Source organism: Mycobacterium simulans (assembly GCF_900232995.1).
Classification (GTDB): Bacteria; Actinomycetota; Actinomycetes; order Mycobacteriales; family Mycobacteriaceae; genus Mycobacterium; species Mycobacterium simulans.
The window spans coordinates 1,330,190-1,387,860 of sequence record NZ_OCVX01000003.1 but is presented as its reverse complement, the minus strand read 5'-3'; the positions used below and the strand labels follow the sequence as shown (position 1 = coordinate 1,387,860).

The window sequence follows — 57,671 nt, the reverse complement described above, 5'->3', positions numbered from 1 at the left end:
TCCAGCAGTTGCTGTACGCCCCTGACATGCGAGACCCCGACCTCATCATCCGCACTGGCGGCGAGCGGCGGCTGTCGAACTGCTTTCTTTGGCAGTCGTCGTACTCGGAGCTGCTGTTCCTCGAAGAACTGTGGCCCGACTTCAGCCGCCGCAGCCTGGAGATGGCGCTGGCCGACTACGGGAAGCGCGAACGCAGGCTGGGCGGACGGACCGTTGCCCACGGTTGATTGCCTCGGGCGTCCAGCCGGTTAGGCACGCGAGTAGTGAATGTGCACACCAGGGTTGCCGGGCCGCGACGTTGACACGCGAGCAAATTATCTGTGTAGAGCATTATTGCTATCAGTAACTATTGCGCAGGGCAACTTATCCTCGGCAAGATTTTTACCCGGCATGACCGTCGGCACCGCCTGACACGAATGCCCGGCGGCCGGCCTCGCGATCGATTCAACGGCCTCGCTCAAGCCGGAAGTAGGCGCGTTTGCGCACATGAACGGCACAAAACCAGACCAGTGGAGCAACCGTAGCCGCTGGTTCGTCCCCCGCCGTACCGGCCGACCAATCGCAGCGTTTACCTCATCGACAATCGCGTCGTGTACGGCGGCAGGGCCGCACCCGCTTTAGCGTCACAGCCGGTGATGTTGTCCAAAGACGGTGAGGCTGGCAACTACATGGAGGCGATGCTGGTGGATTTCGGGGCGTTGCCCCCGGAGGTCAACTCCGGTCGGATGTATGCGGGTCCCGGCTCGGGGTCCCTGCTGGCCGCCGCGTCGGCCTGGGACGCGCTGGCTTCCGATTTGGCATTTGCGGCGGTCGGCTATGGCTCGGTTATCTCGGGGCTGACCAGCTCGGCGGGGGTTGGCACAGCGGCAGCCGCTATGGTTGCCGCCACGGGGCCCCATGTGGCCTGGCTGAACACTACCGCCGCCCTGGCAGAAGCGGCAGGTTTGCAGGCAAGAGCTGCCGCGGCGGCCTACGAGACGGCGTTCGCGATGACGATACCCCCACCGGTGATCGCCGCCAACCGCGCTTTGCTGCTGACGCTGGTCGCGACCAACCTCTTCGGACAGAACACACCGGCGATCGCTGCGACCGAGGCACACTACGCCGAGATGTGGGCACAGGACGCCGCTGCCATGTACGAATATGCCGGGTCCTCGGCGCTTGCCTCGACACTGACCCCGTTCACGCCGCCACAAACTATTGCCAGCCTGGCCGCCGCAGCCGGCCAGGCCGAATGCGCCAACCTTTCGCCTGCCGAATGGATCGCCGTGCTCGGAGCGATAGCCGTCGCCGAAGGATTCGTCTACGACAGCGGCGGCTTGACGTTGAACGCGCTCCAGGTGGCGCAGGCGCTGATATTCGGACCGTCCGGAGCAGCGACACCCGCCAGCGCGGGCGCGGCGGTGACGGCCGCTGCGGGTATCGGCCCAGTTGCGGCGCGCTGGGGTGAGATCGCGGTTGCGGCGAACCTCAGCCAGTCCATCAAGATTGGCCGGCTGTCGGTGCCACCGAATTGGACCCCGTCGCCTCCCGTACCGGCCGTCGACACCGCGGCGACATCGAGCACCGTGGTTCGGCCCGCCCCTGCGAACACAACGGCGAGCCTGCTTCGGGGTGTCCCGATTAGGGGCTTGCAGCGCGCGGCCAACTTCGCCCACCGACGACAAGGGTTCAGTCCCATTGTCATGCAACGTCCGGTGGCCGCCGGATAACGCGAAAGAGGTTGACAACGAATGGATTTCGGAGCAATACCGCCGGAAGTCAACTCCGCGCGAATGTATGCCGGTCCGGGGTCGGCACCGATGGTGGCCGCCGCGTCGGCCTGGAGTGGGCTGGCTACGGAGTTGAGTTCGGCAGCCGCTAACTACGACGCGATTATCACGATGCTCAACAGCGAGGAGTGGCTTGGTCCGGCCTCGGCCGCGATGGCCGAGGCGGTCGCAGCGTATGTGGCTTGGATGAGTGCGACGGCTGCCCAAGCTCAGCAGTCGGCCAACCAGGCCGCCGCCGCGGCCGCGGCGTTTGAGGCCACGTTTGCCTCGATGGTGCCGCCGCCCCTGATCGCGGCCAATCGCGCTCAGCTCGCGGCGCTGGTTTCGACCAACGTCTTGGGCCTCAACGCCGCAGCGATCGCGGCCAAGGAAACCCAATACGGCGAAATGTGGGCCCAGGATGCCGTGGCCATGTATAGCTATGCCGCCTCGTCGGCGAGCGCTTCGGCGGTCACGCCGTTTGCCGCACCGCCGCAGAACACCAGCCCGGCGGCTTCGGCCGTGCAGGCCGCCGCGGTCGCCCAGGCAGCGGGCACCTCGGCCGGTGCGGCCCAGTCCGCCTTGTCGCAATTGATGTCTGCGCTACCCAGCGTGCTACAGGACCTTTCCTCGCCGATCTCGTCCGTCTTCGCGTCCGCTGGATCGGCGCCGACCCCTGGATGGTTGCAGTGGCTGTTGAACTGGTACGTGCCGGTGTCACAGCTGATCTACAACACCACGGGCCTGCCGTATTTCGGCATTGGCATTGGCAACAGCCTTATTACCTCGGCGAGGGCGATGGGAATGGTTGGCCCGGCAGTCGCCGAAGCAGCGGCCGCGCCGGCGGCGGCCGCCGGCGCGACCGGCGCCGGGTCGCAGGGCGGCAGTGGACCAATAGCGGCGCGTTTGGGCGACGCGGGCTCCATCGGCAAGCTATCGGTGCCTTCGACGTGGGCGCCGACGGGGCCGGGGCCAGCCGCCGTGCGAGCGCACGGGCTGCAGGTCGACCAGGTTGTCGAGCCGCCGGAAGTTGGAGCAGCCGGCAACTTGTTGGGTGGCATGCCGTTGGGGGGTGCGGGCGCAGGCACAGCAGGCGCCGGGCCCCGATACGGGTTTCGTCCCACCGTCATGGCCCGCCCACCGTTTGCGGGATAGCGCGATCACGACCGACCGATTCAAACCGCACGGCGGACGCACGATCGCACTGTCAAATATATCGACACTGCAGTTTTCCCGATTTGTAAAGTCTTTTTACGGAATCGGCCAGTATTGGCTATCTTGTGATCGCTGAGTACACTCCGCTTGTACCAAAGCGCATGCTGTTATTTAGTCTGGCGCGACCCGCTGAGCTCGTGATATTCGGTGCGCCGAAGGAGGATTTTCCATGCGAATTTTGATCGCCGCCGTATTGTTGGCATTCGGCGGGTTGATGACCACGGCGGTCGGTGTGGCCAGCGCCGACGAAGTACAGGTGGAGGGCAACTACGCGACCCTCGCCGGCTGTCAGGCCGACGGCCCGCATGTGGAGATCACGCAAAATGACGCGGCGTACACCCATTGGGACTGTCGACAGGGGTCTGATGGACTCTGGTACTTGTACTTAAGTAATTAACGCCAGGGCGCACGGCGGGGTTGATGGGGTAGGCACCGCAATCCTTTTCGCAAAGTGAATCCCCGGGATATATCAACACAGTGGTTATCAAGCGATTTGCGACGGTCTTAGCCCCTAGGCTGGCTCAGCGCCGCGGCAGGAAACTCCAGCGTTGATTTGCCGGCGAATGGACAAACATCAGGGTTAACTTCCGATACCTTCGTCGGTAGGCCGCTTCACAGCCCCGCATCCTCACCGGACTAGAACTGAATTGTCCGGCTCGTCCTCAGGGCCGCTTCACGGCCCCGCATCCTCACCGGACTAGAACTGAATTGTCCGGCTCGTCCTCAGGGCCGCTTCACGGCCCCGCATCCTCACCGGACTAGAACTGAATTGTCCGGCTCGTCCTCAGGGCCGCTTCACGGCCCCGCATCCTCACCGGACTAGAACTGAATTGTCCGGCTCGTCCTCAGGGCCGCTTCACGGCCCCGCATCCTCACCGGACTCAGTTCCGTCGCCTACGATCGAGCCTCGTGCCCCACGACGGTAATGAGCGTTCCCATCGGATCGCCCGCTTGGTAGCCGTCGTCTCGGGATTCACCGGTCTGCTGTTGTGCGCCTTGGTCCCGCTGCTTCCGGTGAAGCAGACCACGGCGACCATCCTGTGGCCTCAGGGCACCACCCCAGGCGGCACCAGCGTTACCCAGATCACCGCCCCGCTGGTGTCCGGGGCACCACGCGCACTCGACATCTCCATCCCCTGCTCGGCAATGACCACCCTGCCGTCCGACGGCGGCCTGGTGTTGTCCACGCTCCCGTCGGGCGGCGTCGATACCGGCAAGCACGGGCTGTTCGTCCGCGCCAACAAGGACACGATCGTCGTCGCGTTCCGGGACTCAGTGGCCGCGGTCGCGCCTCGCGCGGCGGTCGCCTCCGGCGCCTGCAGCGGCCTGCACATCTGGGCCGACGCGGGCGGCGCGGGCGCGGACTTCGTCGGCATCCCAGGGGCCGCCGGAAAACTGTCCCCCGAGAAGAAGCCGCAGGTCGGCGGGATTTTCACTGATCTGAAAGTGCCCCCACAGCCCGGGTTGTCCGCCCGCATCGACGTCGACACCCGATTCATTACAAGCCCCACGATCACCAAACGGATCGTGATGGTCGTGGGCGCTCTGGCGGTCCTGGCCGCCATCATCGCACTGGCAGCCCTGGACCGGCAAAGCCGCGGCGCCAGCTATCGGCCGGTCGCCTGGCTGCAGAGCTGGAGTGCCGGCTTCGCAACCTGGCTCGCCGACGCTGGCGTGATCGGCACGCTGCTGCTCTGGCATGTCGTCGGCGCGCTCTCGTCGGATGATGGCTACAACCTGACGATTGCCCGAATCGCACCCAAGGCCGGCTACGTGGCCAACTACTACCGGTACTTCGGAACGACGGAGGCACCGTTCGACTGGTACGCCTCGGCTCTGGCACAGCTGGCCTCGGTCAGCACCGCGAGTGTCTGGATGCGGCTGCCCGCAACGCTGGCCGGGATCGCGTGCTGGCTGCTCATCAGCCGCTTCGCGCTGCGGCGGCTGGGGCCCGGAAAGGGTGGCCTAGCTTCCAACCGGGTCGCCGTGTTCACCGCGGGCGCCGTCTTCGCGGCTGCCTGGCTGCCCTTCAACAACGGCCTGCGGCCCGAGCCGCTGATCGCCCTGGGCGTGCTGGTCGCCTGGGCACTGGTGGAACGCGCGATCGCGCTGCGGCGGCTGGCCCCGGCCGCGGTCGCCATCATCGTCGCGACGCTCACCGCGACATTGGCTCCCCAGGGGTTAATCGCCATCGCCGCGCTGCTGACGGGCGCCCGTGCCGTCGCCCAGATCATCCGGCGCCGGCGGGCCACCGACGGACTGCTGGCACCGCTAGCGGTGCTGGCGGCGGCGTTGTCGCTGATCATCGTGGTGGTGTTCCGCAGCCAGACGCTGGCCACGGTCGCCGAATCGGCACGCATCAAGTACAAGGTTGGGCCGACGATCGCCTGGTACCAGGACTTCCTGCGCTACTACTTCCTCACCGTCGAGAGCAATGCCGACGGGTCGATGTCACGGCGGTTCGCCGTGCTGGTGCTGATGCTCTGCATGTTCGGGATGCTGGCCGTCCTGCTGCGGCGCGGTCACGTGCCGGGTTTGGCCAGCGGTCCGACCTGGCGGCTGATCGGCACCACCGCGGTCGGCCTGCTGCTGCTGACGTTCACCCCCACCAAGTGGGCCATACAATTCGGCGCGTTCGCCGGACTCGCGGGCGCCCTGGGTGCGGTCACCGCCTTCACCGTCGCTCGGATCGGCCTGCACAGCCGGCGCAACCTGGCCCTGTACGTCACCGCGCTGCTGTTCGTGCTGGCGTGGGCAACTTCGGGCATCAACGGCTGGTTCTACGTCGGCAACTACGGGGTGCCGTGGTACGACATCAAGCCCGTGATCGCCAGCCGCCCGGTGACATCGATGTTCCTGACGCTGTCGATCTTCACCGGATTGCTGGCCGCTTGGTACCACTTCCGCATGGACTACGCCGGGCACACCGAGGTCAAGGACAACCGGCGCAACCGCATTCTGGCTTCCACGCCCCTGCTGGTGGTCGCGGTGATCATGGTCCTGGGCGAAGTCGGTTCGATGACCAAGGGCGCGGTGTTCCGCTATCCGCTGTACACCACCGCCAAGGCAAACCTGGCCACACTACGTACTGGGCTGTCACCCACCAGCTGCGCCATGGCCGATGACGTGCTGGTCGAACCCGACCCCAATGCCGGCATGCTGCAACCGGTTCCGGGGCAGGAATTCGGACCCGCCGGCCCGCTGGGCGGCATCAATCCCGTCGGCTTCAAACCCGAGGGGGTAGGCGATGACCTTCAGTCCGACCCGGTGGTGAGCAAGCCAGGAGTGGTCAATTCCGACGCGTCACCCAACAAGCCCAACGCCGCGATCACCGACTCGGCCGGCACCGCCGGCGGCAAAGGTCCGGTTGGAGTGAACGGATCGCACGCGGCATTGCCGTTCGGGCTGGATCCCGCACGCACCCCGGTGATGGGCAGCTACGGCGAGAACACCTTGGCGGCGCGGGCCACTTCGGCGTGGTACCAGTTGCCCGCCAATTGGAAAGAGCGCATCGCGGCCCAGCCGATCGTGGCGGTCGCGGCGGCCGGCGAGATTTGGTCCTATAAAGAGGACGGCGACTTCGTCTACGGTCAGTCGCTGAAACTGCAGTGGGGCGTCGCTCGTCCCGACGGCAGCATCCAGCCACTCGGTGAGGTGTTCCCGATCGACCTTGGACCGCAACCGGCGTGGCGTAACCTGCGGTTCCCGCTGGCCTGGGCGCCTCCGGAGGCCAACGTGGCGCGGATCGTGGCTTACGACCCGAACCTGAGCTCCGAGCAGTGGTTTGCTTTCACACCCCCGCGGGTGCCGCAACTGGAGTCACTGCAACAACTGATCGGGTCAAAGACCCCGGTGTTGATGGACATCGCGACCGCGGCGAACTTCCCATGCCAGCGGCCGTTCGCTGAGCACCTCGGCATTGCCGAGCTGCCGCAATACCGCATCCTGCCCGACCACAAGCAGACGGCAGTGTCGTCGAACCTGTGGCAGTCGGCTTCGACCGGCGGGCCGTTCCTGTTCACCCAGGGACTGCTGCGGACCTCGACGATCTCGACATATCTGAGCGGTGACTGGTATCGCGACTGGGGATCAGTCGAGCAGTACTACCGCCTGGTGCCGGCCGATCAGGCACCCGAGGCCGTCGTGCAACAGGGTGTGACCATCGTGCCCGGCTGGAGCCGGCAAGGACCGATTAGGGCCCTCCCATGACCGTCACAACCACCGAACGCCAGCGCAGCCCGGGTCTCCAAACGGACCGCGAGATGCGGGTGATGCGCTGGGTGGCGACAATCGCCGGCCTCATCGGCTTTGTCTTGTCGATCGCGACACCCCTGCTGCCCGTCGTGCAGACCACCGCGATGCTGAATTGGCCACAAAACGGTCAGCTGAATAGCGTTACGTCACCGCTGATTTCGCTGACGCCGGTCGACTTCACCGCCACCGTGCCGTGCGGCATGGTGCGCGATATGCCGCCGGCGGGTGGGGTAATCCTCGGCACCGCACCCAAGCAGGGCAAGGACGCCAACCTCAACGCATTGTTCGTCGTGGTCAGCGCCCAGCGGGTGGATGTCACCGACCGCAACGTGGTGATCCTGTCCGTGCCACGGGACCAGGTGGTCGGCGGCGCAAATGCGCCGGGATGTTCAAGCATCGAGATCACCTCGACGCACGCCGGAACCTTCGCGACCTTCGTCGGATTGAAGGATCCGGCGGGCCAGCCGTTGCGCAGCGGCTTCCCCGATCCGAACCTGCGCCCGCAGATCGTCGGGGTATTCACCGACCTGACCGGTCCCGCCCCGCCCGGACTCAAGCTTTCCGCGACCATCGACACCCGGTTTTCCACCGCGCCAACGACCCTGAAGCTGCTGGCGATGATCGGTGCGATCGTTGCCACTGTCGTCGCGCTGATCGCGCTGTGGCGCCTCGACCAGCTGGACGGCCACCGGATGCGCCGGTGGATTCCGGCGAACTGGCGCACGTTCACCCTGGCCGACACCGTGGTCATATTCGGGTTCCTGCTCTGGCAGATCATCGGCGCGAACTCCTCCGACGACGGCTACATCCTGGGCATGGCGCGGGTTGCCGACCACGCCGGCTACATGTCCAACTACTTCCGCTGGTTCGGCAGCCCGGAGGATCCCTTCGGCTGGTACTACAACCTGCTGGCCCTGATGACCCATGTCAGCGACAACAGCCTGTGGATGCGGTTGCCGGACCTCGTCGCCGGGCTGGTGTGCTGGCTGTTGCTGTCGCGTGAGGTGCTGCCGCGGCTGGGGCCGGCCGTGGCCTCGAGCACGGCCGCGAATTGGGCGGCGGGCATGGTCCTGCTGACCGCGTGGATGCCGTTCAACAACGGCCTTCGTCCTGAGGGCATCATCGCGCTCGGCTCGCTCGTCACTTATGTGCTGATCGAACGTTCGATGCGGTACAGCCGGTTGACGCCGGCTGCCCTGGCGGTCGTGACCGCCGCGTTCACGCTGGGCGTTCAGCCCACCGGCCTGATCGCGGTGGCCGCGTTGGTCGCCGGTGGCCGTCCGATCCTGCGGATTTTGGTGCGCCGTCATCGCCTGGTCGGCACGTTGCCGTTGGTGTCGCCGATGCTGGCCGCCGGCACCGTAATCCTCACCGTGGTGTTCGCCGACCAGACTCTGTCAACGGTGTTGGAAGCCACCAGGATTCGCACCAAGATCGGGCCCAGCCAGGCGTGGTACACGGAGAACCTGCGCTACTACTACCTCATCCTGCCTACCGTCGACGGTTCGCTGTCGCGCCGGTTCGGCTTCCTGATCACCGCGCTGTGTCTGTTTACGGCGATGTTTATCATGTTGCGGCGCAAGCGAATTCCCGGTGTGGCCCGCGGGCCGGCGTGGCGGCTGATGGGCGTCATATTCGCCACCATGTTCTTCCTGATGTTCACCCCCACCAAGTGGGTGCACCACTTCGGGCTGTTCGCCGCTGTGGGGGCTGCGATGGCCGCGCTTACGACGGTATTGGTATCGCCATCGGTGTTGCGCTGGTCGCGCAACCGGATGGCGTTCCTGGCGGCGCTGTTCTTCATGCTGGCGTTGTGCTTTGCCACCACCAACGGATGGTGGTATGTCTCCAGCTACGGCGTGCCGTTCAACAGCAGCATGCCGAAGATCGCTGGAATAACGGTCAGCACAATATTTTTCGTTCTGTTCGCGATCGCCGCGGTCTATGCGGCGTGGTTGCATTTCGCGCCTCGGGGCAGCGGCGAAGGCCGCCTCACCCGCGCACTGACGACGGCTCCCGTCCCCCTCGCGGCCGGCTTTATGGCGCTGGTGTTCGTCGCGTCGATGGGGATTGGGATCGTGCGACAGTACCCCACCTACTCCAACGGCTGGTCCAACCTGCGAGCGTTTACCGGCGGCTGCGGACTGGCCGACGACGTGCTCGTCGAACCCGACCCCAACTCGGGTTTCATGACACCCCTGCCCGGCGACTACGGTCCGCTGGGACCGCTGGGTGGCGTTAACCCGGTGGGCTTCACACCCAACGGCGTACCGGAACACACCGTCGCCGAGGCGATCGTGATGAAGCCCAACCAGCCCGGCACCGACTACGACTGGGACGCGCCGACCAAGCTCACGACGCCGGGCGTCAATGGGTCCACGGTGCCGCTGCCGTACCAGCTTGATCCCGCACGAGTTCCGTTGGCCGGCACCTACACCACCGGCGCGCAACAGCAGAGCAGGCTCATGTCGGCGTGGTATCAGCTGCCCAAGGCCGACGACGGGCATCCGCTGTTGGTGATCACCGCGGCTGGCAAGATCGCCGGCAACAGCGTGCTGCACCGCTACACCCCTGGCCAGACTGTGGTTCTGGAGTACGCCAAACCCGGGCCCGGCGGCGACTTGGTGCCGGCCGGACGGATGGTGCCCGATGACCTGTATGGGGAGCAGCCCAAGGCGTGGCGCAACCTGCGCTTTGCCCGAGACAAGATGCCGTCGGATGCCGTCGCGGTCCGGGTGGTGGCCGAGGACTTGTCTTTGACACCGGAAGACTGGATCGCGATAACCCCGCCGCGGGTGCCGGACCTGCGCTCGCTACAGGAGTACGTCGGCTCGACGCAGCCGGTGCTGCTGGACTGGGCCGTCGGGCTGGCCTTCCCGTGCCAGCAGCCGATGCTGCACGTAAACGGCGTCACCGAGATCCCGAAATTCCGTATCACACCGGACTATTCGGCCAAGAAGCTGGACACCGACACGTGGGAGGACGGCACCAACGGCGGCCTGCTCGGCATCACAGACCTGCTGTTGCGGGCCCACGTGATGGCCACCTATCTGTCGCGTGACTGGGCCCGCGACTGGGGGTCGCTGCGCAAGTTCGACACCCTTGAGAAGGCGGAGGCCGCCCCGCTCCAATTCGCCACCGCTACCCGCAGCGGCCTGTGGTCACCCGGCAAGATCCGGATCGGACCCTAGACGCAGGGACTAATCGAGTCTGCGCTCAAGGCGGCCAATCGGGTGTCCTGGGCGCGCTGGTCGCAGACTCGCACTAGGGCTAACGCGTGATGGGCGCCGATTGGTTAATGACGGTGCCGGCGGCGTCCAGCCCCTGAAGTTGGTAGTAGCCGTCCTTGCTTCCGGTCAGCGGTATCGGGGTGTCGTATCCCGCCCAGTCGACGGTGGAAAGCGTTGTCATGGCATTACTTTCGGGCCCATGCAGCAGCCGCCACTGCCGCACCGCGGTGGCCCCGTTCCAGACCGCGTGTGCGGCGTCGTCGGTGAAAATCAGTTGCGGTGGTTCGATCGGATCGCCGGCCCAGTCGTTGAGAAACGCCCGATAGGTGCCGCCGGTCAGGGTGGCGTCGTAGACCATCTCGCCGCTTGCGGTGAACTCGGCGATATGTAGGGCGGTACCCCAGCTCGAGAAGGTATTGCCATCTGGTAGCTGTTGCAGATTGCCCATGGCGCCGGTGCTGAGCTTGTCGGGGTGGGTTTGCGCCCGGATGAGCGTGGCCCGCCGGGCGGCAAAATCCAGGTGGATCCATTTCAGGCTGGTTGGCACGGATCCGCCGCTCGTTTGCCCCGAGTCGCCTTCAAAGTGGTTGTCGAACAATGTCACTGTGTTCGCGTCGGGCATCTCTGTGTCATGTTGATAGGCGAAGTCGACCCCATCACCAAGCTCGAATGTGGAATGTTTTCCCCCGAGTTGCCAGTTGATGGCACCGGTGCGGGAATCGACGTTGAACACGGTGGAAAGCGCACGCATGCTGATCACCAGATTGCCCGCGGGGTCTTGCGAGATCGCGTTCATGTGGTAGGGATCCAGCACCTTCCCGGCGGTGTACTTTTCCGGCGAGTCGGTGACCGGCACGTGGCTCAGCGCGTCCCACTGGAACAGCGTCTTTTTGGACGCCACGTCCACCACCGAGGCGATGCAGTTGTAGATCTTTCCGTCGCGGGGCCCACCGATGGCCGTCAGGTCGGTCGTCACCTCCTGGTAGGAGGTGATCAAGGCGTGCCCATCCGGGGTGAGCCGGAACTCGTGGACATCCGACGCCAGATCTCCGCCGGGTGTCAACGTGCTGATCAGGTTGTAGTGCGCATCGGCGATGTAGCTGGCACCAAGCCCGTGGCTTCCTTGTTTGAGGCCCTGCCACCAGGTGAGCACCGGTTTGCCTTGATAGCTCTGGACCCGCAGGTTACCGGCGCTTTGGCCAGCTGGCGTTTGGCGCTGCCAGACGACCTTTCCGGTCCTGTCGGCAACCACGAGGATGGCGGGGCGGCTGGCGGTGCCGGGATTGGCGGCCGTCATTCCGGAGACGAAGAAGATGTACCCGGGCGCACCTGGCTTGTTCACGTTGACGGTGTAGCCCAGCGACTGCGCCGACACCTCGGTATCCGACGCTGCCGGGGAAGCTCCCGACGTCTGCGTCGCTGGCTTGTTGTCGCGTGAACCACACCCGGCCACGCCGCCCGCTGCCCCGGCTGTCACGAACGCACCCGCTACGACACCGAACCGGCGCCGCGATAACCCGAACTGGCTTGCCATCCGGCTAGGTTGTCACACTATGACGCATGGGCTGGACGCGACTTGCCGCCGCATCGCTAGTAGGTGTGACGGCTGCAGGCTGCGCCGCTTTCCCGGCGGCCAGCCCGGGCCCGACAAAGCGGCTGGAATACGTCGCAATGGGCGACTCCGTCGCCGCCGCCCCCGGTGTGCCGGACCAGGCTGCACCGCGCGGATGCAACAAGTCGACCAATAACTACCCGTCGGTGCTGGCACGACGGATCAAGACGACCCGGTTCGTCGACGTCACCTGCAGCGGCGCGAACACCCTGGACCTCATCAGTCGACAACAGCAGACCCAAAGCGGCCTGATCGATCGCCAACTCGACGCGGTCGCCGCGACGACAGATCTGATCACGATCACCATCGGCGCCAACGACGTCGGGTTGGCTTCCGACGCTCAGGCGTGCGAGGTCAAATTGCCCAATCCGAAGCCGTGCACCGCCAAGTTCGTGGTCGGCGACGTCGACCGGATCTCCACCCAGATCGCCGCACAAGTCCCGGTGTGGGCGATGATGATCGACCAGATCCACGCCAAAGCGCCACACGCGCGAATCATCTTGGTGAGTTACGGGATCGTCATCCGATCGGGTGGCTGTTTTCCCGGCCAGCCGGTGCTGCCGCATGACTCCGACTACTTGCAGGGCAAGCTCAACGAGCTCGACAACCGGCAACGGCAGCTTGCCGCCGCCAAGGGGATCGACTACTTCGACACCAGACCGTTGTCGGTTGGCCACGACATGTGCGCCCCGCCGGCCGAGCGGTACACCGAAGGGTTTGTAGCAAAGGGTCCTGCGGTTCCCTTGCACCCCACCGCTATTGGCGCTGCTGCCGTAGGCAACGCGCTCGCCGAGCACATCGCCCCGGCCGGCTCGCGCGACTGAGCGTGTCTCATTCGGGTTCGAAATGCCCGGTTTAAATTCGCGAATTGGCGTCAATCATCTAATTCGGGTCGGGCAAACCCAATACAAGACGGTGGGGCAATGCGCACGCTGACAGGCTTAGCGATTTCCGCGGCGGCAATCATTCTGGCGACTTCCTCGGCGCCGACATTTGGGGCGAATACGGCAGCGGCTGCGCCCGGCTCGAACGCCGTCACAAGGGTCGCATTACAGGCAACTCAGCGGCACTGCGATTTCAGCCGCACCAACTTTGCGCCGAAGGTGCCATTCGTTACCCAAGCCGTCGGCTCCGTCGTCATACGCACAGCCGGCTCCAGCGTGGTCGCGGAGGTGAATCTGGTGAACACCGCCGAGCCGGGCATGCACTACGACGTCGGCCTGATCCAGGCACCACGGCCGTCGTCGGCTACCTGCGGTCCGGGGGCTCCGGGAACCACCTATACGGGCCTGGACCTGGACGGGGCCGGCAGGGGAACCGTGACCATTCAAGACGGTATTCGGCAGGGCACGACGGGCGTGTGGGTGATAATCCAGCGCCCGAATGAGCATTCCCAAGATCCGGCCGAGGTCTACACCTCCGAATTTGTGGTCCCGGTGTAGCCGCGTTTGTAATACGGTCGCGGAATGAGCGACTACGACTCAGAGGCCGTGGACCGGCTGCCCTTCTCTACTCCCGAGAAAGCCGAGCGCTACCGCACCGAAAATTATTGCGGTGCAGTGGGTCTCAATTGGTACCTCACCGACCCCACTTTGCAGTCCACCCTCGCGTATTACCTGAAGCCTGACGAGCTGTCGGTCGTGGAGCCCCATCTGATCCGCATTGGTGAGCTGATGGGCGGCCCGGTGGCGCGCTGGGCCGAGGAGACCGACCGCAACCCTCCGCGGCTCGAGCGATACGACCGGTGGGGACACGACGTCAGCAAGGTCGTCATGCCGCCCTCGTTCACCCAGTCCAAACGCGCGGTTCTGGATGCCCAGAAGGCGTTGCGCGACGAGGCGCGGCAGGCCTCCGTGAGTTCGTCACTGGCGATGTTCGCGTCCAACTACCTGCTTGACCAGGCCGATATTGGGATGGGCTGCGCGTTGGGCACCGGCGGCGGCATGGTCCAGTCGCTGGTGGCCGCCTACGCGCCGGCCGACGTGCGGGATCACGTCCTGGCCAAGTTCGAATCCGGGGAGTGGGCGGGCGAAACGGCACAGCTGCTGACCGAGCGGACCGGCGGCTCAGACCTGGGCGCGCTCGAGACCACCGCTCGACACAGCGGGGACGCGTGGCAGTTGAACGGCTTCAAGTGGTTTGCGTCCAACTGTGCCGGGGAGGCATTCGTCGTGCTGGCCAAACCCGAGGACGCTCCCGACTCGACGCGTGGCGTTGCAACTTTTCTGGTGCTGCGCACGCGCCGGGACGGCTCGCGCAACGGGGTGCGAATCCGTCGCCTCAAGGACAAGCTCGGTACCCGCTCGGTCGCTTCCGGCGAGATCGAATTCGTCGACGCCGAGGCCTTTCTGCTGTCCGGTGAGCCTAGCGGCCCAGACTCGCAAACGGGCCCGTCCGACGGCAAGGGTTTGGCCCGCATGATGGAGCTGACTAACGCGGCGCGGCTCGGCATTGCGTTGTTCGCGCTGGGCAACGCGCGCCGCGCCCTGGTCGAATCACTGTGCTACGCCCGGGCGCGCCGGGCGTTCGGCGGCGCGCTGATCGACAAACCGCTGATGCGCCGCAAGCTTGCCGAGATGATCGTCGACGTCGAAGCCGCACTCGCGCTGGTGTTCGACGGCACCGGAGCCACCAACCACCGTCAGCCTCGCGGCATGCGGCAGCGCATCGCGGTGCCGGTCACCAAGCTCAAGGTCTGCCGGCTCGGGATCACCATGGCGTCCGACGCGATCGAGATCCACGGCGGTAACGGCTACATCGAAACCTGGCCGGTGGCAAGGCTTTTGCGCGATGCGCAGGTCAACACCATCTGGGAGGGTCCGGACAACATCCTGTGCCTCGACGTGCGCCGCGGCATCGACCAGACTCGCGCTCACGAGACGTTGCTGGCGCGGTTGCGCGACGCGGTGTCGGTTTCCGACGATGACCAAACCACACGCCTGGTGGCCGAGCGCATCGAGGACCTCGACGCGACGATTACCGCCTGGACCAAACTCGACCGCGAAGTGGCCGAGGCACGCCTATTCCCGCTCGCGCAGTTCATGGGCGATGTATATGCCGGTGCATTGCTCACCGAGCAAGCCGCATGGGAGCGCCAGACCCGCGGCACCGACCGCAAGGCACTCGTGGCTCGGCTCTATGTACAGCGCTATCTCGCCGATCGCGGGCCGCTGCGCGGCATCGACGCCGACTCCGACGACGCGCTCGACCGTTTCGACGAACTGGTCGATGGGGCGCTCAGTTTGTAGCGCGAGCAGGGGGCACCTCCCCCCTCGCGAGCAGACGCAAAAGCGCCCTGGAATGCCCGTTCCAGGGCGCTTTTGCGTCTGCTCGCCGGAGAAAGCTAGCGCAGATCTGACGTCCGCAGCAGGCAATGCACCCCGACAACGCCATTGACCGCCTGCGACACCTCGAAGTCGGCGGACGCCGACAAGAACGCCAACGCCGACGCGCGGTCTGCACCGGTCACCTCACACACGTACGCCAGCGCGCGCCGCACACCATCCCGCATGGCTTCGTCGAGGGTCCCGCCCAGACCCACCAGGATGGTGTGCGTCGACGTCTGCGCCCACGGCGAGGCCAACACCTGCGCGAGCCGACGCGCATCACGATCGGACAGCACCGTCACCCGAAGGTCCGCCCGCAGCGGCGCTTCCAACGCGGTGAGGGCGACCTCCCCGTTGCCCTGCGCGAAGTGCGGGTCACCCAGATACAACCCGGCGTCCGGCACCTGCACGGGCAGCAACAGCGCACTGCCCACGCCCAGGTAGCGGATGTCGAGGTTGCCCCCGTAGTCCCCGGGTGGGGTCGACGACCGCGCGCATCCGTCACCGGGTGTGACCCCCACCAGGCCCAGTTGCAGTCTCAGGTCGAACCGCAGCTGACGCCCGGTCGCCAGCGCGATGTGGGCGCGCTCGTCGGCGCCGACACGACCCAGGACGCAAACCAAATCCGAGGATTCGGGCATTTCGCCGGCCAGCACACCCAGGCCGTGGCGGTTGCTGATGATGCCGTAGTCGACGCGACGGGTGAGCCCGAGTTGCTCCACGCACAACACATCTCCAGGGCGAGCGCCGGCGATGCTAATCGGCCCGAGGACCACGTGTGGCCCGTCGTCGCCGTTGCGTACCAACGATGCACCGGCGAGTTCGCGCACGTCATCGAGGATTTCGTTGTGCGCGATGCCGTATTCGCCGAAGAACGTGACGGGATCGGCGCCCTGGTCGTCCAGCAGTCCTTCGTGGCTGACCGTGTCGACGGTGATGGTCTGGCCGCTGTTTAGCGTCACGACCGGGGTTTCGCCGGCACATGGCAATCGGCCCCAGCGCAGGGCGCCCGTCATGGCGCTGAGATATTTGTCGCCCCGGATGTCACCGGTGCCGGTGTGTAGGGGCGGCATCACGACGGGCTAGATCGGGGTCAGGCCGTGCTTGCGGCCGACGCGCCACCACTGTTGCCTGTCCCTCAGCAGGTGCATCGACTTGCGCAGCAGCAGCCGGGTTTCGTGCGGCTGGATCACCCCGTCGATGTAGCCGCGCTCGGCTGCGGTCCACGGGATCGCCAGGTTGAGGTTGTAGCCCTCGATGAAGTCGCGCTTGACCTGCTGCGCCTCCGGCGTGGTCGGATCCGGGAAACGCTTCATCAGCAGCTGCGCGGCGCCGTCGGCGCCGATCACCGCGATGCGCGCGGTCGGCCACGCGAAGTTCAAGTCGGCGCCCAGCTGCTTGCAGCCCATTACCGCGTAGCCGCCGCCATAGGCCTTGCGGATGATGATCGTCACCTTCGGCACGTCGGCTTCGACGAGGGCGTTGAAGAACCGGCCGCCGCGCTTGATGATCCCGTTCTTCTCTTCCTGCACCCCGGGCATGGCGCCTGGGGTGTCGACGACGAAAACCAAAGGCAGGTTGTAGGAGTCGCAGAAGCGGATGAAGCCGGCCGCTTTGTCGGAGGCCTCGGTGTCGACCGCCCCGGACATGTGCATCGGCTGGTTGGCGATCACCCCGACCGGCCGACCGTTCACCCGGGCGAACGCAGTGATCATCGCTAGACCACGCTGCGCTGCCACGTCGAAGACGTCCCCGTCGTCGAAGATGCGCAGCAGAATCTCGTGCATGTCGTAGGCGGTGTTGTCGGCGTCCGGCACGATCGAGTCGAGTTCTAAATCGGACGGGGTGATCTCCGGCTCCAGCCCGGGGTTCACGATCGGCGGATGATCAAAGCAGCTGGACGGCAGGAAAGACAGGTAGTCGCGGACGTACTGGAACGCGGCGGCCTCCGACTCCACCACCTGGTGGATATTGCCGTACCGGGCCTGGTTGTCCGCTCCGCCCAACTCGTCGAGGCTGACCTCCTCGCCGGTGACGTCCTTGATCACGTCGGGGCCGGTGATGAACATGTAGCCCTGGTCGCGCACCGCGACCACGAGATCGGTCTGGATCGGTGAATACACCGCTCCCCCAGCACATTTGCCCAGAATGACGGAGATCTCCGGAACCAAGCCGCGCAACATCTCGTGGCGGCGGGCCAGCTCGGCATACCAGGCCAGCGAGGTGACCGCGTCCTGGATACGGGCGCCGGCCGAGTCGTTGATGCCGACGATCGGGCAGCCGGTCATCGCGCACCACTCCATCAGCTTGGCCACCTTGCGACCGAACATCTCCCCCACCGAGCCCTGGAACACAGTCTGGTCGTGGGAGAACACCGCCACCGGACGGCCGTTGATCCGGCCGTGCCCGGTGACCACCCCGTCGCCGTAGAGCGCGTTCGGGTCACCCGGGGTCTTGCACAGCGCGCCGATCTCCAGAAAGGTGCCCGGATCCACCAGTGCGTGGATACGTTCTCGCGCGCTGGGGATGCCTTTCTTGGCCCGTTTAGCGACGGCCTTCTCACCGGCCGGCTCCTTGGCCAACTCCAGCTTTTCGTGCAATTCACCCAGCAGCTCGGCGGTGGTCTTAGTGCTCAATTGCGGGCCCCCTGTTCAACCTCGATGTCGTCCAGCGCACGGCTCATGTGTTCGCCCACCTTTGCGATGATCGGCTCGTCGATGGCCTGAATGTGCTCGCCACCGATCGGCACGACCTCGAGGTCGGAGACGTACTCGCCCCAGCCACCATCCGGCTGGCGAACGGCATACCGCGGCTCGAACATGATCGCGTCGTCATGGTAACGATCGGCCATGTAGAGAGTGACATGCCCGTCGTAGGGCTGGATTTCGGCGGTATCGATCGCCCGGTTGTCCAGATACGACGTGCGCTGGTGTTCGATGATCCCGGCCGGGATCTGCACCCCGCTCTGGCTGACGGCCTCGAGCACAAACCGCACCTGGCCCTCGTCGTCGAGCTCCTCAAGCTGCTCGTACGGGATCTCCGGGATGGTGACGTTGAACGTCTTCTCGGCGAACCGCGCGTAGCGATCCCAGCGCTTGCGGATCTCCTCCTTGGTCTGCGGGATCTCCTCGCCCGCGCGCACGGCGTCGATCAGCCCGACCCACCGGACGTCCTTGCCCAGCCGCTTCAACCCGATCGCGCACGCGTAGGCCAGCACCCCGCCCAGCGACCAGCCGACCAGAATGTAGGGCCCGTCGCCCTGCATCTCGATCAACTTCGGCAGGTAGGCCGCTGCACGCTCTTCGATCGACCCCTCGACCCGTTCGAAGCCGTACATCGGAGTGTCCGCCGGCAACCGGTTGAGCAGCGGCTCGTACACCACTGTCGACCCGCCGGCCGGATGGAACACAAACACCGGGGCCTTAGAGCTGCCCTCGGGACGCGCCCGCAGGGTGCGGACGAAGCCGTCGATCACACCGGCCTCCAGGTAGCCACGTACCTTGTCGGCCAGCTCCTCGATGTTCGACGAGGTCAGCACGTCTTCGGCGGTGATCGGCCCTTCGGCACGCTCGGAGAGCCGCTGCGCCATCTTGGCGGCCGTCGCGTCGTCCAGCTTGGGCAGGGGGTTGAAGATGCCGCCGGCGGACTTGCCGGTGACGATCGCCCACGTCGCGAAGGTGACGCGCTCGGCGGCATCACGTGGGGGCACGTCGGAGTTCAGCGCCTTGGCAACCGCTTCCTGGTTAAGTACCTCCGCGGCTGCCGCAAGGTTGGGCTTTGCACCGTTGCCGGATGGGCCCGACGGATCCGTCGGCGGGGGCGGAAGCGGCAGGTCCGCGGCCGCCGGTTCGGGTGCCTCCGCCGCTTCGGCGGCCTTGCCATACATCAACTCGGCCTGCGCCCGGGCGATCTCCTCGGCAGTCTGCGTCTTCTGGTGCTCGTGCAGTTGCTGGACCTCGTCGCGGTGCTCGACGGCGTACTCGATCAACTTCTCGACGTTGTAGAGGTTGGCGTCACGCACCGCGGTCAGCTGAATCGGCGGCAGATCGAAGTCGTATTCGACGCGGTTCTTGATCCGCACCGCCATCAACGAGTCCAGGCCGAGCTCGATCAGCGGCACCTCCCACGGCAGGTCCTCGGGCTCGTACCCCATGGCCGCCCCTACGATGGCGCCCAATCGATCGGCGATCGTCTCGCCCGAATCCGGCGACCATCTACCCATGTCGGACGATATGTAGCGGGTGGTCAGGCTGTCCGTCAGAGTTTCGGCCTCGGGTTCCACTGTCTCTGTTGGCGGAGCCGCTGCAGCCACCGAGGCCGGGGCTGCGATCGCTGTCCCCGCGCCAACCGCGGTCGGCAACACCGCTTGCGAGCCGGCCCGAGCCACCAGTGCGTCGTAGACGAGCGTGAAGGATTCATCGATGCGGGCATGCACCTGAACCGACGCGCCGCCCGGATGCCGCGTCATCGTCGTCACCAGTCGGGCGCCCTCACCGGGCATCGCACGCTGCTCAGCGGCGCTCAACTGTGCGTCCGGAAGTACTTGCGTCGCGGCGGCTTTCACTAACGCAGCCAGATCCGTCTTGCCGTCCCGCGGCGCGTACTCCCAGACGTGGCGCCCGTCCGGCAGCGCGACGTGAGTGCCCGGGATGATTACCGAGCCGTCGCCGGTGAAGTGCGCGGGCAGCCAGTGTTCCTTGCGCTTGAACCGGGTCGGCGGAATGTTCGCAAATCCTTCTGGGCCTGCGGCCCCAGAGGCGCGGCTGAACAGAGTCCGCATGTCCAGGTCGTGGCCGTAGACATACAGCTGCGCCATGGTCGAGATCATCGACTCGACCTCGTCCTGCTTGCGGGCCAGCGTCGGGATCAGCTGGGCATCATGCAGTCCGGCCGAAGCCGTGGTCAGACCCACCTGCATCAACGCCACCGGGTTGGGCGCCAGCTCCAGGAACGTGGTGTGCCCGCTGTCGACCGCGTTGCGGATCCCGTGGGTGAAGTAGACGGAATGCCGCAGGCCCTTCTTCCAGTAGTCGACGTCGTGGATCGGGTCGCTGCCGGGCTTGATGTAGCTGCCCTCGTGGACCGTGGAGTAGATGCCTGCGGTCGGGCTCATCGGCTTGATGCCCTGCAACTCGGCGGCGAGCTCGCCGAGCAGTGGATCCATCTGCTGGGTGTGGCTGGCACCCTTGGTCTGGAACTTGCGGGCGAACTTGCCCTCCGATTCCGCGCGAGCGATGATGGCGTCCACCTGCTCGGGCGGGCCGCCGATGACGGTCTGGGTAGGTGCGGCGTAGACGCACACCTCGAGATCGGGAAAGTCGGAGAACACCGTCTTGATCTCGTCGGCGGAGTATTCGACCAGCGCCATCAACCGGATGTACTCGCCGAACAGCATCGCCTCGCCTTCGCCCATCAGGTGCGAGCGCGAGCAGATCGCCCGGGTAGCGTCGCGCAGCGACAGCCCACCGGCGAAGTACGCGCACGCGGCCTCGCCCAGCGACTGGCCGACCACCGCGGCGGGCTTGGCGCCGTGATGCTTGAGCAACTCACCCAGGGCAATCTGGATCGCGAAGATGGTGACCTGCGTGGTCTCAATGCCGTAGTCCTGCGAGTCGTCCAGGATCAGCTCGAGCACCGAGTAACCCAGCTCGTCCTGTACCAGCGCGTCGACCTTCTCGATCCACTCGGCGAAAACCTCGTCGCGCAGGTACAGGCTCTTGCCCATCTTGCGGTGCTGCGCGCCGAATCCGGCGAGCACCCACACCGGGCCGTTGGTCACCGGCCCGTCGACGCTGAAGACGTTGGGTCGCTGCTTACCTTCGGCGATCGCCCGCAGGCCCTTGATGGCCTCTTCGTGGTCATGGGCGAGCACCACCGCGCGGGAGCGGCCGTGGTTGCGCCGCGACAGCGACCGGCCGATCGACTCCAGCGACGCCGCCTGGCCTTCCGGCGACTCCATCCAGTCGGCCAGCTCGGCGGCGGCCGCCTTCTTGCGTGAGGTCAGGAACGCCGACACCGCAAGCGGAATCAGTGGGGCCGTAACCTCTTGCGCCGCAAGCTCTTCCAGCGCGGCTTCTTTGAGCCGCAGCGCCTCTTCGGTGACGCCGGGCAGCTCGGGCTCCTCTTCCTCGCCCGCAGGTTCGTCGGTAATGATCTCGCCGTACTCGTCGAACCGCAGCGCGTGACCCTCCAACGCGGCGGCCTCGGCCGGAACCGCATCGGCTGGCGCGGCAATCTCGGGTTCGGGCTCACGCTCGATGACATCCCGCGGCAGTACCTCGCGCACCACCAAGTGCGCGTTGGCGCCGCCGAAGCCGAAGCTTGACACACCCGCCAGAGCGTAGCCGCCATACCGCGGCCAGTCGGTCGCCGTGTCGATGACCTTCAGCCGCATCGCGTCGAAGTCGATGTATGGGCTGGGTGCGGCGAAGTTGATCGACGGCGGCAGCTTGTCGTGCTGCAGGGCCAGCACCACCTTGGCCATGCTGGCCACACCGGCCGCCGCTTCCAGGTGGCCGATGTTGGTTTTCACCGCGCCCAGCAGCGCCGGCCGATCGGTCGGACGTCCCCTGCCGACCACCCGGCCCAGCGCCTCGGCCTCGATCGGGTCACCGAGGATCGTGCCCGTGCCGTGCGCCTCGATGTAGTCGACGGTGCGCGGATCGATGCCGGCGTCCTTGTACGCCCGGCGCAGCACCTCGGCCTGCGCGTCCTGGTTGGGCGCGATCAGGCCGTTGGACCGGCCGTCGTGGTTGACCGCGCTACCGGCTATGACTGCGAGGATCTGGTCGCCATCGCGGCGGGCGTCGTCGACCCGCTTGAGCACCAGCATGCCGGCGCCCTCGGAGCGGGTGTAGCCGTCGGCGTCCGCCGAGAACGACTTGATCCGGCCGTCGGGAGCGAGCACCGCGCCGATCTCGTCGAAGCCCAGCGTCACCATCGGCGTGATCAGCGCATTGACACCACCGGCGACGACGACGTCGGCCTCGCCGTTGCGCAGCGCTTGCACGCCCTGATGGATGGCGACCAGCGAACTCGAGCAGGCGGTGTCGACGGTGACCGACGGCCCGCGGAAGTCGTAGAAGTACGACACCCGGTTGGCAATGATCGACGTGCTGGTGCCGGTGATGGCATACGGATGTGCGACCGTCGGGTCGGAGACGGCCAGGAATTGGTAGTCATTGGTGGTGCTGCCGACGAACACGCCGACGGCTTCGCCGCGCAGGCTCGAGGGTGGGATGCGGGCGTGCTCGAGCGCCTCCCAGGTGAGCTCCAGCGCCATCCGCTGCTGCGGGTCGATGTTGTCGGCTTCGGTCTTGGCCACCGCGAAGAACTCGGAGTCGAAGCCCTTGATGTCCTTCAGGTAGCCGCCGCGGGTGCGCGCGGAAGCGACGCGCTGGGCGATGCGCGGCTCTTCAAGGAATTCCGACCACCGGCCGTCGGGCAGGTCCGTGATGCCGTCGCGGCCTTCCAGCAGTGCCTGCCATGTCTCGTCGGGGCCGTTCATGTCGCCGGGGAACCGGGTCGACAGACCGACGATCGCGATGTCGACGCGCTCGGCGGGACCGGAGCGCGACCAGTCCATATCGTCATCGGCCGCTACGTCTGTTTCGGGTTCGCCCTCAACGATCCGCGTGGCCAGCGATTCGATGGTCGGATGTTGGAAGGCCACCGCCACCGAAAGCGTGACACCGGTCATGTCTTCGATATCGGCCGCCATCGCCACGGCATCCCGCGACGACAAGCCCAGCTCCACCATCGGCACCGACTCGTCGATGTCGTCGGGTGACTTGCCGACCGCCTTACCCACCCAGTTGCGCAGCCACTGCCGCATCTCGGGGACGGTTAGGTCCGTCTGGTTGGCGGGCGAGTTCTCCTGGGATTCCGATATGTCAGACATGGGCCCTACTCAGGATTCGGTTGCAAAGACCGTCGGGGACCCGACGCCGCTGCGCAGAGTGCCGTCGAGGTAGGCCGAACGGCAGGCCCGCCGGCCGATCTTGCCGCTGGACGTACGGGGAATCGTGCCTGCCTGCACCAGCAGCACGTCGCGGACGGTCACACCGTGCCCGACGGCGATGGCCGCCCGGATGTCGTCCGCGATGGGCTGGTAGTCCAGCTTGTGTGCGCCCGCGGCCCGCTCGCCCACGATCACCAGCTGCTCGGAGGTGTCCTCGGCGTCGAACTTCAGGCCGGCGTGCGGGTCGTCGAACACGTTTTGCGGCAACTGGTTGGCCGGCACCGAAAAGGCGGCCACGTAGCCAACCCGCAACGCCTTGGTGGCTTCCTGCGCCGTGTACTCCAGGTCCTGCGGGTAGTGGTTGCGGCCGTCGATGATGACCAGGTCCTTGATCCGGCCCGCTATATAGAGGTGTCCCTTGAAGTAGGTGCCGTAGTCGCCGGTGCGCACCCACAGCCCGTCGTCGGCGGCACCTTCGGCATGTGACTCCGGGATCCGCGACTTGAGGATGTTTTTAAAGGTCTCGACGGACTCCTCTTCCTTACCCCAGTAGCCGACACCCAGGTTGTTGCCGTGGAGCCAGATCTCGCCGATCTGTCCGTCCGGGAGCTCGCTGGCCGTGTCGACGTCGACGATGACCGCCCACTCGTCAACGCCGATCTTGCCCGCCGAGACCTGCGCGACCGCGTTCGGCGCGTCGGCGGCGACCTCGACGAAGCGCTGGTTGTTGAGTTCGTCCCGGTCGACGTGGATCACCGTGGGTTCCTCGTCCATCGGGGTGGTGGAGACGAACAGCGTCGCCTCCGCCAGACCGTAGGACGGCTTCACCGCGGTCGGGCGCAGGCCGTACGGCTCGAAGGCTTTGAAGAACTTGCGCATCGACGCCGGCGACACCGGCTCACTGCCGTTCAGGATGCCCTTGACGTTGCTCAGGTCCAATTCCGGCTCGTCGTCGCGGGGCAGTCCGCGGACCGCGGCGTGCTCGAACGCGAAGTTCGGCGCGGCCGAGAAGACGCCACCGGTCTCCCCGGGCTTCCGCGCGAGCTCACGGATCCAGCGGCCCGGCCGGCGCACGAAGGCGGCGGGCGTCATAAACGTGAAGCTATGGCCGAGCACCGTCGACAACAACGTCGTGATCAGGCCCATGTCGTGGAAGAACGGTAACCAGCTGCACCCGCGGTCGCCTTCCTGGCCTTCCAGGGCGTTAAGCACCTGCAGCACGTTGGTGGGCAGGTTCAGGTGGGTGATCTGGACGCCGGAAGGAATGCGGGTCGAGCCCGACGTGTACTGCAGGTAGGCGGTGGTGGACTCGCTGGCGTCCGGCTCTTGCCACGTGGCGGCGACCTCGGTAGGCACCGCGTCGACGGCGATGACGCGCGGCCGTTCCTTGACCGAACGGTTGCGGATGAACTTGCGGACACCTTCGGCGGAGTCGGTGGTGGTCAGGATGGTCGACGGGGCGCAGTCGTCGAGCACCGCGTGCAGCCGGCCGACGTGGCCCGGCTCGGCGGGGTCGAACAACGGCACCGCGATCCTGCCGGAGTACAGCGCGCCGAAAAACGAGACGAGGTAGTCCAGGTTCTGCGGGCAGAGGATGGCGATGCGGTCGCCCGGCTGGGTGACCTGCTGCAGGCGGGCTCCCACGGCGCGGTTGCGGGCGCTGAACTCCGACCACAAGATGTCGCGTTCGACACCGTCGCGTTCGGTGGAGAAGTCCAAGAACCGGTAGGCGAGCTTGTCGCCGCGAACCTTGGCCCACTTTTCGACGTGACGAACCAGGTTGGTGTTCTCCGGGAACCTGATCTTTCCGTTCACGATGAACGGGTTGTGGTACGCCATGCCGCCCTCTCCTGTCACAACACATCGGTCGGCTCCGCCGACGGTCACATCTCGGTGTCGGCTCCGCCGACTGTTCCATCTGCACGCGGGCCGGCCCCGAAACCGGCCCTGAAAGGCGCACGCTTGCGGCGTGCGCCCTTTCAATGTTCACTTCGAGCCAGCTTCGACCCGACCGGGTCATCACATGCTCTTAAATATCTCTTAATGTTAAGGGGCGGCGCGCGGCAGACCAAATCACAAGGTACCGCTGATCGCACCCACTATCGCGCCATCAGGTCCCATGTCGGCTCATGTCACCCGTGTTTGGGATGCGGCGCCTTCTCGATAAGCCCGTGCGCCCAGTTCAATGTCCACGCGGTCGCCGGCTGCCCGTCCGAATTCCAGAAATCGGGCGTGGCATACATCGCATGAATCGGCTGCCCTGCGCCGCCGGCCAGCGTGTTCAGAGTGGTCGGCAGATTGGCCGGACTGAACGCCTCTTGCGGGGCGGCGCAGATCAGGTCACCCTCCGCACAAATCTCATTCGTTCGGCTGTCGAGCGCACCGAAACCGCCCGGCCGCGCGCCGGTCATGGTCAAGCCGAGTCCGGACAGCACCGGCACTTCGTGCAGGGTGACCTCAGCACCTTCGCCCGGCGGATTGGGCGGGATGTCGTTACCTACCCCCTGCTGGCGACGCCCGTCGGCTATCAAGGTCACACCGAGGACCAGGTCCTCATCGACGGGTCCACGGCCGTTACCGATATCGCTAGCGACATCGCCGGCAATCACCGCGCCCTGCGAGAAGCCAATCAGGACATAGCTGGTCAACGGGCATTTGTTGTTCATGTCCGTCATCGCCTGGACCATCGCGCGGGTGCCTTCCGCCCGGCTGTCGTTGTAGGACATTTGGTTGTCGGCGCTCAGCGGATTGTGGAACTGCGCCGTGTAGGGAACGGTGTAGGTCTGCACCCGCGAGCCGGGGAACTGTTGGGCGATCGGCCCCGTCACAGTGAGCAGCAACGCCCTCGGGAATTGCACCGGTTTGAGCGGGTCGTCCGTTGGCGACGATTCCCAGGTTCCGGGAACCGAGATCAGCTGCACGTCCGGGCAGGAGGCATCCTGGTACGCGGGTCGGGGCTTGCGCGGGTGGGACGTGGTCGGCCCCGGGGTCAAAACACCGGGCGGCACCGCGCTGGGTGGGTTTTCGTGGCGGCGCAAAATACCCCCCACCGCCACAATGACCAGCGCCACGACACATGCCATCGACCCGGCCGCGGTCCAGGCGAGGATTCGGTGGCGTCGTCTACGCCGGGAGTTCTTGGCCATGTTCTCCTGCTAACAGAGTCAATTAGGTGCCAGCGTGGCTGCACCGCCCTCTGCTGCACTCCAATACACGGTACCGGCTCGCTGCGCCGTGCCCACCGGTCCCGACGACCGCGCGGGAACCTGTCTTGCGCAGCTCAGCTAAGCGGATCGCGCCGACGATATCGCCGGACATGGCGCCCAGCTGCGCCGACCACGAGCCCCAGCCGTTATCGCCGCCGCCCGGGAAGTCAAAGTGGCCGTTGTGGCCGCCGACGTTCCGATACTGCTGGTAGAACGACCTGCTGTCGCCCATTGCCGCGCCCGCTTGGCCAATCATGGCGGCGGGATTACTGGCCCCGGGCTTTGTCGGGCTCCAAACCCAGACTCGGGTGTTGTTCTGCGCCAACAACCCGGCATGCACCCACGGGTCGTGCCACTTCCACCGGCCCAGCTGTGGGGCACCCCACATACCGTTGCCGTCCACACCGCCGAATTGCTGCAAGCCGGCCAGAATCGCGCCGTTGGTCGTGGTGCTCGACGGGTACAGGAACCCGGACAACGAACCGGCGAAGCCGAACCGGTCGGGGTGGAAGGCGGCCAGCGCCATCGCGCCATACCCGCCCTGAGATGCGCCAACAGCGGCATGGCCACCGGGCGCCAGGCCTCGGTTGGCGGCCAGCCAATCGGGAAGCTCGCTGGACAGGAAGGTCTCCCACTGCTTGCTGCCGTCCTGCTCCCAGTTGGTGTACATGCTCCACGCGCCGCCGGCGGGTGCGGCCACCGAGATCCCCTTGCCGGCCCGGGTGTTCATCGCATTGCCCGCGGGGACCCCGTTGCTGACATCCGGCGCGGCGTCGAAGGCATCCAGCAGATACACCGCGCGCGGGCCGCCGGCCAAGAATGCCACCGGGATGGCGCGGCCCCCCGCCGCCGAGGGCACCATCAGGGTCTCGTACGGGGCGGCCTGGGCGGTCGAGCCCGCCGCTACCGTGACACTGCCCAACGCGATCGATAGCACGGCAACGCAGAACAGCCGTAGCAACACCGACAGACCCCTCATGTACCCACCTCCATGTAGTAGCCCACTTCCATACGTAGCGCTGTGTGCACACAGCGTCCGTCCTGCTGCAAGGCCCGGCCCGCAAGGTAGCTAACCACACCGCGCACGACGGGATAAAGAGCAGATAACGCGCGAATGACTAATGGCGGCGACCCGTGTGGTCGCCGCCATTAGTCGTTGTCCTAGGACCTAGAGAGAACTAGGTGCCCTGGGTGGTACCTGTGCCATTGGTACCGGTGTTGGGGGTGGCACCCAGCACGCGCTGCAGGTCAGGCTTCATGGCCTGCAGCTGAGCGCCCCAGTACTCCCAGCTGTGCGTACCAAACTCCGGGAAGTTGAACACCGCATTGTGGCCGCCACCGGCGTTGTAGGCGTCCTGGTACTTCATGTTGCTGGTCCGCACGAAGCCCTCCAGGAACTTGGCGGGCGGGTTGTTGCCGCCCAGACCCGACGGCTTGCCGTTGCCGCAGTAGATCCAGATGCGGGTGTTGTTGGCGATCACCGTGCCGACGTTCAGCAGCGGGTCGTTGCGCTGCCACGCCGGGTCCCCCGACGGGCCCCACATGTCCGAGGCCTTGTAACCGCCGGCGTCACCCATAGCCAGACCGATCATCGTGGGCCCCATCGCCTGGGAGGGGTCGAGCAGGGCCGACATCGCGCCCGCGTAGACGAACTGCCCTGGGTGGTATTCGGCCAGGGTCAGCGCGGACGTTCCGGCCATCGAAAGGCCGATAACGGCGCCGCCGTTGGGCTTGACCTGCTTGTTGGCGTTCAGCCACGCCGGCAGCTCGCTGGTGAGGAACGTTTCCCACTTGTAGGTCTGGCAGCCGGCCTTGCCGCAAGCCGGGTTATACCAGTCGCTGTAGAAGCTGGACTGGCCACCGACCGGCATGATGATCGACAGGCCCGACTGGTAGTACCACTCGAACGCCGGGGTGTTGATGTCCCAGCCGTTGTAGTCGTCCTGCGCACGCAGGCCGTCGAGCAAGTACACCGCGGGCGAGTTGGCCCCGCCGCTTTGGAACTGGACCTTGATGTCGCGGCCCATCGCCGCGGAAGGCACCTGCAGGTACTCCACCGGCAGGCCCGGCCGCGAGAATGCTCCCGCGGTCGCCGAGCCGCCAGTGACATCAACGACACCGACCAGACCCGCCAGCAGGGCCGCACCAACGGCTCCCACCATGAGTCGGCGCGGCATACCTGTCACGGCGCCACGAAACCTGTCAACAAGCTTCATCCTTGCTTCCTCATCCTCATCATTTAGGTGCATCCGATGTAGTGGGCGCATCCCTGAACTAGGTCGGCCTGCATTGCGCTGAGCGCTGCAGTGCCCGTGTAGTCAACCACAACTTTCGGCTTGCACTCTCCTCGAGAGCGTCGCCCAAACCGTTATCTGACGGTGATTCGGCGTATTTTTCCGTTCCGAAGCGGCGTCCGGAAATGGCATTTCCGCATGTGCCCGCAGTTCGGCGCCCGCTGGTAGCGACTCAAATGTGATGTTGCTGTCAGTATTGGGCCACCCGGCGTGCCAAGCGGGCCGCGCAATTCGCGCAATTGATGAACATTTGGGCCAAATTCACCTACCGCCCGTCACTCGCGAGGTGGGGGAGGGGGAGTCTGGGGCACCTCGAGCCCACACCTGACGAGCTCGTAGAGCGGGACGCGGTCGATCCGGTATCGGGTGAATTCAAAGGAGTGCAGCACGTTCGAGATGAACCGGTGCAAAGTCATCGGCGCCCGCACCGAGTTGAGTACCGCCTGAGTGGCAGGGCACTGCAGGGCCGCCTCGGCCTGCGCGACCCATGCCTGGTCGAGATACCCGGGAATCCCCGGGTACCACTTCACCCACGGGCCGTCGGCGATCACCCAATCCGGGAACAGGTTCTTGTCGTGGCCGATCCGGCCGTGTTTCAGCCGCTCCGTGTGTTGCGCCAGCGGGTTTGCCAACCCGATTTGATCGATGACCCTGACATCAAGTCCAACGTTCATGCCCAGCATGCCAAGGTTTGTGAAAAACACTGCGTGATGCGATTTCTCATATGGTCTTTGGCCCGCCGGAGCGGGTGGCGGAGGCTGGATCATGGGCACGAGGTCCCACTGAGTGTAGTTGCCAGACGGCAGCAACAACGCCCCGTCGGGGGTGTTGTTCAGTGCCACCAGGACGGCCGCCATCCTCGGGTAATCGAGGTAGTCGGCGGCGGTCAGCGGATGTGCGCGCCCGGTGGCCTGGGCATAGAACCGACGCTCATCGACGATCCCCGAATAGGTGACGTGGGTGGCGTCGTCACCCATGCCCGGAGAGTTTGCCGCCCACAGCGACCAGCCCGCGACCCCCAGCCACAACGCGCTGACGGCACCGGCCAGCCAGTAACCGGTCTCCCGCGAGACGTCCTTGCCGTCGGGCACTAGCACGGGAATGACCGCCACCGGAGCCAGCAAACAAAAAAGCGGTGCCAGCAGCACCCGGCCGTGCATGAAGTCCCCACCTTGCCGGATCCAGTAGAGCCCCTGCAGCAGTCCGCTGACGACGATGAATGCCACCACGGCCGGTGGGCTTTGCACGGCCCGGGCCACCCGTCCGTAGTTGGGTGCCAGCACCGGACGCAGGAACGAGGGCCGGCGGCGCATCGACATCAGCAGCAACCCGAGCGGCACCAGCAGCACAACCGGCACCCAAAGCGCGTACGGCTGGTTGAAGTTCGACAGATAAATCATGCCCTGCGACCACTTGTCTCCGGCCGCGTCCTTTGCCAGGGCGGTGCCCGGCACCAGCAGCCCGTAGTAGCCCATCCGGAAGATCTGGTAGGCAACCGGAAGGAAGCCACCGGCCACCACGATCAGGACACGGCGCTGCCAAGTGCGGGCCGCGATCAGCATCATGATCAGCGCGAGCCCGCCGATGAGCGCAAACTCGGGCCGGACCAGCACGCTACATCCGGCGACAAAGGCCAACGCGCCGATGAATACCGGGTTCTCCGGGCGGACCCGCAACGGCTGCGACCAACAGACCATCAGCCACCACAACAGCCCCAGATAGGTCAGCACCAGCCCGCTCTCCAGGCCCGAGGTGGCGAAGTCGCGTGCCGGCGGCACCGCGATGTAGACCAGCGCCCCGGCGGGCAGCATGATGGCCCGGCGGCCTCGCAGGCTGGGCGCGTACAACCGGCCCGTCCCCAGCATGAGCAACGCCACACCCAGCACCGAAAGCACCAGGGCTACAGCCAGCGCCACATATTCCAGGCGCATCGGCCCGCCGACCCAGCTGCCCACATACAGCAAGTAGGTCCACGCTGTCGAGGTGTTCGCCTCGACACGCTCGCCCTGGTTGAACACCGGTCCGTTGCCGGCCAACAGATTTCGCACCGTGCGCAGCACGATCAATCCATCGTCGGCGATCCAGCGCCGTTGCCAACTCCCCCAACCGAACAGCACGGCGATCACCGCGACGCTGACCCACAGACTGATCCGGACGACGGGGTCGAAGGGGAACACCGGCCGGCTGACGCGACGCGCGGCGGGCCGACGCGACAGCGCGGCTACTTGGAGGGCCTTGAGCTTTTCGCTAGCCGAAAGCAACGGCGGCACCAACGGTTCCGATCCACGCCAGCGCCAGCAACTGCAACACGCGGTCACGCAGCGCAATGTCTTCGGGCTCTCCGGCCAGCCCGCCGTCGACGTCCACGGCGTAGCGCAGGATCGCGATGGTGAACGGAATCATCGACACCGCGAACCAGGACCCGCTGTAGCCGTCCCGCTCGAAGGCCCACAGCCCGTACGTCAACACCACTGCGGTGGCCGACAGCGTCCAGACGAAGCGCAGATAGGTGCTGGTATAGCTTTCCAGCGACTTGCGGATCGCCGCGCCGGTGCGTTCGGCCAATTGCAGCTCGGCGTAGCGCTTTCCGGCCACCATGAACAGCGACCCGAATGCCATCGTCAGCAAGAACCACTTGGACAGGGGGATGTCGGCGGCCACACCGCCGGCGATGGCGCGGATCAAGTACGCCGAAGACACGATGCAGATGTCGATTACCGCTTGGTGCTTGAGGCCGAAGCAGTATCCCAGCTGGATTCCGATGTAGACGACCATGACAAGCGCGAGATTCGGCGTCAGCAGCCAGGCGATGGCCAGCGATGCCACACCCAGCATCGCCGCCAGTGCGTAGGCCAGCCACTCGGGCACCACACCGGCCGCGATGGGCCGGAACCTCTTGGTGGGGTGCTCGCGGTCGGCCTCGACATCGCGTACGTCGTTGACCAGGTACACCGATGAGGCCGCCAGGCTGAACACCACGAACGCCACGGACACCTTGGTCAGGACCTCGGTGTAGTCGTAGCGGACACCGCCGCCCAATGCGGCCAGCGGCGCGGCCAGTACCAAGATGTTCTTCACCCACTGCCGCGGGCGGATCGCCTTGACGACGCCGACGACCAGGTTTGCCGGAGGTCCGGTCACGGAAGCCTCCAGTTCTTTACTCATCCGACACACCTCCGTCGACTCGGACCGCGATGGCCGCGACGGCGGCGCCGAGGGCAACACCGGCGGCCACGTCGCTGGGGTAGTGCACGCCGGCAAGTATTCGCGACAGCGCCATCGGCGGTACCAGCACCGCGGGAACTACGCCCTTGGGCAGCTTTACGGCCCGGCCCATCAAGATGGCGGCGGCGGTGGTCGAGGTGGCGTGCGCTGAAGGGAAGCTCAGCTGACTCGGCACGCCCACATTTATCGCCACGGCCGGATGATGCGGCCGCTTGCGCCGCACCAGCCGCTTGATCACCACGGCTGCGGCGTGGGCGGCGAAGCTGCCGGCACCGGCGACCAACCAATCCCGGCGCCGGCGCGGCACCATGACCGCACCCAGCAGCGATACGACGAGCCAACCGATGCTGTGCTCGCCGAAGAAAGACAGTCCGCGCGCCGCGGCGAGCGTCCACGGTCGTTCAGTGAGCGCGGATTGAACGGCCACCATGGCGGCGACTTCGCCGCGCGGCGGCGCGGGTTCAGGCATGCTCAGGCTCGTTGTGAGACAGCAGCGCCGTCTCCCACTTTTGTTTGCTGGACAGCACGGGCAATGCGTCCCGATACACCCTGCGCATCTCGTCGAAGCGGCGCACCAGCCGACGTTGCCGACGCAGCGACTGGAACAGCAGCGAGAACATCTTGGCCCGATCGCGCTGCCGGTAGACCACCCCGCACCCGTCGGCCGTCGTGACGGTGACGCCGTCCACCGTGCACAACCGGAACCACCGCGCATCCTGGGTCGGCACGTTGAACTCCGGGCGCACGTGGTGGGCCGGATCGGCGACCTTGAGATTGTGCAAGATCCCGCGGGCTAGCCGGTATCCGATGACCACAGGGTTCACCGGCGGCTTCATCACCTTGTTCTTGTGTAACGGCGGCGGCAGCTCGCTTGCCGCCGGCAGCACGACCGCGTCCGGATAGGCCTTGCGGATACGGTGCACCTCCGGCAGCGCCGACTCCAGGATCGAAAAGATGTGCTCGGGCCCCGCGAGGAAATCGTCGATGGCCTTGTTCTGGATCTCTACCGTTGAATATTCAAGGCAGGCAAGGTGTTTCAGCGTTGCCTTAAGGTGGCTACGCGCCAGCCCGGTGACGTCACCGTTCCAGTGCATCGCGGCGACGACCAGCCGGTTGCGCAGGTGGAAGTAGGCCTGCCAGTCAATGGCGTCGTCCTTGTCGCTCCAGGCCATGTGCCAGATTGCGGCGCCGGGCAGCGTGACCGTCGGGTAGCCGTGCTCGGCGGCCCGCAGACCGTAGTCGGCGTCGTCCCACTTGATGAACAGCGGCAGCGGCTGTCCCAACTCCTCGGCAACCTGGCGCGGGATCATGCACGTCCACCAGCCGTTGTAGTCAACGTCGATGCGCCGGTGCAGCAGCTTGCTCTTATCTTCCTTGTCGTTCAACGGATATTCGGCGAAGTCGTGGTCGTACTCCGCATGCGGTGCGGCGGTCCACATGAAGTTCGAGCGGTTGACGACTTCGCCCATGATGTGCAGGTGCGAAGGCTCCTGCAGGTTGAGCATCTGGCCGCCCACCAGCATCGGCGACTTGGCGAAGCGGTGCATCGCCAGCACCCGCAGAATCGAGTCTGGCTCGATGCGGATGTCGTCATCCATGAACAGGATCTGTTGGCAATCGGTGTTTTTCAGCGCCTCGTACATCACCCGGCTGTAGCCGCCGGAACCGCCCAGATTGGGCTGGTCGTGTATGGAGAGCCGATTGCCCAAGCGCTCGGCGGCGGCAGGAAAGTCTGGATGGTCGCGCACCTTGCGGGTTCCCTGGTCCGGCACGATCACCGCGCCGATCACCGCGTCCACCAATGGGTCGGCGGTCAGCTCGCGCAGCGCATTCGCGCAGTCGGCGGGACGGTTGAATGTCGGAATGCCCACAGCGACGTTGGCCGTGCCCGGAGCCGCAATGTTGGCGTACCAGCCGCCGCTGAGCAATGTGACCTTGGTGTCGGTGGTGATGTCGAACCAGATCCAGCCGCCGTCCTCGAAAGGCTGCAGTCCCACCTCGATCTCGAGCGCCTGGGGCTGCTCGTCAGCACTGGCAAACTCGCGACCTTCGACGAAGATGCGCGCCCCGGTCGCCTTGGTTCGGTAGACGTCGACACGTCCGGCACCGGTCAGCTCGACACGCAACACCACTGACTTGCAGATGGTCCAGCGGCGCCAGTAGCTGGCCGGAAACGCATTGAAGTAGGTAGCGAACGACACCTCGGACTCGGCGCCGATCTGCAAGGAGGTGCGGCTTGTCGCGTGCGCGCGCCGCGAATTCGTGGTCGACTCAACCAGGTACAGCTTGCGCACGTCGAGGGGTTCACCCGGGCGGGGCAGGATGATTCGGGAGAGCAGGCTGACCGCAGTCATACTCGAACCTCGCTCTCCAGCGAGGCACCGTCGCGCAGATGGGGAGCGAGGACGTTGTCGTACATGTTCAGAGCGCTGGCAATGGCCATATGCATATCCAGATATTGGTAGGTGCCCAAGCGTCCGCCGAAAAGTACCTTCGATGACGCGGTCTCGGACTTCGCCCTGGCTCGGTAGGCGGCCAACAGGGCGCGGTCGGCCTCGGTGTTGATCGGATAGTAGGGCTCGTCGTCGTCTTCAGCGAACCGGGAGTATTCCCGCATGATGACGGTCTTGTCGGTCGGGTAGTCGCGCTCGGGGTGAAAGTGGCGGAACTCGTGGATGCGGGTGTAGGGGACGTCGGGGTCGTTGTAATTCATTACCGGGGTGCCTTGAAAGTCACCGGTCGGTAGCACCTCGACCTCGAAATCCAATGTGCGCCAACCTAGTCGGCCTTCGGCGTAGTCGAAATAGCGGTCCAGCGGCCCGGTGTAGACCACCGGGGCATCGGGACTGTCGGCGCGAAGCTGCTCGCGGACGTCGAACCAGTCGGTGTCCAGCCTGACCTCGATGCGGTCGTCGGCGGCCATGTTCCGCAGCCACGCGGTGTAGCCGTCGACCGGCAGTCCCTCGTAGGTGTCGCTGAAGTACCGGTTGTCGAAGTTGTAGCGCACCGGCAGCCGATTGATGACGGCGGCGGGAAGCTCAACGGGGTCGGTCTGCCACTGCTTGGCGGTGTAACCCTTGACGAACGCCTCGTAGAGCGGCCGGCCGATCAACGAGATGGCCTTCTCCTCCAGGTTCTGCGCGTCGGCGGTCTTGATCTCGGCGGCTTGTTCGGCGATGAGCCGGCGCGCTTCGTCGGGAGTGAAGTACTTGCCGAAGAACTGCGAGACCAGACCCAGACCCATCGGGAATTGGTAGGCCTGCCCGTTGTACATCGCGAACACCCGGTGCTGGTAACCGGTGAAATCGGTGAACTGCCGCACGTAATCCCACACCTTCTTATTAGAGGTGTGAAACAGATGCGCGCCGTACTTGTGGACTTCGATGCCGGTTTGCGGCTCGGGCTCGGAGTAGGCGTTGCCGCCGATATGCGGGCGCTTCTCGACGACGAGGACACGCTTGTCGAGTTGCGTAGCCACGCGCTCGGCAATCGTCAGGCCGAAAAATCCGGAGCCGACGACGAATAGGTCGAAACAGGCGGTCATCGGTTGCCTAGGGTATCTGACCTTGCTGCCAAAACCCGACTTGGCGGCGCGCGGGGGTCCGGATTCTCCCAGGTACGAGCCGACGCGGCCATCGAACGTCACACGCTAGAAGCACTCACGTCGCAATTGCCTCACGATTCGATATCACCACTCTAGTCACAGCAATCCCACTCGTACCATCGGTCATGTGGGTTTCATGCCGTGCATGCCACGCAACAAGTAATCCAAATTGAGGAGACTTCAGTGCCGAACCGACGCCGACGCAAGCTCTCGACAGCCATGAGCGCGGTCGCCGCCCTGGCAGTCGCAAGTCCATGTGCATATTTTCTTGTCTACGAAGCAACTAGCGGCCCCAAACCGCCCGAGCACCATGAGTTCAAGCAGGCGGCCAACATCGCTGACCTGCCGGGCGAGTTGATCGGCGCGCTGTCGCAGGGGTTGTCACAGTTCGGAATCAACGTGCCTCCGGTCCCAGCCCTCGGCGGCACCAGTACCGCCAGCACCGGCCTGGGTAGCCCCGGCTTGGGGGCTAGTCCCGGTTTGACGAGTCCGGGCCTTACCAGCCCGGGTCTGACCAGCCCTGGTCTTACGCCGTCGACACCCGGATCCCTGGCCCTGCCGGGTACCACGGTGACGCCGCCGACGCCCGGTGCTGGAGTCAACCCCGCACTCACCAACCCCGCGCTCACTAGCCCGACCGGGGTTGCGCCGGGCCTCACCAGCCCGACGGGCCTAAGTCCTGCCTCGGGTACCGGCGAGATTCCCATCACGTCTCCGGTCGGATTGGACCCCGGCGCCGACGGCACCTACCCCATCCTGGGCGACACGTCGGGCCTAGGCGGTGTTGGTAGCGGCACTGGCCTGTCGCCAGTCAGCCCGGCCAGCACCGGAACCGGCGGCGGGCTTGTCAATGACCTGATGCAGGCGGCCAACCAGTTGGGTGCGTCGCAGGCCATCGACCTGCTCAAGGGCCTCGTGATGCCGGCAATCATGCAGGGCGTTCAGAACGGCGGCGCCGGCGCAGCCGGTGCCGCGCCGGGCGCGCCAGCGTTGCCAGCCGGTGCGGTACCCGCGGCCGCGGGTGCAGTGCCGGCGCCAGCCGCTCCGGTGGCGGGTGCAATACCGGCGCCAGCCGCTCCGGTGGCGGGTGCAATACCGGCCCCGGCCGCTCCGGTGGCGGGTGCAATACCGGCCCCGGCCGCGCCCGCGGCAGCAGCAGCCCCGGAGCTGGTGCCGGTCACCTAGATCCCCATCGAGAAAAAGCCCTCCAACCTGTCACCTGACGACACCGCAGAGTCACACTGGGCCCGGGCCCCGGCAACCCACCCAGCAACAATCCTCTGCGGTGTCGTCGACATGTTTTTGAGCGTTTATCCCGTGTCGCCTCATTAGAAACATTAGACACACACGTAACATCGGCTGGTGCCGTCCCGCACCCGTGCACCGACGATTTTGCTTACCGCTATCGCGGCGACGGTGGTCATTGTCTCCTGGGTGCTCAACCATCCTCCTGACCGCACCCACGAGGCACCGCCGCGTCGCGACACCCAACTCGCCGAGCAGCCGCTGATCGGGCTCGGCGGGGGTGTGACGGTGCGCGAACTCACCCCGGACACCCAGCTTTCCTTGGTCGCGTTGACCGGCGACCTGGCCGGCACCTCAACCCGTGTGCGCGCCAAGCGCCCCGACGGGTCATGGGGCCCTTGGTACCAGACCGAATATGAGACCGCGGCGCCCGACCCGGGCCCGGATGCGACGTCTCGGGGCCCACGGAGCACCGATCCGGTGTTCGTCGGCGCAACCACGACCGTGCAGATCGCGGTGACCCGCCCGATCGACGCGCCGGTCACCCAGCCGCCGCCTCGCGACCAACTCAGCAACAATCCCGACGAGCGCGGCCTCGGCTACCGTCCCGCGACGAAGGAACAGCCCTTCGGCCAGAACATCTCCGCGATCCTCATCTCGCCGCCCCAGGCACCGGCCGAAACACACTGGACCCCGCCGACCGGGGTCACCATGCCCGGGCAGGCGCCGGCCATCATCAGCCGCGCGGAATGGGGTGCCGACGAGTCGTTGCGTTGCGGTACGCCGCAATACGACAACGGCGTTCGCGCCGCGGTGGTGCACCACACCGCCGGTAGCAATGACTATTCACCCCTGGAATCTGCGGGGATCGTCAAAGCCATCTACACCTACCACAGCAAAACCCTGGGCTGGTGCGACATTGCATACAACGCGCTGGTCGACAAGTACGGCCAGGTGTTCGAGGGCAGCGCCGGCGGGCTCACCAAGGCGGTCGAAGGCTTTCACACCGGCGGCTTCAACCGCGACACCTGGGGTGTGGCGATGATTGGCAACTTCGATGACGTGGCACCCACGCCGATTCAGCTCCGCACCGTCGGCAGGCTGCTCGGCTGGCGGCTGGGCATGGCTGACGTCGACCCCAAGGGCACGGTGGAACTGGAGTCGGTGGGCGGTTCCTACACCACTTTTCCGGCCGGTGCGGTGGCCAAGTTGCCCGCCATCTTTACCCACCGCGACGTCGGCAACACCGACTGCCCGGGCAACGCCGCCTACGCCCTGATGGACGAAATCCGGGACATTGCATCACATTTCAACGATCCGCCCGAGGAGCTGATCAAGGCACTCGAGGGCGGCGCGATCTACGAACGTTGGCAGGCGCTGGGCGGGATGAACAGCGTGCTGGGTGCACCAACGTCGCCAGAGATGGAGGCAGCCGGCGCGGCGCGGTACGCAACGTTTGCCAAGGGAGCGATGTACTGGGCGCCGGAGACGGGCGCCCAGCCGGTCACCGGCGCGATCTACGACGCCTGGGCCTCGCTGAGCTATGAACGTGGTCCCCTCGGGCTGCCCACCAGTGCCGAGATCCACGAGCCGCTGTATATCGCGCAGAACTTCCAGCACGGGACATTGAACTTCGAGCGGCTCAACGGCAATGTCACCGAGGTCGTTGACGGGATCACGACGCCGCTGTCGACGCAGACCCCCAGTGGCCCCACGGTGCCGCCCGAACACTTCTCACTCCCAACCCATCCGACGAACTGAGGTCGGAGTTAGTCTGCGTCCTGTGTCCGAGACGCCGTATTTGACGATCGATCTCGGTCGAGTCCGCCATAACTTCCAGACACTGCGCGCCTGCCTGCCCGATGCGCGGATCCGCTACGCGGTAAAGGCGAATCCGGCCGAACCGATTCTGCGTCTGCTTGGCGCCGAAGGAGCGGCATTCGACGTCGCCTCCGTCGGCGAGATCGACGCGTGTGGCTCCGCCGGTATCGCCGGACGCCTGGTGACGTTCGGCAATCCCATCAAGAAGCCATCGGAGGTGGCTGCGGCGTCTGCACGCGGAGTGCAACGGTTTACGTTCGACACCCACCACGATGCGGGCTCGATTGCCGAGCACGCCCCCGGGGCGGCTGTGGAATGTCGCATCACGCCGGCGTTTCCGTCGTCGGTGACGCCTTTCGGCCACAAGTTCGGCTGCGACCCCGCCGATGCCGCCGGACTGCTGCGCCGAGCCCGCCAACTTGGGCTGCGAGCGGAAGGCATCTGCTTCCATGTCGGCTCCCAACAGCTCGACCCGGCGGCTTGGGATATCGGAATACGCTGCGCTGCACCGATTTTCGATGCCCTGGGTGATCTCACCACCATCAACGTCGGAGGCGGATTCTCAATCCCGTACGCCACCGGCGCACCCAACCTCGAGGCCGTCGCCGACGCAATCATGTCGGCGTTGACGCGTCATTTTGGTGACAACCCACCACAACTAGTCGTGGAACCCGGTCGGGTGATCGTGGGTTCCGCCGGCACCATCCGATGCGAGGTGGTGTCCGTGCGGACCGGGACCGACGGCCGGCGCTGGGTATATCTCGACATGGGGCGCTACAGCGGTCTTGCAGAAACCGAGAATGAGTACATCCGGTACCGGCTGCGGACCGACCGCGACGGCGATCCGGTTGACGATGCCGTCATCGCAGGGCCGACCTGCGACGGGGATGATGTGCTCTACCAAAGCTATCCGCTTCCGGTCACGCTGCGTCCCGGTGATGGTCTAGTGATCGACGACGCCGGTGCGTATACCGCGAGCTACGCATCTGTGGCATTCAATGGATTCCCGCCGTTGCCAACCTATTTCGAGGGCGCTATCAACAGCGCGCGGACCGAAATCGTCGAGCCGCTGGCGCCCGGGCTTACCCGAAGTTGGCGCGTCTTCGAGGTTATCTGTGATGTGCGTACCCCCTTCCAAGAGTTGGTCATCGGACGCACCGAACAGGGCGTGGCATTGTTCAGCGACGGCGAACGTCAGAGCACCGAGTTCAGCCAGCTCGTCTATCACGAGGCGCTGCTGGTACCGGCGCTGCTCTTGGCGGACAAGATCGAGCGGGTCCTCGTCATCGGCTCCGGCGAGGGAGTGGTGAGCCAGCTGGCGGTAGCCGCCGGGGCAACCCATGTCGATCACGTCGACATCGATCGCCAAGCGGTTCGGCTGTGCGCGCAGCATCTGCCCTACGGCTACACGATGGACGAATTGCGCAGGGCGGAAGAAGGACTCGGTCCGGTCAGCGTGCATTACCGCGACGGCTGGGACTTTGTGGACGAATCCAAGCTGTCATATGACCTAGTGGTCGTCGACCTTCCCGACGAGCGAGCCGATCCCGCGCAGCACAACCGGCTCTACGAAGCCGGCTTTATCCAAAGATGCCGCAACATAGCGCGTGTCGTCGTCGCTCAGGCCGGCTGCCCGACGCTGTGGCGCAACAAGTCGCTGCAGTTGTCGTGGCTGCGCTTTCATGAGACCTTCGACACCGTCGTCTATTTCGGCAGCGACGAGCACGAGTGGGCGTTCTTGTCGGGCCTGTCGGGTGCCGTCTGTGAAGACCCAGTCACGATGATGTCGGCTCGACTCCCGACGCTTACCTACAAACCCCGCACCATCGACGCCGACTCGCTGGTCGCGTCCACGGTCCCACCAAAGTCGCTGCGGGGCTAGGTCGCGTTTCACGCCGGGATCCCGCACCTCGATCGTGGTCGGTGGGCTGGTATCGCCGTCGACGGCAGTTTGGCGACCACCTACAGCATCACCGTGCACGACGGCGAACCCGACGGAGCGGAGTCCCTGGAAGGTAAGTCGCAATAGGCAAATCTGCCACAAGTATCACTTGTGGGCTCACAACATTTGGGTCGCTACCGCGGGCGCTGGAGGCGGGGAAACATATTGAGGTATGCACGATCCCGGAACGTTTGATCACGAGGGCGCCAACTGCAGCCTCGCTGTTGCCGACGATGCACGATCGGAACCGGATTGTCGGTTTCTTTTGGCCAACGAGCGGACGTTTCTGGCTTGGCAGCGTACCGCGCTGGGCCTACTGGCTGCCTCGGTTGGCGTCGTCACCATAGTCCCTGCGACATCTGTGCCGGCATCGCGGCACATCGTCGGGTTGATCCTGGGCGGTCTAGCGATCCTGACGGCCGGCATGGGTTTGCGTCGATGGGCGCAGTCGGATCGGGCCATCCGCCACAGCATGCCGCTGCCGCGGCAGTTCGGACCCGCGTATCTGGGGCTCGGAGTTGTCATCATCGGCCTGGTCACACTGGTGCTGATGGTAGGCGCGGGGGTCATCGGTTGATCAACGAGCAGACCGGACTGGCTGACGCGGGGCTTCAGGCGGAACGAACCACACTGTCATGGTCCCGCACCACTTTGGCCGTCATGGCAGTTAGCGGATTTGTCGCGCGGGAGAATTGCCGGAGGCCTACGGGTTGTATCGGGTTCTTCGCAGCCGGGCTTGCCGTGGTGGCCGCGGTGATCGCCTCGCTGGTCACCGTGCGACGCGAACACACCCTGAACCGGTGCCCACACCGCCAACACAGCACGCCACGTTGCGAGGTGGCCCTGGTCGGCGCCTCGATCGTTGCTTTGTGGCTTGGTGCTTGTCCTCTAGTTCTGCTGAGGGTGTAGCTCCAAGCCGGGCCGTACCTGTCACTGTCTCGGGAAAGGAATAACATGAAGCCCTACGCGTGGACCGTTATTGGAGCCGGGCCCGCCGGCATTGCCGCGGTGGGCAAGCTGCTGGACCGCGGCGTTCCACAACATCGGATCGGATGGATCGACCCGCATTTCGCGGCGGGCGATTTCGGCCAAAAATGGCATGCGGTACCCAGCAACACGACCGTGGCACTGTTCCTGAGCTATCTGAATGCCTCACCGTCTTTTCGCTTCGCCGAGGCCGCATTCGAGCTCGCAGCAGTTGACCCTAACCAGACATGCGAACTCGGGCTGGTCGCCGAACCACTCGTGTGGATCACCGAGCACCTATCGCAGCGCGTACCGACACATCGCACCACCGCTACTGCGCTGCAGTTGCAGAACAGGTGTTGGACAATCGAAACCGAGCACGGTCCGATCACATCCGAGAACGTGGCCCTCTGCGTCGGCGCCACTCCCAGAAAGCTCGCTCATCCCAACCTGCGCGAAATCCCGCTAGATGTAGCACTTAACCCGGACAGGCTTGCCGAAGAGTCGCTCGACAATGCCACCGTGGCGGTCTTCGGGTCATCTCATTCGACCATGATCGTCCTTCCTCACCTGTTGGACCGACCCGTCAAGAAGGTCATCAACTTCTACCGCAGCCCACTGAGATACGCTGTCGCCTACCAGGATTGGACGCTGTTCGACGATAGTGGCCTCAAGGGTCAGGCGGCACAATGGGCACGGGAGAACATCGACGGCGCCCAACCGGACCGGCTCCAACGTGTCTTGGTGTCCAGCCCCGAATTCGACGAACGAATCGCCGAATGCGACCACGTCGTCTACACAGTGGGTTTCGAGCGCCGCCAGCTGCCCGAGACTCCCCAATGGGGACGACTCGAGCACAACCCGACCAATGGAATCCTTGCGCCTGGCTTGTTTGGGTTCGGCATCGCCTATCCCGAGTATCGCCTCGACCCGCTAGGTTGTGGCCAATTCCGCGTCGGACTGTCCAAGTTCATGGAATACCTGGACACCGTGTTGCCAGTGTGGATGAACTACGCGGCCTAAGTTCGGTCGGACGTTCGCCACGCGCAAGGCGTTGGTAGCAGCAGCGTAAGCGGTCCTGCCTGCCGTCGTGCGCTCAACAGAGTTCCTCTCGTGCACCCTCGGGAAGGCTAGGATGCCCGAGCCTGTACGCTCACAAAGCTACTTTGTGCCCTTGCCGGGTCTCACAAGCCCGGCTTGTCTCCTGCCGGTGGAGGATCGTCGTGCCAGCCCTCAGTTCTCACATGCCCGACTTGTCGGCATTCGAAATCTTCCTGGCGATCGCCCGGACGGGCAGTCTGGGCGCCGCAAGCCGAGAATTGGGGCTGACGCAGCAGGCGGTATCGGCACGGCTGGCATCCATCGAGGCGCAGACTGGGGTGACCTTGGTGGTCAGAACCCCACGCGGTTCCGAGCTGACAGCCGCCGGTGTCGTCGTCGCCGAGTGGGCGGACCGGCTGCTCGACGTCGCGCAATATGTGGATGCCGGCCTGGCGTCGCTGCGATCAGAAAGACGTTCACGCGTCAAAGTGGCAGCCAGCCTGACGATCGCCGAACATCTCATGCCGCGTTGGCTGGTGTCGATGCGGGTTGCGGCCAATCGACTTGGTGTCGCGCCTCCGGAAGTCATCATGAACGCAACCAACAGCGACCAGGCAGCTACCGCAGTGCGGGATGGATCAGCCGACCTGGGATTCATCGAAACGCCAAACGTACCAACAGGTTTACGCAGCCACGTGATCGGGCACGACGAGCTTGTGGTAATCGTTCCCGCTGACCACAAATGGGCGCGCCGCCAGCGACCACTGACAGCAGCTGAACTGAGCCAAACCCCGCTCGTCGCCCGCGAACAAGGTTCAGGTACCCGTGATTCGTTGACCGTGGCGCTTTCTCACACCTTGGGGGATTCGATGCACCAAGCGCCACCGGTCCTCGAACTGTCCTCCGCCGCCGCGGTGCGTGCCGCCGTCGTCGCCGGCGCCGGCCCCGCCGTCATGAGCCGGCTGGCTGTGGCCGATGACCTGGAAATCGGTCGCCTGCGCACGGTGCCAGTCCCCGAGCTGGACCTGAAGCGCAAGCTTCGGGCCATTTGGGCAGGCGGGCGCAAACCGCCCGTGGGAGCAGCCCGAGACCTCCTCACCCACATCACCAGCCGCACCACCGGTTAGGTCGAGTCTCCCCGTTTCATTGGCAGCTACCCGCAGCGATTGGGCAGCCGGGCGGCGAAGCGCCCACGGGGAACTCGGGTAACCCGCCACGGTCGGGCAACGCAACGGCAAAATGCACTATCACCCACCGGCGGTTTGTGCACGTTGCACAAACCGCTTGGCGCCCAACAGGTCCCGGCTCGGGTCTTACAAGCTAGTGCGCCAAATCCCATGCGGATACAAACGGCGGCACACTACGCTCGCTTTGCCTACCGACCGCAGGATTGCCAGAAAGACATCGAGAGGGAAAGACCGTGTCATTTGTGGTTACGACGCCCGAGATAGTCACGGCGGCAGCCGGGAACCTAGCGGGTATCGGCTCTACGCTAGCGGAGGCAACCGCGGCCGCGGCGGGCCCCACGACCGAGATCGCAGCCGCCGCCGCCGATGAGGTGTCGATCGCAATCTCCCAGTTGTTCGGTACCTACGCCCAGGAGTTTCAAGCCGTCAGCGCCCAAGCCGCGACTTTTCATGACGAGTTCTTGCGCTTGTTAAACGGTGGCGCGGCGGCATATCTGAGCACCGAGATCGCCAGCGCCGAGCAGAATCTGGCGAACTTGACCGGCGGCGCGTCCGGTCTGACCACAGGCGGCGCCGCATCGTTGCTGTCCGAACGGATCGGGTCGGGTGTGCAAGCCGTCTCGCAGGCCGTCGCAGGCGCGCCCGGATTACAAGAGCTGCAGACGGCCTTGCGGCCGGGGCTGTGGACGCCCGGCGCGGCCGCCGCTGCCGTTCCGGGCGGCGCATATCAACAACTGTTCGCCAACACAGTCGCCAACTTGGAAGCCCTCGGCAGTGCTTGGGCCGCACACCCGTTCCCGTTCCTGAGTCAGTTCATCGCCAACCAGCAGGGCTATTGGCAGCAGATAGCGACGGCACTCGCCAGGGCCATCGAGAACTTCCCCACGGAATTGGCCAATGTGCCAGCGGCTGTCCAGGCCGCCATCGAGCAGCTCTTGGCATTCCCCGCGGCGTATTACCTACAACAGTTCATCGCCACACAGATCGGCTTCGCCCAGACGTTCGCCACGACACTCAACCACGGAATCACCAGCCTCGTGGGCGGGCTGCCTGCATTCGGGTCGGAGCTCCAAGTCGCCTTCCAAGCGGCCCTGGCGGGTGATTACGACACCGCGGTGGCTGACCTAGGCAAGGCCTACGCAAATCTGTTGGTCACCGGGGTCGACACCGGCAACGTGACCATTTCCGTAGTGGGTACCTCGGTAAATGCCACGGCAAAGCCCGTGCTTCTTGGCCCGCTGGGAGACCTATTCACCATCATGAACCTCCCTGGGCAAGAGGCTCAGTACCTCACCAACCTGATGCCTCCCTCCATCCCCAGACAGATGTCGCAGAATTTCACCAACGTGCTCAATACGCTTACGCTCCCGAGCATTTCGGCGGTCCTTTCGATACCGGTGCTTAACCCCACAGCCGGAACGCTCAGCGCATTCTTCGGATTGCCGTTGGTCCTCACCTATGCGGCAGCGGGCGCGCCGTATTCGACACTGTATGCGCTCGCAAATAGCGCGGAAACGTTCCAGCAGGCCCTGGTGGCCGGCAACTTCGTAGGAGCGCTCGGTGCACTCAATGATGCCCCAGCCTTTGCGTTAGACGGCTTCCTCAATGCTCGGAACGTCGTGAATTTGCCGATACAGGTGCCAACGGGTTTCCAAGCGCCGTTGCCGCCAAACATTACGATCACGCTGCACTTGCCCTTTGACGGGATTCTTGTTCCCCCTCACCCCGTTACCGCGACGGTAGACCCCCATCTTCCGGGCGTTACCCCATTTGACGTGACCGTCTTCGGCACGCCCTTCTCAGGAATGGTTCCCCTGCTGGTCAACTACATTCCCCAACAGCTCGCCAAGGCAATCACACCCACGGGGTAGGCCGGGCATGGCCTGAAATTTCTAGAGAATCGCGACTGCCACCACAATGCCGAGCGCGACTTGCGCAGCGGCAACCATGAGCGACTCGTAGCAGAATTCCTCCGATTCGAACGTCCCGTGCATGTCAATGCCGATCGCCAGCGTCGCAATCCTCATCATGACCACTTGCGCGGCGATGCCCACCAGCCCGAACGTCGCCGATGCCAGCAGCCCCTCTCCCAACTTTCCCGACGACGAGTAGATCGCCAGCACCACAATGAGCGCCATGCTGACCATCCCGGCCGCGGCCACAACGATGGCGTTTGGCTTTCCGGCGTGGACCATCTTGCGCAACCGACCCGGGGTGGTGAGGTCGATGGCGTAGAACCCGACCATCATCAGCGCCAGCCCGACGATCGCGTACAAGACGACGGCACTGACCCCGCGAGCCAACCAACTCCAGTAGTCCGAATGCAGCGCCACAATAGTTGTCGACGATGTCGTCATCGAGGATCTCCGTTCACTACGCGGTTCATTTCAAGGGAATGCGGTGTGGGACGAAAGCTGCTCCGTCATCGGTTATCAGTCCGGCAGTCTCCCGGATGCCCAACCCGGCCGACGAATCGCCGACGATCCACGCGCCCAGGGCGGGTCGCATGTCATCGAATTGCGGCAACGGGTCTAGCAATTGGTAGACGAAGCCCTCTTCGCCGTAGACACCGCCGGTGGCCGTCTCCATGCCGGCACCCACAACGGTGACGTTCGCGCCCTCCCGGCCGAGCTTGGGTTTGCGAACGTATTCGGTGAGTTCGTGCGGGTCGTCGAGGTAGGCGGGCAGTAGATTTGGGTGCCCCGGATACATCTCCCACAGCACCGCCAGGATGGCCTTGTTCGACAACAGCGTCTTCCACAGCGGCTCGATCCACATCGTCTGCGGCAGGCTCGACACCACGTGTCTGCCGAACTGGTCGTCAAGCACCCACTCCCACGGGTGCAGTTTGAAGATCGCGTGGATCTGCGACTCCTCCAGATCGACGAACCGCTCCAGCGCGGAGTCCCAGCCGACATCCTCGATCATCAGGCCGATGGTTTGAAAGCCCGCCTCCGCCGCGGTTTCCTGCATATACGTCGTCGTAATCTGGTCCTCGCCAGTCGCTTCCACACCGGACCAGGCGAAGTGCAATTCATTGCTGGGCAACAGATCGCCAACCAGCTTCCAGCGGTCGACCAGCTGTTCATGCAGCGAGTTCCACTGGTCATCGCCTGGAAACTTGTCTTTGAGCCAGTACCACTGCAGGATCGCGGCTTCGAGCAGCGTCGTGGGCGTATCAGCGTTGTATTCCAGTAAGACCGCCGGCCGTCGCCCGTCGTAACGTAAGTCGAAGCGGCCGTAGACATGTGGGTCGGAGCGACGCCATGACTCGGCAATGGCTGACCAACTCCATTCCGGCAGACCAAAATCCGCGTACCGTTCCATCAGGACAACCTGCTCGACGGCGTTCAGGCACATCGAATGCAGCAGCTCGACGTCGGCCTCGAGCGCCAGGATCTCGTCCATCTCGAATTCGTAGTAGACCGACTCGTCCCAGTACGGCCGATCGGCGCCGGTCGCGTCACGTGCCGGCGTCCCATAAACAAGTCCTTGAGATTCGACGATCGTCCGCCAGTTCGGCCTGGGCGCTATCCTGGTGCGCTTCACGAACCGCTGCTCCCGCCGCCGCCCTTGCCGCCGCTGCCGCCAATGCCGCCGCGCTGAATCGTGGTGCCCGACTTGGTGGTGATAGTTGCGCCCTTGGGCGCGACCGTCGTCCCACCGGCCGGTCGTTGACCGACCGTCCCCGAGCTGCCGTAGTAGTACCGGTACTGATGCCCGCCGTAATAGAAGAAGCCGTTGAGGCCCGGGGTGTGACCGGTGCAGTAGCTGTCCGGGACGATCACCGGCTGCCCGCTTGGGTCGTCGCGAACACATTGGGCGGTGACGTGATCCGGCGACAACAACCAGTAGCCCATACCCGCCACGACACCCACCACGCCGACGGCGGCGGCGGCACCGATCAGCTGGCCCTTCCGGCGGCGCCGCTTGGCTTCCGCGGCGAGCCGTGCCTCCTCGATCTCGCGCTGTTTGTCGGCGAACTTCCGTCGCGCACGCAACTCGGCGGGCGTCGGGGGCCGCGGCTTCGTCGTTTCCGCGTCCTGAAACTGGATGCTGCCGCTGGGTCGTTTCTTGGTGGTCTCGTCGCGCTCCGACGCCGGCTGTTCCGGGGCCGGCTGCTCCCCCGCATCCTCGGGTTGCTTATTCGGCTCGCCGTCCCCGGGCGCGCCGGTTACCGGTGGCTCTTCTTCCGTCCCCACTAGATGTCCTCCGGTCGGCTAAACGCAGACACGCGGGCAGTCTTCCACATTGCCGCCGCGTTGGAGGTCAGGACCACCAGCGCTCCAGCACCCGCGCCACGCCGTCGTCCGCGTTGGAAGCGGTGACCTCGTTAGCGGCGGCAACCGCGTCGGGATGCGCGTTACCCATCGCCACGCCAAGGCCGGCCTTTAGCAGCATCGGCACGTCATTGGGCATATCACCGAATGCCACCGTGTCCGCATCGGCAATGCCCAGCGGCTGGGCGACCTCGGCGATGCCGGTTGCCTTGTTAATACCCCGGGGGACGATCTCCACCAAACCGTTGTTGGTGGAGTACGTGAGGTCGCCCTCGCTGTCGATGTGTTTGGCCAGTTCGGCGGCCATGTCGGCACTGGCGGCGCCGGCCTTGCGGATCAGCAGTTTGATCGCCGGCGTGCTGAGCAGGTCTTCGATGGACACCTCGGTGTTGTCCGGGTTAAGCCACGCGTGCTCGTAGCCCGGCGAGCTGACGAATTGCGGGGTAACGGTGTCGTGCGCGCGCTCTCCGATCCGCTCGACCGCCAGCCCGGAACCCGGGATGACGCGCGCCGCCAGCTCGGCCAGCGCTGCCAAGGTATCGACGGGCAGGGTGCGCACCGACACCACCCGATCGGTCGCGGGATCGTAAATGACGGCGCCATTGGCGCACACCGCCATCGGCGTGAAGCCGAGTGCCTCGACGACGGGCCGCACCCAGCGCGGCGGGCGGCCGGTGGCCAGGATGAAGTGGGCACCACCGGCGACGGCGGCGCGCACCGCGTCCCGGGTGCGCGGGGTGAGCGATTCGTTGTCGTCGAACAGGGTGCCGTCGACGTCGCACGCGATAAGCGCCGGCCGGGTCGACTTGAAAGTCGACTCGGCCACCGAGACGGCACCAAGACGGTCCGTTTTTGCAACTGCCGGTTTAGTCAGCGTCGCCCGCCTACGTCGCGCCTGGCCGTCGTCACGCCGTCGTAACCGCGCTTTTGCATGCGCTCGGCCAACTCAGCAATTCGGAATTGCCTGGATTCGTCCGGAGTCGGCGCGCTGCCACCCAGCCGGCGCGGCACCCAGAACTCCCCAACCGGATGCGGATACGCCTCTTGCACCCGGTAGAGCATCTTGTTCATGACTTGCCGCAGCGCGCCATTGAACTGCTCGGCGTCACCCTCCGGCCGCATCGGCTCGCCAATCGCCACTGCGATCGGAATCTTGTTGCGCCACAAGTTCTTTGGATGATCCTTTGGCCAAATGCGGTGCGCCCCCCAGACGATCATGGGAACTATCGGCACCTGCGCCTCCATCGCCATGCGCGCCGCCCCGGTCTTGAATTCCTTCAGTTCGTAACTGCGGCTGATAGTCGCCTCGGGGTGCAAGCCGACGAGTTCGCCTTCCCGCAGCCGCTGCACAGCCACCGCGAAGGCCTCGGCCCCCACGGTGCGGTCTACCGGGATGAGCTGGGCGTGCTTGATGACGTAGTTGACTGCCTTGACCTCTTGCATCTCGGCCTTGATCATGAATCGCAGGCGCCGGCGGCGCTCTTTCGCGGCGATCGATGCGGGGATCCAGTCCACGTAGCTGGTGTGGTTAAGGGTGACCAAGGCGCCGCCGCTCGACGGAATGTTCTCGAGTCCCTCGTATGTGATCTTGTTCCCGTTCAGCGCGACGATCGATGGTACGAGAACTTCCATCATCCGGAAGAACGGCTCTGCCATTGGTCGTCTTCTCCTTCCGCCGCTACCGCGACTCATGCGGTATGCGGCCCGCGGCTTTCGCCGCAGCGTCGTCAGCGTCCATTTGTCTCGCCTCGTCCATGGTCGGGGCGCTACCGCCGAGTCGGCGCGGAACCCAGTACTCGCCGGCCGGATGAGGATAGTACTGCTGCGCTCGATCCAGCAGCGTGGTCATTGCCTCCCGAAGCACCTGGTCGGTCACGGAGATGTCCCGGGCGGCGTGCAATGGCGGGCCCACCGCCACCGTGATCGGAACCTTGTTGCGGCCCAATTGCCTTGGATGGCCCTTGGTCCAGATCCGCTGCGAACCCCAAACAATCACCGGCACTATCGGCACGTCTGCTTCCACGGCCATTCGGGCGGCGCCCGTCTTGAACTCCTTGAGCTCGAAGCTGCGGCTGATCGTGGCCTCCGGGTAGACCGCGACCACTTCCCCCTCGCGCAGCCGCTGCACGGCGACGGCGTAGGCGCCGGCACCGGCGTTCCGATCGACCGGAATGGCCCCGTTCTGTTTGATCAGGAAGTTGACCAGCTTCACGTTCTGCATCTCGGCTTTGATCATGAACCTCAGCCGACGGCGCCGCCGGTGCATTGCCAAAGCGGCCGGTAGCCAGTCGACATAGCTGGTGTGGTTTATGGCGATCACGGCGCCACCCCGTTCTGGAATGTTTTCTTCCCCGATGTAGGTGATCCGGGTTCCGGTGATCCGGACCAAGAATTGGGCCAGGATCTCGCAGGCGCGGTAGGTCGGCTCTGCCATCGGTCACTGCTCCGGCGCCCCGGCGGGGTAGGCGCGCTGCGCGCGGCGAGCCGCTTTCGCTGCCGCATCCTCGGCATCCATGCGGGCCGCCTCGGCTAACGAGGGAGCGCCGCCGCCCAGCCGGTGTGGCACCCAGAACTCACCGGCCGGATGAGGTCCGTACTGCTCCTGTGCACGCTCCAGTAAATGCTGCATCCGCGAGTGCAGCAGGCCGTTGAGTTCCGCCGTGGGCAACGTCGGCTCGATCGGTTCGCCCACTACCACCGTGATGGGCACCTTCGGGCGAACGATCTTCTTCGGACGGCCCTTGGTCCAGATCCGCTGCGCGCCCCACACAACGTGCGGGATGATCGGCACCCCGGCCTCGACTGCCATCCGGGCGGCCCCCGTCTTGAACTCCTTGATCTCGAAACTGCGGCTGATCGTGGCCTCGGGATAGACGCCGACCAGCTCACCGGACTTCAGCATCTCCACGGCGGCGGCGTAGGACGCGGCTCCGTCGCCCCGGTCCACCGGGATGTGCCGCAGGGCGCGCATGATCGGACCGGTGATCTTGTGGTCGAACACCTCTTGCTTTGCCATGAACCGCACCTTGCGCCCGAGCCCCTGCTTGTAGGCGGGCAAACCCGCGAAGGTGAAGTCGAGATAGCCGGTATGGTTGATCGCGACCACGCCGCCACCGCTGGTAGGCAGGTTCTCCACACCGGTCACCGTGATCCGTAGACCCTGGATGCGCCACGCCAAACGGGCAAGCTGAATGACCGTCCCATATACCGGTTCCACAGCTGTTCAGCCTAGTGCTCCCGCGAACTAGAAAGGTGACCTTATGTCTTTTCCATCGTCGCCGCCGCCGGTGCCCGCGGTGGTGCGCCGACTTGCCCGCGGCAGGTCCGTGCACGCGGTGTGGGCCAACGAGCTGGGTGGCATCACCTTCCGGGTGGACTCCGGTGCCGAATTCATCAAGGTGGCCAGTGCCGGTTCGGCTGACTTCGCCAATGAGGCGCGCCGCCTCCGCTGGGCGGCGCCGTTCATAGCGGTGCCGCAAGTTCTGGAGCTCGGGGTCGACGGGGATTGGACGTGGTTGCACACCCGTGGCCTCGCGGGTCTGTCAGCGGTACACCCGCGGTGGCTGGCAGCACCGGAGGTGGCGGTGCGGGCGATCGGTGTCGGGTTGCGCACACTGCACGACAGGCTGCCGGTGTCGTCGTGTCCATTTGATTGGTCGGCGGCCAGCCGGCTCGCGCCCTTGACGCCGGCGCAACGAGCCGGGCTGGACCAAGCACCGCCGATTGACCGGTTGGTGGTTTGTCATGGTGACGCGTGTTCGCCCAACACGCTGATCGACGACAGCGGCCGCTATTGCGGGCACGTCGACTTCGACCAACTCGGTGTGGCCGATCGGTGGGCCGACCTCGCGGTTGCGACGTTGTCGCTGCGCTGGAATTACCCCGACTATCCCGAGTATCCCGGCCGGAACTGGGACGCGGAGTTCTTCGCCGCTTATGGTGTCAATCCGGATCCGCTGCGCATCGACTACTACCGGCGGCTGTGGCAGGCCGAAGATCTGGACTCAAGCTAAGCTCGTGGCGGCGCTGTGCGCTGAAAGCGCGTTACCAGAAAGGCATTTGTGCAGGTCACCAGCGTCGGCCACGCCGGCTTTCTGATCACGACCCAGGCAGGCAGCATTCTGTGCGATCCCTGGGTCAATCCGGCGTACTTCGGGTCCTGGTTCCCCTTTCCGGACAACAGCTCGCTGGACTGGGACACCCTGGGTGACTGCGACTACCTGTATGTGTCACACCTGCATAGGGACCACTTCGACGCCAAGCACCTCGACGCGCATGTCAACAAAGACGCGGTGGTGTTACTGCCTGACTATCCGGTGCCCGATCTGCGAAATGAGTTGGAGAAGTTAGGGTTTCACCGGTTCTTCGAGACCAGCGACTCGACCAAGCATCACCTGTCCGGCCCCAAGGGCGAACTCGACATCATGATCATCGCCCTGCGCGCCCCGGCCGACGGCCCGCTCGGCGACTCGGCGCTGGTCGTTTCCGACGGCGTGACCACGGCTTTCAATATGAACGACGCCCGGCCGGTCGATCTGGACGTGCTGGCTTCGGAGTTCGGTCACATCGACGTGCATATCCTGCAGTACTCCGGGGCCATCTGGTACCCGATGGTCTACGACATGCCCGCACGCGCCAAGAAAGCGTTCGGCACCCAGAAGCGGCAGCGCCAGATGGACCGCGCCCGCCAGTACATCGCCCAGGTGGGCGCCACCTGGGTGGTGCCGTCGGCCGGACCGCCGTGCTTTTTGGATGCCGAACTGCGTCACCTCAACGACGACCACAGCGATCCGGCTAACATCTTCCCCGACCAGATGGTGTTCTTGGAGCAGATGCGCGCCCACGGCCAAGACCGCGGTCTGCTGATGATTCCCGGGTCGATCGCGGATTTCACCGGCTCGGAACTGAATTCGCTGGGCCATCCACTGCCCGCCGACGAGGTTGAGGCCATCTTCACCACCGGCAAGGCGGCCTACATCGCTGAGTACGCCGATCGAATGGCGCCCGTGCTGGCCGCGGAAAAGGCCAGCTGGGCTCCCGCGGCGGGCGAGCCACTGTTGGAGCCGTTACGGGCGCTGTTCGAGCCGATCATGCTGCAAGGCAACGAGATCTGCGACGGCATCGGATATCCCGTCGAACTGGTCATGGGGCCCGAATCCGTAATCCTGGACTTCCCGAAACGCGCGGTGCGGGAACGGATTCCCGACGAGAAGGTCCGCTACGGGTTCGCGATCGAACCCGAGCTGGTGCGCACCGTACTGCGCGATGAGGAACCGGATTGGGTTAACACCATCTTCTTGTCCACCCGGTTCAAGGCGTGGCGGGTCGGTGGTTACAACGAATACCTGTACACGTTCTTCAAGTGCCTGACCGATGAACGGATTGCTTACGCAGACGGCTGGTTCGCCGAGACCCACGACGACTCGGCATCAATCACGCTGGACGGCTGGGAGATTCAGCGCCGCTGCCCGCATCTTAAAGCCGATCTCTCGAAATTCGGTGTGGTAGAGGGCAACACACTGACATGCAACTTGCATGGGTGGCAATGGCGCTTGGACGACGGCCGCTGCCTTACCAGCCGGGGTCACGAGCTACGGAGTTCGCGCACATGATGCAGTTTTACGACGACGGCGTGATCCAGTTGGACGGCGCCGCGCTTACCCTGCGGCGTTATCACTTCCCGTCCGGCACTTCGAAGGTCATTGCGCTGAAGGATATTCGTGGCTATGAGGTGCAGTCGCTGGGATTGTTGATGGCCCGGTTCAACATCTGGGGCAGCCCGGACCTTGATCTGCGCCGCTGGCTACCCCTGGATATGTACCGGCCGCTCAAGTCGACGCTGGTCACCCTCGACGTACCCGGCGCGCGGCCGCAACCCGCGTGCACGCCCGCGCGCCCGAACGATTTCATCGCATTGCTGGATGATTTGCTCAGCCGGCGCGCTTGAACCTTCGCCGAAGGTGCGCTCACTGCGAATCCGAGCGCGATTTTTCGCGCTGTGTGCACGCTCGGCGAAAGACTAGAGGTCTTGCAGCGCCGCCCGCCCGGCGTTATAGCCCGGGATGAACGTGATCCCCGGCCCGCCATGGCATCCCGCGCTACCGAGGTATAGGCCGTCAATCGGGATCGGCTGGCCGATAAAGCCTTTCGGGCCTGGGCGGTTCTGACCGATCTGGTCCGGATTCAACAGGCCATGGCAGTAGTCGCCGCCGGGAGCGCCGAACATCACACCCATGTGTCTGGGCGTGAAGGTGGTATGCCGGGTGATGCTGCGTTCGAAGTTCGGCGCCAAGCGGGTGATCTTGTCGATCACTCGCTGCCCCATTTCGACCTTTGCCGCGCCGTAGTCGGGGTTACCTTCGATCGGGAACCAGAGCGCGAACGCCGATGCGGCGTGCTTTCCGGGCGGGGCCAGGTCCGGATCATGCACCGACGGGATCTGCAATACGACCGTCGGATCGGCCGGCACGATCCCACGGCGGCAATCCTCCCACTGCTGCTGGACTTCCTCCGGTGTACAGAAGATGCCCAGCGATGCCTGCATGCTCGGGTCGTTGAGTGCCTCGTAAGGCGCCGCGAAGACGGGTGCTTCCTCCAAGGCGAAGTGCATCTGCAAGTAGCTGCCGCGGTGATCAATACGTGAATAGCGGTCTCGGATTTCCGACGGCAACGCTGCGGGGTCGATGAGCTCGTTGAGCGTGACGTCAGGCGCAATCGCGGAGACGACGATCGGGGCGGTTAAGATGTCCCCCGCCTCGGTGCGCACCCCGGTTACCTTGCCTCCGGAATGGGCAGTGTCGACTGCATTGTCGACGAGGATTTCGGTCACCTTCGCACGCAGCCGAACTTCGCCGCCCTGGCTTTCCAGCAGCCGGGACAGATGCACGGTGAGCGCGCCGATACCCCCGCGCAGCTTCTTCATTTGCACGAAGTCGCCCTCGGGCATACCCAGTCCGAAGGCGAGCGCGGCGGCGCTGCCGGGTGTGGCCGGTCCGCGGTAGAGGGTATTGACCGCCAGCACGGTCATCGAGCCGCGCAGCGCGCCGTGCTTCTGGCGGTCGGGAAAGTAGCGATCCAACACGTCGGTGACCGAACCGAACAACATGTCGTCAATGGCAGAACGTTCGAATTCATTAGTGGCACAGGCATACATCTCGTCGAAGGTCTTGGGCAGCGTGCCGGCCTCGAATCTGCCCAGCGCCCGTGTCGGCGCCTGGCTCCACGCCAGCAGGCCCGCCATTCCGGTGACAGCGTCGGCGCCGTGCACCTCGTTGAGGTGGGCGAACATCTTCATCGGGTCGGTGTACTGCACCAGTGGGTCGTCACCGATACCACGCAGCGCTACCGCCATCACCTCGACGTCGACCGTCGGCAGGGTATCCAAGCCCAGTTCGTTAATGACCACCGATGACGTCGGGAACTGCACCGAGCCGGCGATCTCGAACCGGTACCCGTCGAACAGCTCAACGGTGGAGGCCATTCCGCCCGCGTAAAGCTTGGCGTCCAGGCACACCGTCCGAAGCCCGGCGCGCTGCAGCAGCAGCGCCGCGGTAAGCCCGTTATGCCCTGCACCAATAACTATTGCGTCGTAATTGGACATGCTCGCGTGACCTCCCGAAAGGGAGGCTGGCACGGACTCAAAGTTTTGTCAATTATGACGAAACGTGATCGGATGGGCGGGCCTCCCAACTTTCGTGGATGCCCGTCCGCAGCGACTCGAGCGCCAGCCGGCACACCCGCGCCAGCTCCCCGAGCGACCGGTCGTCGCCGAGCATCCACAGCTCCATGGCCCCGAAAACCGCCGCCGAGATGCAGCGGGCGGTCACCACGGCACGCACCCGAGCATCCACGCCCTGACCTGCTGCGCAGCTACGGCGTTGCAGCTGTGCTGCGATGGAGTCGGCAAAGTCGGCTTGCACTTCCTGCATGTGGCGGACGATGCGGCTCGGGTCGAGCTCGCCACCCCGCAACGCGGCGATTTTGGTCACGGCCTCAACGTCATAGGGAAACGCAAAGATGGCCGACTGCACCGAATCGATGATCGGTTCGCCAACAGGCCTGGCGTCGAGCGCGGCGCGAAACCAGTGCAGTCCGGTGTAGTCGGCAAACAATAGGTCGTGCTTGGACCGGAAGTGGCGATAGAAGGTGCGTAGCGATACACCGGCGTCGGCCGCGATCTGCTCAGCGGACGTCTCCTCGACACCTTGGCCCAGGAATCGCACCAGCGCGGCCTGACGCAACGCCTCCCGGGTGCGTTCACTGCGCGCCGTCTGCGCGGGTCTGACCATGGCTGTAAGGTACCAGCTGTTTTTGTCAATATTGACAAAACGTGCCGTCACTATGAGACTGCGGCCATGGTCTCGCTCCTCGTGCACGCAGTACTCGGCCTCGCAGTCATCGGCTGGATCGTCGCTTCGAATCCCGGGGTCTATGCTCGGCCAGCCGGCGAAGCCTGGTTCTCACCGCTGGAATGCGTCTACTACGTCGTCGGCATCGCGTCGATCGCGCTCGGTTGGTACTTCAATATCCGCTTCGTGCAGGAATACGCACATGGGTCCACCAACCCGATCTGGGGCCCAGGCAGCTGGGCCGACTACATCCGGCTGATGTTCACCAACCCGGCCGCCGGTTCGGCCGGCCAGGACTACACGATCGCGAATGTCATTCTGCTGCCGCTATTTTCCATCATCGACGGCTACCGGCGCGGTCTGCGCCGCCCCTGGTTGTATTTCGTGTCCAGCCTGTTCACCAGCTTCGCCTTCGCGCTGGCCTTCTACTTCGCCACCATCGAACGGCAGCACCGGCACGAACGATCCCGCACGACGGTGCACGCGTAGCCCCAGGCTCTGGTGTTCCGCCAAGGCCACCCGCCCCGGGGGTTCAGTCCGGCTGTCGTGGTGAGACTTGTTCCCACCAGTTGATGGTTTCACCGTCGGTTGCCATCCGCTCGAGGGCGTAAGCGACCATCTCGACGTGGGTCCCACCACCGCCGGACCAGCAGAACTTCCACAGCTCACGTGCCGCCCGATGATAGTGGTGGATCGTCTCGTCGACGGTGTAGGCGTCGACCTCGCCGGCGCGATAGCGGTCGATCGCAATCGCAACGTGTTCGATGAGTTCACCCAGCCGGGCCTCGTGATAGCCGGCCACGGCTTTCCGCGCGGCCTGGCGTTCGGCCTTCGTTCCCACAATCGGACGATACCGGTAAACGCCTAAGCAGCAATCGGTTTGGTGGCTCGCCATCGCTGTCGACCGCGTCTGATGTCGACGCGGATGTCGGTGAACCCTACGGTTCGAAGTCGCCCGGGCAGATCCTCTGGGGCGATCGGGTTGTAGGTGTCGGCGATGTGTATCAGTCGAAACGGCAGTGATGGTACGCCGTCGCTGCCGGCGAAAGTGCCGCCCGGTTGCAGCACTCTGAAGGCCTCGGCGAGTAGCTGGTCTTGCAGCTGGTCGCGGGGCACATGGTGCAGCATCGTGAAGCACACCACTGACGTGAAGTGGTCATCGGG

The 57,671-nt window shown here is 65.2% G+C and carries 44 protein-coding genes and 1 pseudogene (2 of these 45 running past the window's edge); 21 read left to right on the top strand and 24 right to left on the bottom strand.

Translation table 11 applies throughout. The annotated features are described in order from the left end of the window. From uppS to embB, 6 genes are all read left to right on the top strand, one after another. On the top strand, positions 1-227 hold the final stretch of the coding sequence (uppS, locus tag MSIMFI_RS06975) for a polyprenyl diphosphate synthase (protein WP_224770106.1). The gene continues 493 nt to the left of window position 1, outside the view; 227 of the gene's 720 nt are visible here — the last part of the coding sequence; the start codon falls outside the window, past its left edge; it ends in the stop codon at positions 225-227. A gap of 456 nt (positions 228-683) precedes the next feature. Beyond that, complete coding sequence (locus MSIMFI_RS06970) at positions 684-1,712, top strand: PPE family protein (protein ID WP_191498062.1); 1,029 nt, start codon at positions 684-686, stop codon at positions 1,710-1,712. 21 nt (positions 1,713-1,733) lie between these two features. Then, positions 1,734-2,906 (top strand): PPE family protein, encoded by a 1,173-nt coding sequence (locus MSIMFI_RS06965; RefSeq protein WP_191496663.1) that lies wholly within the window; start codon positions 1,734-1,736, stop codon positions 2,904-2,906. 229 nt (positions 2,907-3,135) lie between these two features. Next, a complete protein-coding gene (locus MSIMFI_RS06960) occupies positions 3,136-3,363 on the top strand; it encodes a hypothetical protein (RefSeq protein WP_186245310.1) in 228 nt (75 codons plus the stop codon). Between the two features lie 512 nt (positions 3,364-3,875). After that, the gene (locus MSIMFI_RS06955) at positions 3,876-7,175 is read left to right on the top strand and encodes an arabinosyltransferase domain-containing protein (RefSeq protein ID WP_191496662.1); all 3,300 of its coding nucleotides are present in this window, start codon (positions 3,876-3,878) and stop codon (positions 7,173-7,175) included. Continuing rightward, a complete protein-coding gene (gene embB, locus MSIMFI_RS06950) occupies positions 7,172-10,411 on the top strand; it encodes an arabinosyltransferase EmbB (RefSeq protein ID WP_191496661.1) in 3,240 nt (1,079 codons plus the stop codon). The genes MSIMFI_RS06955 and embB overlap by 4 nt, the downstream gene beginning before the upstream one ends. A 79-nt stretch (positions 10,412-10,490) precedes the next feature. Here embB and MSIMFI_RS06945 read toward each other — a convergent pair whose 3' ends face one another. Further along, a complete protein-coding gene (locus MSIMFI_RS06945) occupies positions 10,491-11,984 on the bottom strand; it encodes an arylsulfotransferase family protein (protein ID WP_191496660.1) in 1,494 nt (497 codons plus the stop codon). A gap of 26 nt (positions 11,985-12,010) precedes the next feature. On the opposite strand from MSIMFI_RS06945, the gene MSIMFI_RS06940 reads away from it, so the two are divergent. The 3 genes from MSIMFI_RS06940 to MSIMFI_RS06930 all read left to right on the top strand — a co-directional run bounded on the left by MSIMFI_RS06940 (position 12,011) and on the right by MSIMFI_RS06930 (position 15,310). Next, positions 12,011-12,886: an SGNH/GDSL hydrolase family protein gene (locus tag MSIMFI_RS06940; protein ID WP_191496659.1), complete on the top strand. Its 876-nt coding sequence runs from the start codon at positions 12,011-12,013 to the stop codon at positions 12,884-12,886. Positions 12,887-12,985: 99 nt separating this feature from the next. After that, a complete protein-coding gene (locus MSIMFI_RS06935; RefSeq protein ID WP_191496658.1) occupies positions 12,986-13,504 on the top strand; it encodes a hypothetical protein in 519 nt (172 codons plus the stop codon). Positions 13,505-13,528: 24 nt separating this feature from the next. Further along, positions 13,529-15,310, top strand: coding sequence for an acyl-CoA dehydrogenase family protein (locus tag MSIMFI_RS06930; RefSeq protein WP_191496657.1), 1,782 nt, complete (start codon positions 13,529-13,531; stop codon positions 15,308-15,310). 95 nt (positions 15,311-15,405) lie between these two features. On the opposite strand, the gene MSIMFI_RS06925 is transcribed toward MSIMFI_RS06930, so the two are convergent. The 12 genes and pseudogenes from MSIMFI_RS06925 to glf all read right to left on the bottom strand — a co-directional run bounded on the left by MSIMFI_RS06925 (position 15,406) and on the right by glf (position 35,617). Next, positions 15,406-16,461 carry an acetamidase/formamidase family protein gene (locus MSIMFI_RS06925; RefSeq protein ID WP_191496656.1) on the bottom strand — a complete coding sequence of 352 codons (1,056 nt, stop codon included), beginning with the start codon at positions 16,459-16,461 and terminating at the stop codon, positions 15,406-15,408. Positions 16,462-16,470: 9 nt separating this feature from the next. Continuing rightward, a complete protein-coding gene (locus MSIMFI_RS06920; protein WP_186245317.1) occupies positions 16,471-18,024 on the bottom strand; it encodes an acyl-CoA carboxylase subunit beta in 1,554 nt (517 codons plus the stop codon). Beyond that, on the bottom strand, positions 18,021-23,288 hold the full coding sequence (pks13, locus tag MSIMFI_RS06915) for a polyketide synthase Pks13 (RefSeq protein ID WP_191496655.1): 5,268 nt from the start codon (positions 23,286-23,288) through the stop codon (positions 18,021-18,023). Before pks13 ends, MSIMFI_RS06920 begins: the two co-directional genes overlap by 4 nt. A gap of 9 nt (positions 23,289-23,297) precedes the next feature. Continuing rightward, positions 23,298-25,187 carry a long-chain-fatty-acid--AMP ligase FadD32 gene (gene fadD32, locus MSIMFI_RS06910; protein WP_191496654.1) on the bottom strand — a complete coding sequence of 630 codons (1,890 nt, stop codon included), beginning with the start codon at positions 25,185-25,187 and terminating at the stop codon, positions 23,298-23,300. 293 nt (positions 25,188-25,480) lie between these two features. Next, the gene (gene culp6, locus MSIMFI_RS06905) at positions 25,481-26,494 is read right to left on the bottom strand and encodes a carboxylesterase Culp6 (RefSeq protein ID WP_191496653.1); all 1,014 of its coding nucleotides are present in this window, start codon (positions 26,492-26,494) and stop codon (positions 25,481-25,483) included. A 142-nt stretch (positions 26,495-26,636) separates the two neighbouring features. Next, positions 26,637-27,533, bottom strand: a pseudogene (locus tag MSIMFI_RS06900) (alpha/beta hydrolase-fold protein); the annotation flags it as partial. Positions 27,534-27,732: 199 nt separating this feature from the next. Beyond that, a complete protein-coding gene (gene ag85A, locus MSIMFI_RS06895) occupies positions 27,733-28,770 on the bottom strand; it encodes a diacylglycerol acyltransferase/mycolyltransferase Ag85A (RefSeq protein ID WP_191496651.1) in 1,038 nt (345 codons plus the stop codon). Positions 28,771-29,123: 353 nt separating this feature from the next. Further along, complete coding sequence (gene aftB / locus MSIMFI_RS06890; RefSeq protein WP_186245323.1) at positions 29,124-31,121, bottom strand: terminal beta-(1->2)-arabinofuranosyltransferase; 1,998 nt, start codon at positions 31,119-31,121, stop codon at positions 29,124-29,126. Continuing rightward, positions 31,096-32,013, bottom strand: coding sequence for a decaprenyl-phosphate phosphoribosyltransferase (locus tag MSIMFI_RS06885; RefSeq protein WP_186245324.1), 918 nt, complete (start codon positions 32,011-32,013; stop codon positions 31,096-31,098). The genes aftB and MSIMFI_RS06885 overlap by 26 nt, the downstream gene beginning before the upstream one ends. Beyond that, positions 32,006-32,542, bottom strand: coding sequence for a phosphatase PAP2 family protein (locus MSIMFI_RS06880; protein ID WP_191496650.1), 537 nt, complete (start codon positions 32,540-32,542; stop codon positions 32,006-32,008). Before MSIMFI_RS06880 ends, MSIMFI_RS06885 begins: the two co-directional genes overlap by 8 nt. Further along, positions 32,535-34,427, bottom strand: a complete 1,893-nt coding sequence (locus MSIMFI_RS06875; protein WP_191496649.1) for a glycosyltransferase — start codon at positions 34,425-34,427, stop codon at positions 32,535-32,537. The genes MSIMFI_RS06880 and MSIMFI_RS06875 overlap by 8 nt, the downstream gene beginning before the upstream one ends. Then, positions 34,424-35,617, bottom strand: coding sequence for a UDP-galactopyranose mutase (glf, locus tag MSIMFI_RS06870; RefSeq protein WP_191496648.1), 1,194 nt, complete (start codon positions 35,615-35,617; stop codon positions 34,424-34,426). Before glf ends, MSIMFI_RS06875 begins: the two co-directional genes overlap by 4 nt. A gap of 243 nt (positions 35,618-35,860) precedes the next feature. Between glf and MSIMFI_RS06865 the strand changes: the two genes are divergently transcribed. From MSIMFI_RS06865 to MSIMFI_RS06825, 8 genes are all read left to right on the top strand, one after another. Beyond that, entirely contained in the window at positions 35,861-36,862 is a 1,002-nt protein-coding gene (locus MSIMFI_RS06865) for a hypothetical protein (protein ID WP_191496647.1), read from the top strand. A gap of 177 nt (positions 36,863-37,039) precedes the next feature. After that, positions 37,040-38,683, top strand: coding sequence for an LGFP repeat-containing protein (locus tag MSIMFI_RS06860; protein ID WP_191496646.1), 1,644 nt, complete (start codon positions 37,040-37,042; stop codon positions 38,681-38,683). A gap of 22 nt (positions 38,684-38,705) precedes the next feature. Continuing rightward, positions 38,706-40,625, top strand: coding sequence for a spermine/spermidine synthase domain-containing protein (locus tag MSIMFI_RS27880; protein WP_224770105.1), 1,920 nt, complete (start codon positions 38,706-38,708; stop codon positions 40,623-40,625). Positions 40,626-40,857: 232 nt separating this feature from the next. Beyond that, positions 40,858-41,262 carry a YidH family protein gene (locus MSIMFI_RS06845; protein WP_191496645.1) on the top strand — a complete coding sequence of 135 codons (405 nt, stop codon included), beginning with the start codon at positions 40,858-40,860 and terminating at the stop codon, positions 41,260-41,262. Next, positions 41,259-41,594 (top strand): DUF202 domain-containing protein, encoded by a 336-nt coding sequence (locus MSIMFI_RS29585; RefSeq protein ID WP_191496644.1) that lies wholly within the window; start codon positions 41,259-41,261, stop codon positions 41,592-41,594. Before MSIMFI_RS06845 ends, MSIMFI_RS29585 begins: the two co-directional genes overlap by 4 nt. Positions 41,595-41,639: 45 nt before the next feature. Continuing rightward, positions 41,640-42,674 carry an NAD(P)/FAD-dependent oxidoreductase gene (locus MSIMFI_RS06835; protein WP_191496643.1) on the top strand — a complete coding sequence of 345 codons (1,035 nt, stop codon included), beginning with the start codon at positions 41,640-41,642 and terminating at the stop codon, positions 42,672-42,674. 221 nt (positions 42,675-42,895) lie between these two features. Beyond that, positions 42,896-43,819, top strand: a complete 924-nt coding sequence (locus MSIMFI_RS06830; RefSeq protein WP_191496642.1) for a LysR family transcriptional regulator — start codon at positions 42,896-42,898, stop codon at positions 43,817-43,819. Positions 43,820-44,112: 293 nt separating this feature from the next. After that, positions 44,113-45,750 (top strand): PE domain-containing protein, encoded by a 1,638-nt coding sequence (locus tag MSIMFI_RS06825; protein ID WP_191496641.1) that lies wholly within the window; start codon positions 44,113-44,115, stop codon positions 45,748-45,750. Between the two features lie 21 nt (positions 45,751-45,771). On the opposite strand, the gene MSIMFI_RS06820 is transcribed toward MSIMFI_RS06825, so the two are convergent. The 7 genes from MSIMFI_RS06820 to MSIMFI_RS06790 form a co-directional block, all read right to left on the bottom strand. Further along, positions 45,772-46,236, bottom strand: coding sequence for a DUF350 domain-containing protein (locus MSIMFI_RS06820; protein ID WP_191496640.1), 465 nt, complete (start codon positions 46,234-46,236; stop codon positions 45,772-45,774). 25 nt (positions 46,237-46,261) lie between these two features. Next, positions 46,262-47,428: a glutathionylspermidine synthase family protein gene (locus MSIMFI_RS06815; RefSeq protein WP_191496639.1), complete on the bottom strand. Its 1,167-nt coding sequence runs from the start codon at positions 47,426-47,428 to the stop codon at positions 46,262-46,264. Then, entirely contained in the window at positions 47,425-48,081 is a 657-nt protein-coding gene (locus MSIMFI_RS06810) for a hypothetical protein (protein WP_224770104.1), read from the bottom strand. The genes MSIMFI_RS06815 and MSIMFI_RS06810 overlap by 4 nt, the downstream gene beginning before the upstream one ends. 67 nt (positions 48,082-48,148) lie before the next feature. Beyond that, positions 48,149-48,985, bottom strand: coding sequence for an HAD family hydrolase (locus tag MSIMFI_RS06805; RefSeq protein WP_191496638.1), 837 nt, complete (start codon positions 48,983-48,985; stop codon positions 48,149-48,151). 44 nt (positions 48,986-49,029) lie between these two features. After that, positions 49,030-49,815 (bottom strand): lysophospholipid acyltransferase family protein, encoded by a 786-nt coding sequence (locus tag MSIMFI_RS06800; RefSeq protein WP_191496637.1) that lies wholly within the window; start codon positions 49,813-49,815, stop codon positions 49,030-49,032. 22 nt (positions 49,816-49,837) lie between these two features. Next, positions 49,838-50,593, bottom strand: a complete 756-nt coding sequence (locus MSIMFI_RS06795; RefSeq protein WP_191496636.1) for a lysophospholipid acyltransferase family protein — start codon at positions 50,591-50,593, stop codon at positions 49,838-49,840. A gap of 3 nt (positions 50,594-50,596) precedes the next feature. Continuing rightward, positions 50,597-51,376: a lysophospholipid acyltransferase family protein gene (locus tag MSIMFI_RS06790; protein ID WP_186245340.1), complete on the bottom strand. Its 780-nt coding sequence runs from the start codon at positions 51,374-51,376 to the stop codon at positions 50,597-50,599. 43 nt (positions 51,377-51,419) lie between these two features. On the opposite strand from MSIMFI_RS06790, the gene MSIMFI_RS06785 reads away from it, so the two are divergent. From MSIMFI_RS06785 to MSIMFI_RS06775, 3 genes are read left to right on the top strand one after another with little or no spacing between them, the layout of a single operon-like run. Beyond that, complete coding sequence (locus tag MSIMFI_RS06785; protein WP_191496635.1) at positions 51,420-52,172, top strand: phosphotransferase; 753 nt, start codon at positions 51,420-51,422, stop codon at positions 52,170-52,172. 48 nt (positions 52,173-52,220) lie between these two features. Continuing rightward, positions 52,221-53,771 (top strand): MBL fold metallo-hydrolase, encoded by a 1,551-nt coding sequence (locus tag MSIMFI_RS06780; RefSeq protein ID WP_191496634.1) that lies wholly within the window; start codon positions 52,221-52,223, stop codon positions 53,769-53,771. Further along, on the top strand, positions 53,768-54,106 hold the full coding sequence (locus MSIMFI_RS06775; protein ID WP_186245343.1) for a hypothetical protein: 339 nt from the start codon (positions 53,768-53,770) through the stop codon (positions 54,104-54,106). The genes MSIMFI_RS06780 and MSIMFI_RS06775 overlap by 4 nt, the downstream gene beginning before the upstream one ends. Positions 54,107-54,178: 72 nt before the next feature. Here the strand turns inward: MSIMFI_RS06775 and MSIMFI_RS06770 are convergent, their stop codons facing one another. Both MSIMFI_RS06770 and MSIMFI_RS06765 read right to left on the bottom strand, forming a co-directional pair. Beyond that, positions 54,179-55,759 (bottom strand): phytoene desaturase family protein, encoded by a 1,581-nt coding sequence (locus tag MSIMFI_RS06770; RefSeq protein WP_191496633.1) that lies wholly within the window; start codon positions 55,757-55,759, stop codon positions 54,179-54,181. A 52-nt stretch (positions 55,760-55,811) separates the two neighbouring features. Next, positions 55,812-56,447 carry a TetR/AcrR family transcriptional regulator gene (locus tag MSIMFI_RS06765; RefSeq protein WP_191496632.1) on the bottom strand — a complete coding sequence of 212 codons (636 nt, stop codon included), beginning with the start codon at positions 56,445-56,447 and terminating at the stop codon, positions 55,812-55,814. A 66-nt stretch (positions 56,448-56,513) separates the two neighbouring features. On the opposite strand from MSIMFI_RS06765, the gene MSIMFI_RS06760 reads away from it, so the two are divergent. Further along, positions 56,514-56,996, top strand: a complete 483-nt coding sequence (locus MSIMFI_RS06760; RefSeq protein ID WP_191496631.1) for a DUF2834 domain-containing protein — start codon at positions 56,514-56,516, stop codon at positions 56,994-56,996. 43 nt (positions 56,997-57,039) lie between these two features. On the opposite strand, the gene MSIMFI_RS06755 is transcribed toward MSIMFI_RS06760, so the two are convergent. Together MSIMFI_RS06755 and MSIMFI_RS06750 are read right to left on the bottom strand one after the other, a co-directional pair. Then, positions 57,040-57,348, bottom strand: a complete 309-nt coding sequence (locus MSIMFI_RS06755) for a hypothetical protein (protein ID WP_191496630.1) — start codon at positions 57,346-57,348, stop codon at positions 57,040-57,042. Between the two features lie 23 nt (positions 57,349-57,371). Continuing rightward, positions 57,372-57,671, bottom strand: the 3' portion of a protein-coding gene (locus MSIMFI_RS06750) for a class I SAM-dependent methyltransferase (RefSeq protein WP_191496629.1). It continues 276 nt past the right edge of the window; the window shows 300 of its 576 coding nt (coding positions 277-576); its start codon lies off the right edge, out of view; the stop codon is at positions 57,372-57,374.

Bases quoted from the DNA above. Each gene is read 5' to 3' on its own strand.
- MSIMFI_RS06835 (WP_191496643.1), top strand. From the start codon at position 41,640: ATGAAGCCCTACGCGTGGACCGTTATTGGAGCCGGGCCCGCCGGCATT.
- MSIMFI_RS06775 (WP_186245343.1), top strand. From the start codon at position 53,768: ATGATGCAGTTTTACGACGACGGCGTGATCCAGTTGGACGGCGCCGCG.
- culp6 (WP_191496653.1), bottom strand. From the start codon at position 26,494: ATGGCCAAGAACTCCCGGCGTAGACGACGCCACCGAATCCTCGCCTGG.
- MSIMFI_RS06820 (WP_191496640.1), bottom strand. From the start codon at position 46,236: ATGACGACATCGTCGACAACTATTGTGGCGCTGCATTCGGACTACTGG.
- ag85A (WP_191496651.1), bottom strand. From the start codon at position 28,770: ATGAAGCTTGTTGACAGGTTTCGTGGCGCCGTGACAGGTATGCCGCGC.
- pks13 (WP_191496655.1), bottom strand. From the start codon at position 23,288: ATGTCTGACATATCGGAATCCCAGGAGAACTCGCCCGCCAACCAGACG.
- MSIMFI_RS06875 (WP_191496649.1), bottom strand. From the start codon at position 34,427: ATGACTGCGGTCAGCCTGCTCTCCCGAATCATCCTGCCCCGCCCGGGT.
- MSIMFI_RS06885 (WP_186245324.1), bottom strand. From the start codon at position 32,013: ATGAGTAAAGAACTGGAGGCTTCCGTGACCGGACCTCCGGCAAACCTG.
- MSIMFI_RS06880 (WP_191496650.1), bottom strand. From the start codon at position 32,542: ATGCCTGAACCCGCGCCGCCGCGCGGCGAAGTCGCCGCCATGGTGGCC.
- MSIMFI_RS06965 (WP_191496663.1), top strand. From the start codon at position 1,734: ATGGATTTCGGAGCAATACCGCCGGAAGTCAACTCCGCGCGAATGTAT.
- MSIMFI_RS06945 (WP_191496660.1), bottom strand. From the start codon at position 11,984: ATGGCAAGCCAGTTCGGGTTATCGCGGCGCCGGTTCGGTGTCGTAGCG.
- MSIMFI_RS06960 (WP_186245310.1), top strand. From the start codon at position 3,136: ATGCGAATTTTGATCGCCGCCGTATTGTTGGCATTCGGCGGGTTGATG.
- MSIMFI_RS06930 (WP_191496657.1), top strand. From the start codon at position 13,529: ATGAGCGACTACGACTCAGAGGCCGTGGACCGGCTGCCCTTCTCTACT.
- MSIMFI_RS06935 (WP_191496658.1), top strand. From the start codon at position 12,986: ATGCGCACGCTGACAGGCTTAGCGATTTCCGCGGCGGCAATCATTCTG.
- MSIMFI_RS06765 (WP_191496632.1), bottom strand. From the start codon at position 56,447: ATGGTCAGACCCGCGCAGACGGCGCGCAGTGAACGCACCCGGGAGGCG.
- MSIMFI_RS06925 (WP_191496656.1), bottom strand. From the start codon at position 16,461: ATGCCGCCCCTACACACCGGCACCGGTGACATCCGGGGCGACAAATAT.
- MSIMFI_RS06795 (WP_191496636.1), bottom strand. From the start codon at position 50,593: ATGGCAGAGCCGACCTACCGCGCCTGCGAGATCCTGGCCCAATTCTTG.
- fadD32 (WP_191496654.1), bottom strand. From the start codon at position 25,187: ATGGCGTACCACAACCCGTTCATCGTGAACGGAAAGATCAGGTTCCCG.
- MSIMFI_RS06940 (WP_191496659.1), top strand. From the start codon at position 12,011: ATGGGCTGGACGCGACTTGCCGCCGCATCGCTAGTAGGTGTGACGGCT.
- MSIMFI_RS06800 (WP_191496637.1), bottom strand. From the start codon at position 49,815: ATGGCAGAGCCGTTCTTCCGGATGATGGAAGTTCTCGTACCATCGATC.
- MSIMFI_RS06785 (WP_191496635.1), top strand. From the start codon at position 51,420: ATGTCTTTTCCATCGTCGCCGCCGCCGGTGCCCGCGGTGGTGCGCCGA.
- MSIMFI_RS06845 (WP_191496645.1), top strand. From the start codon at position 40,858: ATGCACGATCCCGGAACGTTTGATCACGAGGGCGCCAACTGCAGCCTC.
- MSIMFI_RS06760 (WP_191496631.1), top strand. From the start codon at position 56,514: ATGGTCTCGCTCCTCGTGCACGCAGTACTCGGCCTCGCAGTCATCGGC.
- MSIMFI_RS06770 (WP_191496633.1), bottom strand. From the start codon at position 55,759: ATGTCCAATTACGACGCAATAGTTATTGGTGCAGGGCATAACGGGCTT.
- embB (WP_191496661.1), top strand. From the start codon at position 7,172: ATGACCGTCACAACCACCGAACGCCAGCGCAGCCCGGGTCTCCAAACG.
- glf (WP_191496648.1), bottom strand. From the start codon at position 35,617: ATGACCGCCTGTTTCGACCTATTCGTCGTCGGCTCCGGATTTTTCGGC.
- MSIMFI_RS06830 (WP_191496642.1), top strand. From the start codon at position 42,896: ATGCCCGACTTGTCGGCATTCGAAATCTTCCTGGCGATCGCCCGGACG.